49 protein-coding genes, 1 tRNA gene and 1 pseudogene are annotated in these 54,637 nt (G+C 40.3%); 22 read left to right on the top strand and 29 right to left on the bottom strand.

Annotated elements, in window-relative coordinates; all coding sequences use genetic code 11:
* Positions 1 to 142, bottom strand: a pseudogene (locus tag KO534_RS23825) (DUF3718 domain-containing protein); the annotation flags it as partial.
* A gap of 200 nt (positions 143 to 342) precedes the next feature.
* Positions 343 to 945, bottom strand: a complete 603-nt coding sequence (locus tag KO534_RS01225; RefSeq protein ID WP_215926341.1) for a pseudouridine synthase — start codon at positions 943 to 945, stop codon at positions 343 to 345.
* Between the two features lie 269 nt (positions 946 to 1,214).
* Between KO534_RS01225 and KO534_RS01220 the strand changes: the two genes are divergently transcribed.
* On the top strand, positions 1,215 to 3,443 hold the full coding sequence (locus KO534_RS01220; RefSeq protein ID WP_215926339.1) for an NADP-dependent isocitrate dehydrogenase: 2,229 nt from the start codon (positions 1,215 to 1,217) through the stop codon (positions 3,441 to 3,443).
* A 95-nt stretch (positions 3,444 to 3,538) separates the two neighbouring features.
* Here KO534_RS01220 and cspD read toward each other — a convergent pair whose 3' ends face one another.
* Positions 3,539 to 3,757 carry a cold shock domain-containing protein CspD gene (cspD, locus tag KO534_RS01215; RefSeq protein WP_007619891.1) on the bottom strand — a complete coding sequence of 73 codons (219 nt, stop codon included), beginning with the start codon at positions 3,755 to 3,757 and terminating at the stop codon, positions 3,539 to 3,541.
* A 232-nt stretch (positions 3,758 to 3,989) separates the two neighbouring features.
* Here cspD and clpS point away from each other — a divergent pair, with 232 nt between their 5' ends.
* Together clpS and clpA are read left to right on the top strand one after the other, a co-directional pair.
* A complete protein-coding gene (gene clpS, locus KO534_RS01210) occupies positions 3,990 to 4,310 on the top strand; it encodes an ATP-dependent Clp protease adapter ClpS (RefSeq protein WP_215926337.1) in 321 nt (106 codons plus the stop codon).
* Positions 4,311 to 4,367: 57 nt separating this feature from the next.
* Positions 4,368 to 6,644, top strand: coding sequence for an ATP-dependent Clp protease ATP-binding subunit ClpA (gene clpA / locus KO534_RS01205; RefSeq protein WP_215926335.1), 2,277 nt, complete (start codon positions 4,368 to 4,370; stop codon positions 6,642 to 6,644).
* A gap of 128 nt (positions 6,645 to 6,772) precedes the next feature.
* Here clpA and infA read toward each other — a convergent pair whose 3' ends face one another.
* The 4 genes from infA to trxB form a co-directional block, all read right to left on the bottom strand.
* On the bottom strand, positions 6,773 to 6,991 hold the full coding sequence (infA, locus tag KO534_RS01200) for a translation initiation factor IF-1 (RefSeq protein ID WP_007618153.1): 219 nt from the start codon (positions 6,989 to 6,991) through the stop codon (positions 6,773 to 6,775).
* An 84-nt stretch (positions 6,992 to 7,075) separates the two neighbouring features.
* Positions 7,076 to 7,774 (bottom strand): arginyltransferase, encoded by a 699-nt coding sequence (locus KO534_RS01195; protein ID WP_215926333.1) that lies wholly within the window; start codon positions 7,772 to 7,774, stop codon positions 7,076 to 7,078.
* Between the two features lie 9 nt (positions 7,775 to 7,783).
* Positions 7,784 to 8,497, bottom strand: a complete 714-nt coding sequence (gene aat / locus KO534_RS01190; RefSeq protein ID WP_215926331.1) for a leucyl/phenylalanyl-tRNA--protein transferase — start codon at positions 8,495 to 8,497, stop codon at positions 7,784 to 7,786.
* A gap of 88 nt (positions 8,498 to 8,585) precedes the next feature.
* Complete coding sequence (trxB, locus tag KO534_RS01185) at positions 8,586 to 9,539, bottom strand: thioredoxin-disulfide reductase (RefSeq protein ID WP_215926329.1); 954 nt, start codon at positions 9,537 to 9,539, stop codon at positions 8,586 to 8,588.
* A 356-nt stretch (positions 9,540 to 9,895) separates the two neighbouring features.
* On the opposite strand from trxB, the gene yfbV reads away from it, so the two are divergent.
* Positions 9,896 to 10,342: a terminus macrodomain insulation protein YfbV gene (gene yfbV, locus KO534_RS01180; RefSeq protein WP_215926327.1), complete on the top strand. Its 447-nt coding sequence runs from the start codon at positions 9,896 to 9,898 to the stop codon at positions 10,340 to 10,342.
* 221 nt (positions 10,343 to 10,563) lie between these two features.
* Here the strand turns inward: yfbV and KO534_RS01175 are convergent, their stop codons facing one another.
* Positions 10,564 to 11,049, bottom strand: a complete 486-nt coding sequence (locus KO534_RS01175) for a SprT family zinc-dependent metalloprotease (RefSeq protein WP_252731876.1) — start codon at positions 11,047 to 11,049, stop codon at positions 10,564 to 10,566.
* Positions 11,050 to 11,134: 85 nt separating this feature from the next.
* Between KO534_RS01175 and KO534_RS01170 the strand changes: the two genes are divergently transcribed.
* Entirely contained in the window at positions 11,135 to 11,626 is a 492-nt protein-coding gene (locus KO534_RS01170; RefSeq protein ID WP_215926323.1) for an acyl-CoA thioesterase, read from the top strand.
* A gap of 79 nt (positions 11,627 to 11,705) precedes the next feature.
* Here KO534_RS01170 and sppA read toward each other — a convergent pair whose 3' ends face one another.
* The gene (gene sppA, locus KO534_RS01165; RefSeq protein WP_215926321.1) at positions 11,706 to 13,565 is read right to left on the bottom strand and encodes a signal peptide peptidase SppA; all 1,860 of its coding nucleotides are present in this window, start codon (positions 13,563 to 13,565) and stop codon (positions 11,706 to 11,708) included.
* 158 nt (positions 13,566 to 13,723) lie between these two features.
* Here sppA and KO534_RS01160 point away from each other — a divergent pair, with 158 nt between their 5' ends.
* Entirely contained in the window at positions 13,724 to 15,751 is a 2,028-nt protein-coding gene (locus KO534_RS01160; protein WP_215926319.1) for an NADPH-dependent 2,4-dienoyl-CoA reductase, read from the top strand.
* A gap of 158 nt (positions 15,752 to 15,909) precedes the next feature.
* On the opposite strand, the gene KO534_RS01155 is transcribed toward KO534_RS01160, so the two are convergent.
* The 6 genes from KO534_RS01155 to KO534_RS01130 form a co-directional block, all read right to left on the bottom strand.
* A complete protein-coding gene (locus tag KO534_RS01155; protein WP_215926317.1) occupies positions 15,910 to 19,038 on the bottom strand; it encodes an efflux RND transporter permease subunit in 3,129 nt (1,042 codons plus the stop codon).
* 49 nt (positions 19,039 to 19,087) lie between these two features.
* The gene (locus KO534_RS01150; RefSeq protein WP_215926315.1) at positions 19,088 to 20,401 is read right to left on the bottom strand and encodes an efflux RND transporter periplasmic adaptor subunit; all 1,314 of its coding nucleotides are present in this window, start codon (positions 20,399 to 20,401) and stop codon (positions 19,088 to 19,090) included.
* Positions 20,394 to 21,833: an efflux transporter outer membrane subunit gene (locus KO534_RS01145; protein WP_215926313.1), complete on the bottom strand. Its 1,440-nt coding sequence runs from the start codon at positions 21,831 to 21,833 to the stop codon at positions 20,394 to 20,396. The genes KO534_RS01150 and KO534_RS01145 overlap by 8 nt, the downstream gene beginning before the upstream one ends.
* 177 nt (positions 21,834 to 22,010) lie before the next feature.
* Positions 22,011 to 22,694: a hypothetical protein gene (locus KO534_RS01140; protein ID WP_215926311.1), complete on the bottom strand. Its 684-nt coding sequence runs from the start codon at positions 22,692 to 22,694 to the stop codon at positions 22,011 to 22,013.
* A 23-nt stretch (positions 22,695 to 22,717) separates the two neighbouring features.
* The gene (locus tag KO534_RS01135) at positions 22,718 to 23,953 is read right to left on the bottom strand and encodes a M56 family metallopeptidase (protein WP_215926309.1); all 1,236 of its coding nucleotides are present in this window, start codon (positions 23,951 to 23,953) and stop codon (positions 22,718 to 22,720) included.
* Positions 23,946 to 24,338: a BlaI/MecI/CopY family transcriptional regulator gene (locus KO534_RS01130; protein ID WP_215926307.1), complete on the bottom strand. Its 393-nt coding sequence runs from the start codon at positions 24,336 to 24,338 to the stop codon at positions 23,946 to 23,948. Before KO534_RS01130 ends, KO534_RS01135 begins: the two co-directional genes overlap by 8 nt.
* 303 nt (positions 24,339 to 24,641) lie before the next feature.
* Here KO534_RS01130 and KO534_RS01125 point away from each other — a divergent pair, with 303 nt between their 5' ends.
* Positions 24,642 to 24,848: a cold-shock protein gene (locus tag KO534_RS01125; RefSeq protein ID WP_007618104.1), complete on the top strand. Its 207-nt coding sequence runs from the start codon at positions 24,642 to 24,644 to the stop codon at positions 24,846 to 24,848.
* A gap of 186 nt (positions 24,849 to 25,034) precedes the next feature.
* Here KO534_RS01125 and lpxH read toward each other — a convergent pair whose 3' ends face one another.
* Both lpxH and ppiB read right to left on the bottom strand, forming a co-directional pair.
* A complete protein-coding gene (gene lpxH / locus KO534_RS01120) occupies positions 25,035 to 25,778 on the bottom strand; it encodes a UDP-2,3-diacylglucosamine diphosphatase (RefSeq protein WP_215926305.1) in 744 nt (247 codons plus the stop codon).
* Positions 25,779 to 25,863: 85 nt separating this feature from the next.
* The gene (ppiB, locus tag KO534_RS01115) at positions 25,864 to 26,358 is read right to left on the bottom strand and encodes a peptidylprolyl isomerase B (protein WP_215926304.1); all 495 of its coding nucleotides are present in this window, start codon (positions 26,356 to 26,358) and stop codon (positions 25,864 to 25,866) included.
* Positions 26,359 to 26,519: 161 nt separating this feature from the next.
* Between ppiB and cysS the strand changes: the two genes are divergently transcribed.
* Positions 26,520 to 27,899 carry a cysteine--tRNA ligase gene (cysS, locus tag KO534_RS01110; protein WP_215926303.1) on the top strand — a complete coding sequence of 460 codons (1,380 nt, stop codon included), beginning with the start codon at positions 26,520 to 26,522 and terminating at the stop codon, positions 27,897 to 27,899.
* Positions 27,900 to 27,925: 26 nt separating this feature from the next.
* Here cysS and KO534_RS01105 read toward each other — a convergent pair whose 3' ends face one another.
* Complete coding sequence (locus tag KO534_RS01105) at positions 27,926 to 28,627, bottom strand: hypothetical protein (RefSeq protein WP_215926302.1); 702 nt, start codon at positions 28,625 to 28,627, stop codon at positions 27,926 to 27,928.
* A 193-nt stretch (positions 28,628 to 28,820) separates the two neighbouring features.
* Between KO534_RS01105 and KO534_RS01100 the strand changes: the two genes are divergently transcribed.
* Positions 28,821 to 29,279, top strand: a complete 459-nt coding sequence (locus tag KO534_RS01100) for a hypothetical protein (protein WP_215926300.1) — start codon at positions 28,821 to 28,823, stop codon at positions 29,277 to 29,279.
* Positions 29,280 to 29,368: 89 nt separating this feature from the next.
* Here the strand turns inward: KO534_RS01100 and KO534_RS01095 are convergent, their stop codons facing one another.
* The 3 genes from KO534_RS01095 to gloB form a co-directional block, all read right to left on the bottom strand.
* Entirely contained in the window at positions 29,369 to 30,394 is a 1,026-nt protein-coding gene (locus KO534_RS01095) for an ion transporter (protein WP_215926298.1), read from the bottom strand.
* A 20-nt stretch (positions 30,395 to 30,414) separates the two neighbouring features.
* Positions 30,415 to 32,085 (bottom strand): lytic transglycosylase, encoded by a 1,671-nt coding sequence (locus tag KO534_RS01090; RefSeq protein ID WP_215926296.1) that lies wholly within the window; start codon positions 32,083 to 32,085, stop codon positions 30,415 to 30,417.
* 92 nt (positions 32,086 to 32,177) lie between these two features.
* The gene (gloB, locus tag KO534_RS01085) at positions 32,178 to 32,948 is read right to left on the bottom strand and encodes a hydroxyacylglutathione hydrolase (RefSeq protein ID WP_215926361.1); all 771 of its coding nucleotides are present in this window, start codon (positions 32,946 to 32,948) and stop codon (positions 32,178 to 32,180) included.
* A 75-nt stretch (positions 32,949 to 33,023) separates the two neighbouring features.
* On the opposite strand from gloB, the gene KO534_RS01080 reads away from it, so the two are divergent.
* Positions 33,024 to 33,791, top strand: coding sequence for a class I SAM-dependent methyltransferase (locus KO534_RS01080; RefSeq protein WP_215926294.1), 768 nt, complete (start codon positions 33,024 to 33,026; stop codon positions 33,789 to 33,791).
* 112 nt (positions 33,792 to 33,903) lie between these two features.
* Entirely contained in the window at positions 33,904 to 34,053 is a 150-nt protein-coding gene (locus KO534_RS01075; protein WP_215926292.1) for a hypothetical protein, read from the top strand.
* A 168-nt stretch (positions 34,054 to 34,221) separates the two neighbouring features.
* Here KO534_RS01075 and metG read toward each other — a convergent pair whose 3' ends face one another.
* Complete coding sequence (gene metG, locus KO534_RS01070) at positions 34,222 to 36,249, bottom strand: methionine--tRNA ligase (protein WP_215926290.1); 2,028 nt, start codon at positions 36,247 to 36,249, stop codon at positions 34,222 to 34,224.
* A gap of 348 nt (positions 36,250 to 36,597) precedes the next feature.
* On the opposite strand from metG, the gene dcd reads away from it, so the two are divergent.
* The 3 genes from dcd (at position 36,598) to KO534_RS01055 (ending at position 38,033) form a co-directional block, all read left to right on the top strand.
* On the top strand, positions 36,598 to 37,188 hold the full coding sequence (gene dcd, locus KO534_RS01065) for a dCTP deaminase (RefSeq protein WP_215926288.1): 591 nt from the start codon (positions 36,598 to 36,600) through the stop codon (positions 37,186 to 37,188).
* 25 nt (positions 37,189 to 37,213) lie between these two features.
* Positions 37,214 to 37,834: a flavin reductase family protein gene (locus KO534_RS01060; protein ID WP_215926286.1), complete on the top strand. Its 621-nt coding sequence runs from the start codon at positions 37,214 to 37,216 to the stop codon at positions 37,832 to 37,834.
* Between the two features lie 122 nt (positions 37,835 to 37,956).
* Positions 37,957 to 38,033, top strand: a tRNA-Pro gene (locus KO534_RS01055).
* 501 nt (positions 38,034 to 38,534) lie between these two features.
* On the opposite strand, the gene KO534_RS01050 is transcribed toward KO534_RS01055, so the two are convergent.
* Entirely contained in the window at positions 38,535 to 40,430 is a 1,896-nt protein-coding gene (locus KO534_RS01050) for a putative bifunctional diguanylate cyclase/phosphodiesterase (protein ID WP_215926284.1), read from the bottom strand.
* Between the two features lie 252 nt (positions 40,431 to 40,682).
* Between KO534_RS01050 and KO534_RS01045 the strand changes: the two genes are divergently transcribed.
* The 5 genes from KO534_RS01045 to KO534_RS01025 all read left to right on the top strand — a co-directional run bounded on the left by KO534_RS01045 (position 40,683) and on the right by KO534_RS01025 (position 45,628).
* Entirely contained in the window at positions 40,683 to 42,074 is a 1,392-nt protein-coding gene (locus KO534_RS01045) for an MFS transporter (RefSeq protein WP_215926282.1), read from the top strand.
* A 111-nt stretch (positions 42,075 to 42,185) separates the two neighbouring features.
* Entirely contained in the window at positions 42,186 to 42,884 is a 699-nt protein-coding gene (locus KO534_RS01040) for an SOS response-associated peptidase family protein (protein WP_215926279.1), read from the top strand.
* Between the two features lie 189 nt (positions 42,885 to 43,073).
* Positions 43,074 to 43,325: a YdcH family protein gene (locus KO534_RS01035; protein WP_215926277.1), complete on the top strand. Its 252-nt coding sequence runs from the start codon at positions 43,074 to 43,076 to the stop codon at positions 43,323 to 43,325.
* Between the two features lie 247 nt (positions 43,326 to 43,572).
* Positions 43,573 to 44,601: an alpha/beta hydrolase fold domain-containing protein gene (locus KO534_RS01030; protein WP_215926275.1), complete on the top strand. Its 1,029-nt coding sequence runs from the start codon at positions 43,573 to 43,575 to the stop codon at positions 44,599 to 44,601.
* Between the two features lie 160 nt (positions 44,602 to 44,761).
* Positions 44,762 to 45,628 (top strand): hypothetical protein, encoded by an 867-nt coding sequence (locus tag KO534_RS01025; protein ID WP_215926273.1) that lies wholly within the window; start codon positions 44,762 to 44,764, stop codon positions 45,626 to 45,628.
* Between the two features lie 74 nt (positions 45,629 to 45,702).
* On the opposite strand, the gene KO534_RS01020 is transcribed toward KO534_RS01025, so the two are convergent.
* Positions 45,703 to 46,698: a bifunctional helix-turn-helix transcriptional regulator/GNAT family N-acetyltransferase gene (locus tag KO534_RS01020; protein WP_215926271.1), complete on the bottom strand. Its 996-nt coding sequence runs from the start codon at positions 46,696 to 46,698 to the stop codon at positions 45,703 to 45,705.
* Between the two features lie 237 nt (positions 46,699 to 46,935).
* Between KO534_RS01020 and KO534_RS01015 the strand changes: the two genes are divergently transcribed.
* A complete protein-coding gene (locus KO534_RS01015; RefSeq protein ID WP_215926269.1) occupies positions 46,936 to 47,802 on the top strand; it encodes an HpcH/HpaI aldolase/citrate lyase family protein in 867 nt (288 codons plus the stop codon).
* Here the strand turns inward: KO534_RS01015 and KO534_RS01010 are convergent.
* Positions 47,792 to 48,160 carry a DUF4870 domain-containing protein gene (locus tag KO534_RS01010; protein WP_215926267.1) on the bottom strand — a complete coding sequence of 123 codons (369 nt, stop codon included), beginning with the start codon at positions 48,158 to 48,160 and terminating at the stop codon, positions 47,792 to 47,794. The genes KO534_RS01015 and KO534_RS01010 overlap by 11 nt on opposite strands.
* Positions 48,161 to 48,397: 237 nt before the next feature.
* On the opposite strand from KO534_RS01010, the gene moeB reads away from it, so the two are divergent.
* Positions 48,398 to 49,150, top strand: a complete 753-nt coding sequence (gene moeB, locus KO534_RS01005) for a molybdopterin-synthase adenylyltransferase MoeB (protein WP_215926265.1) — start codon at positions 48,398 to 48,400, stop codon at positions 49,148 to 49,150.
* A gap of 114 nt (positions 49,151 to 49,264) precedes the next feature.
* On the opposite strand, the gene KO534_RS01000 is transcribed toward moeB, so the two are convergent.
* From KO534_RS01000 to KO534_RS00985, 4 genes are all read right to left on the bottom strand, one after another.
* Complete coding sequence (locus KO534_RS01000; protein ID WP_215926263.1) at positions 49,265 to 49,735, bottom strand: FKBP-type peptidyl-prolyl cis-trans isomerase; 471 nt, start codon at positions 49,733 to 49,735, stop codon at positions 49,265 to 49,267.
* Positions 49,736 to 49,936: 201 nt separating this feature from the next.
* Entirely contained in the window at positions 49,937 to 51,571 is a 1,635-nt protein-coding gene (locus KO534_RS00995; protein ID WP_215926261.1) for an ATP-binding cassette domain-containing protein, read from the bottom strand.
* A gap of 238 nt (positions 51,572 to 51,809) precedes the next feature.
* Positions 51,810 to 52,418 carry an FMN-binding negative transcriptional regulator gene (locus KO534_RS00990; protein ID WP_215926259.1) on the bottom strand — a complete coding sequence of 203 codons (609 nt, stop codon included), beginning with the start codon at positions 52,416 to 52,418 and terminating at the stop codon, positions 51,810 to 51,812.
* A 3-nt stretch (positions 52,419 to 52,421) separates the two neighbouring features.
* Positions 52,422 to 53,051, bottom strand: coding sequence for a GNAT family N-acetyltransferase (locus tag KO534_RS00985; RefSeq protein WP_215926257.1), 630 nt, complete (start codon positions 53,049 to 53,051; stop codon positions 52,422 to 52,424).
* Positions 53,052 to 53,136: 85 nt separating this feature from the next.
* Here KO534_RS00985 and KO534_RS00980 point away from each other — a divergent pair, with 85 nt between their 5' ends.
* Positions 53,137 to 54,612, top strand: coding sequence for a PLP-dependent aminotransferase family protein (locus KO534_RS00980; RefSeq protein WP_354667893.1), 1,476 nt, complete (start codon positions 53,137 to 53,139; stop codon positions 54,610 to 54,612).
* The last annotated feature ends 25 nt before the right edge of the window (positions 54,613 to 54,637 follow it).

Raw genomic sequence — 54,637 nt, 5'->3', positions numbered from 1 at the left:
TTTTACGTAGTTCACCTTTATCATCGGCTTTAACGATAGTACAGATATTTTGTAAAGCTTCGCCAACATCAGCTTGTGCGTTGCCCGCAGTGAATAAAGAGATAGTAGCGATAGCGATAGAAGTTTTAACTATTTTCAACATGGTTAAGTTCCTCGAGTTTAGTTTATTGTTATTTCGCAGATATTGCTGCGTGTCGATGGAGTCATTAAAAACCATTTGAATTGATTAAAAAATCTACGAGGTGATACTTAGGTATGTAAAGTCATAACTTTTGTGTGAATGTTACTGAATACTGTATATACGTTGAATTTGACTAAAGCCCTGATGAAATGTGAGGCTGGTTAAACCTCTGAATATTTTCCATTTTCAATTCCGTCAATCGTCCAATTTCCTATTCGATAACGAATTAACCTTAGAGTAGGAAATCCAATATGTGCTGTCATTCGTCTTACTTGACGATTTCTGCCTTCATAGATAGTAATAGCCAGCCAACTGGTAGGTTTGTTTTGGCGAAAGCGCACGGGAGGTATGCGATCCCATATTTCTGGCTCATCCATCAATTTAATTTCGGCGGGCAGGGTCATACCGTCCTTTAGCATTACTCCTTTACGTAACTTTTCCAAATTCTCTTGATGCGGAATACCTTCTACTTGCACCCAATAAGTTTTGGGTGTTTTAAACTTGGGTGAGGCAAGTTTGTTTTGTAGTTTTCCATCATTAGTGAGAATCAACAGACCTTCGCTATCTTTGTCTAAGCGACCAGCGGCGTAAACTTCTGGTATGGGAACGAAGTCTTTGAGAGTTTGTCTGCCTGCTTGATCAGTAAATTGTGTTAATACATTAAAAGGCTTATTGAACAATACAACACGTGATTTGGAAAAATGATTTTCTGAGGCCGTCTTAGTTGTGTTAGTTTTAGGTCGAGATACAGGTTTATTTCGCATACTTACACTACTGTGTAACTCCATAAATTGATGAACATAATTAGCTTTAATTGTGATTTACAGAATATAATATGCAAGCAAAACTTGAAGTTAATTAAATCGCCCATATATTATTTACTGACTGTCTTGGCGCTGTCTGTTTATAATAGGGCAAGATTAGACATTTTTTTAATTCGGTACAAAACACCAATCCATGCAGTGACTTTGCGAGTTTTTTAAACCCGTGAATGATGGATCGTCGGTGTTTTGCCATCAACATGAGGCTTATAATGACGATTTCCAAGTCAAAGATTATCTATACTAAAACGGACGAAGCGCCGGCACTTGCTACTTATTCACTGCTTCCCATCATTCGCAGCTTTACTTCAAGCGCTGGAATTGAGGTTGAATTAAGTGATATTTCACTAGCCGCACGTATCTTGTCAGTATTCAGCGATCTTCTTCCTGCTGACCAACAAGTGCCCGATGCTTTAGCTGAATTAGGTGCATTGACTCAAGAAGCTTCAACTAACATCATTAAGTTACCTAATGTAAGTGCTTCGATCCCTCAGTTAAAAGCAGCCATTAAAGAATTAAAAGGTAAAGGATTTGATTTACCTGAGTTTCCAGAAGAAGCGCAGACAGACTCGGAAAAAGATATTTTGGCTCGTTATGGCAAAGTACTAGGTAGCGCTGTAAATCCAGTATTACGCGAAGGTAACTCCGATCGCCGCGCGCCAGCTGCGGTTAAAAACTATGCTAAGCGTCATCCACATTCAATGGGAGAGTGGAGTCAAGCTTCACAAACCCATGTTGCGCATATGCGTAAAGGTGATTTTTACTCTGGCGAAAAATCTGTCACTGTAGCTAAAGCAGGTTATGTGAATATCGAATTCACCGACAAGTCTGGGAATGTCACAGTATTAAAACCAAAAATAGATTTATTAGCTGGTGAAGTCATCGATGGCATGTGCATGAGTAAAAAAGCATTGTGCGAATTTTTCGAAGAACAAATCGAAGATGCTAAAAATACTGGGGTGTTATTCTCGTTGCATGTAAAAGCGACCATGATGAAAGTGTCTCATCCTATTGTATTTGGTCATTGTGTTAAGGTTTTCTACAAAAAGCTTTTTGATAAATACCAAACTTTGTTTGATGAACTAGGCGTAAATCCTAATAACGGCTTAGGCAGTGTATACGACAAAATTGCCTCTCTTCCTCAGTCTCAAAGAGCTGAAATCGAACACGATATCAATGCTTGTTACGCTGACCGTCCTCCAATTGCTATGGTTAATTCAGATAAGGGAATTTCTAATCTTCATGTACCTAGTGATGTTATCGTTGATGCTTCTATGCCAGCAATGATCAGAAGTTCTGGTCAAATGTGGGGGCCAGATGGCAAGTTGCACGATACTAAAGCGGTTATCCCGGAAAGTACTTATGCCACTATTTATCAAGAAACTATCAATTTCTGTAAGACTCATGGAGCCTTTGACCCAACCACTATGGGGACGGTACCTAATGTAGGATTGATGGCTCAGAAAGCTGAAGAATATGGTTCTCACGATAAAACTTTTGAGATGACAGGGGACGGTAAAGTTCAGGTTGTTGATCAAGATGGTACTGTGTTAATCGAACATGCTGTCGAAGAAGGTGATATTTGGAGAATGTGCCAAGCCAAGGATGCACCTATTCGCGATTGGGTGAAGTTGGCGGTTAATAGAGCACGTCAATCAGGTATGCCAACGGTCTTTTGGTTAGATGATGAAAGAGCTCATGATGCTCAAATGATTTTGAAAGTAAATGAATACTTAAAAGAGCACGATACCGAAGGACTTGATATCTCTATAATGTCGCCGGTTCGAGCAATGCGTTACTCAATGGAAAGAGCGATTCGTGGCTTAGATACAATCTCTGTTACAGGTAATGTATTGCGAGATTACTTAACTGATTTGTTTCCAATTCTAGAGTTAGGTACGAGCGCCAAGATGTTGTCAATAGTTCCTCTTATGGCCGGTGGTGGTTTGTTCGAAACAGGGGCTGGTGGTTCTGCACCTAAGCACGTTCAGCAATTTGTTGAAGAAGGGCACTTACGCTGGGATTCACTTGGCGAATTTTTGGCCTTGGCTGTCTCTTTAGAAGACCTAGCCGAGAAGACTGATAATGCTAAAGCAAAAGTGTTAGCCGTAGCTTTAGACCAAGCGACGGAGAAACTTCTGACAGAAGGTAAATCACCTTTACGTAAAGCAGGTCAATTAGATAATAGAGGTAGTCACTTTTACTTGGCTTTGTATTGGGCAGAAGCCGTAGCTAATCAGACAAGTGATCAAGAATTGGCAACCAAATTTAAACCTTTATTCGATTCGTTATCTGCAAATGAAAGCAAAATCATGGCAGAAATAGATGCGACACAAGGTAAAGCTGTTGATATTGGCGGTTATTATTACCCAGATGACGCGTTATTAACTCAAGCAATGTGCCCAAGTGCGACATTAAATGAATTACTAGCTGCTAGCTAATTGTTGCCCCCGTTGGGGGGCAAGACTTAAGCTAAAAGTCATTAGCAACAAAAAAGCAGACTTGATGTCTGCTTTTTTATAATCCAGATAATAATTTATCTTTCAGGTTCACCTTTGAAATCAATATTCTCTGCATGCAATCCCTTTGGGCCTTGTTGCACTTCATATTTAACTTCTTGACCTGCTTTAAGAGAGCGGTAGCCCTCCATTTGTATCGTTGAATAATGTGCGAAGATGTCTTCACCACCATCATCGGGAACAATAAAGCCAAAACCTTTTGCATTATTGAACCATTTTACTTTGCCGACTGCCATACTTCTGCTTCCTTTTAATCCCTTGAACTTATACAACTTTGCCCCCACACTAATGTCTAGGGCTAGACGAGTTAACAACGCAATACAACCGTCAAATTAAAATGTAGGTTTTTTAACCTGTTTTTGTCAAGGTGAATTTGATATTTCGTTAAAATTATAAGATTGCTGTAACATAGGTAATCGTTGCATTAATTGGAATTATCTTAAAATTTTTGGGCTAAATAAGTGAATTATGAGTAAAGATAATACTATCGATATCGAGCGTCAGAAACACACTGATGCGGTAAAGAAGAAAGCTACGCCACCACCTATGTACAAAGTGTTATTGAATAATGATGATTACACACCAATGGATTTTGTAATTGATGTGCTGATGCGGTTTTTTAATTTGAATGGTGAAAAGGCGCAACAAATAATGCTTACAGTGCACTATCATGGGCGAGCGGTTTGTGGCATATATACTGCAGAGATTGCAGAAACCAAGGTAATGCAAGTTAGTCGCTATGCAAAAGAACACCAACATCCACTCATGTGTACCATGGAGCAAGCGTGATGTTTGGTTTGAGAAACGTACAATCTTCGAATAGGCTAGTAGTCAGAGGGCATTTTAATGTTAAATAAAGATCTAGAGCAGACGCTTAACGAAGCGTTTATTTTTGCCAGAGAGCATCGTCATGAATTTATGACTGTTGAGCATCTTTTACTTGCCTTACTTGATAATAATGCAGCGAAAGATGCATTAAAGGCTTGTGGAGCCAATATTGAGTTAATCAAACAAGAACTTACTGATTTTGTGAAAGACACCACTCCGCTATTGTTAGACGAACAAGGTAATGAGCGAGAAACTCAGCCAACTCTCGGTTTTCAACGTGTTTTGCAAAGAGCCGTTTTTCATGTGCAATCATCAGGTAAAGAAGAAGTCACTGGTGCCAATGTTTTAGTGGCAATTTTTAGTGAGCAAGAATCCCAAGCCGTTTACATATTGAAAAAATCTGATGTAACTCGTTTAGATGTGGTCAATTATATTTCTCACGGTGTATCTAAAATTGATGATGATTCTCCCGCTCACAGTGAAAGCGAAAGTGAAACCAGTGAGCAAGAAGAAGCCGAGTCGATGTTGGACAAGTACTCTACCAATCTTAATCAAAGTGCTAAAGAAGGCAAGATCGATCCGCTTATTGGCAGGGAAAGTGAATTAGAACGTAGTATTCAAATATTATGTCGACGCCGCAAAAATAATCCCTTATTGGTAGGGGAGGCTGGCGTAGGTAAAACTGCTATCGCCGAAGGTTTAGCGTATCGAATAGTAAATAATGAAGTCCCAGAGGTGATTGCTCAGGCTACAGTTTATTCATTAGACATGGGGGCATTGTTAGCTGGTACTAAATACCGAGGTGACTTTGAGAAACGCCTTAAAGGTATATTAAAAGAGTTAGCCGAGTGCCCGGACGCAATTTTGTTTATTGATGAAATTCATACCATTATTGGCGCGGGTGCTGCTTCAGGTGGCGTAATGGATGCGTCGAATTTGCTTAAACCTAAATTAAGCAGTGGTGAATTACGTTGCATGGGGTCAACGACCTATCAAGAATACCAAGGTATTTTTGAAAAAGACCGTGCTTTAGCGCGCCGTTTCCAAAAAGTAGATGTTATGGAGCCGACGGTAAGTGATACCACTAAAATTTTGATGGGTTTAAAATCTCGTTATGAAGACCATCACAGTGTGCGTTTTACCCATAAAGCGATTCGCGCTGCAGCTGAACTATCAGCTAAATATATTAACGAGCGCCATTTGCCCGATAAAGCGATTGATGTCATTGATGAAGCGGGAGCTAGCCAACGTTTGTTGCCTGTATCTAGGCGTAAAAAGACAATTGGCGTGAGCGACATAGAACACATTATCTCGAAGATAGCCCGCATACCTGAAAAATCGGTGTCAGCTTCTGATAAACAAGTTCTGAAACATTTAGATCGAGACTTAAAATTAGTTGTATTTGGTCAGGATGAGGCGATAGATACCTTAACGGATGCTATCCGCTTGTCTCGCTCTGGTTTGGGTAATGAAACTAAACCTATTGGTAATTTCTTATTTGCAGGCCCTACTGGTGTCGGTAAAACGGAAGTGACCGCTCAGCTTGCTAAAGTAATGGGGGTAGAGTTGTTACGTTTTGATATGTCTGAATATATGGAACGTCATGCAGTGAGTCGCTTGATAGGTGCTCCTCCTGGGTACGTAGGCTTCGATCAAGGTGGATTATTAACTGACGCTGTTATTAAAAACCCTTATTCAGTGATTTTGCTAGACGAAGTAGAAAAAGCGCATAGTGATATCTACAACATATTGTTGCAAGTTATGGATCATGGCACTTTAACCGACAATAACGGCCGTAAAGTAGACTTTAGAAACGTTGTGTTAGTGATGACAACCAATGCAGGTGTGCAAGAAACAATTCGCACCTCGATAGGATTTAAGCAGCAAGATCACAGTCATGATGCCATGACAGAAATCAAGAAAATATTCACACCTGAATTTAGAAATAGATTGGATGCCATTGTATGGTTTAACCACCTTGATAGAGACGTTATCTTGCAAGTAGTGGATAAATTTATAGTGGAATTACAAGTACAGCTTGATAACAAGGGGGTGTCACTAGAAGTCACTAATCAAGCTCGTGATTGGTTAGGCGCTAAAGGTTACGATAAAAACATGGGAGCACGTCCTATGGCTCGGGTTATTCAACAGCATATTAAAAAGGAATTAGCCCACGAACTGCTGTTTGGAAAGTTGAGCCAAGGTGGCAGTGTGAAAATTGGACTCAAAAATGACCAGTTAACTTTCAAGTTTTTCACCGACAGCAAGGAAAAACCAGAGGCGCTCAACACCTAAATTAATACCTGTGTACTAGCCGCAAATAAAAAAACCGATATTGAAAATATCGGTTTTTTTGTATCTTTAAAATTTTAACTTGAGCTTGTAGAACTAGCTCATTAGCTCAAAAGTAAAATTATGGTCTATTATCTTGCGCGGTAAATGATACGACCCTTAGATAGGTCATAGGGCGTAAGTTCTACAGTTACTTTGTCACCAGTTAAAATACGAATATAGTTTTTACGCATCTTTCCTGAAATATGGGCAGTAACAACATGTCCATTTTCCAATTCAACACGAAACATAGTATTTGGAAGGGTATCCAACACAGTGCCTTCCATTTCAATACAATCTTCTTTCGCCATCTAACTCTGTTACCTCTAATCAATAAAATAAGTGTCTAAAAATGCCGCGCAGATTTTGCCCAATAAGGGGCCGAGTGTAAAGCTTTACCCTGATTTTTTTGTAATTAGTTGCCATTTATTGTCAAAAAACCGCTCATGAGGCAAAAAATTCTGTTTATAGCTCATTTTTTGACAGGTATCGATTTGATAACCTAAATATAAGAAGGGTTTATTGAGTGACCTAGCAAGTTCAATTTGTTGCAATATAGCAAAGCTTCCTAATGAACGATGTTGCTCTTCTGGCTTAAAAAAGGTGTATAACGCAGACAGTGATGTGGCAAGGTTATCGGTAACAGCTACACCAATAAGTTGGTCTTTTTCATGTATCTCAACAAACAACGCATTGCTCCAAGGACTGAGAATAAACCCTTGGTATTGTTCAATCGTTGCTGGGTACATACTGCCATCATCATGACGTTGGTTTATATATGATTCATACAGTGGATAGTACTCTGGCTTGTCGCTATTGCTAATACATATCGTCAGGTCTTGATTACGCTTTATGATGCGCTTTTGACTCTTAGACGGTGAAAAGATATTAACTGGCAGTCGAATAGACTCACAAGCGTTACACGAGCCGCAGTGGGGACGGTACACTTGTGTGCCACTGCGCCTAAACCCGGCAGCAATTAAAAAGTCGTATTCAGACATTGTGGGTTGCGTGTCACTCATGAATACCAAGAGCTGTTCATCTTGTTCAGGTAAATAGCTGCATTTAAATGCTGGAGTAATACCAAATTTCATGCCCATTGTTTATAACAACTTCTTGAGATCAATAGCGCGAGGTTGCCAAATATCTTCATCAAATAATTGTTTACTTTGAGCGGCTAACATCGATAAAAATTTGGTTCTGGGTACTTCAACACAGCCTAAGCTAGCTAGATGAGGATTTTGCATTTGGCAATCAATAAATTCTGCGTCCTGAGATTTAAGTAGCTTAACTAAACATAGCATGGCTAATTTAGAGGCATTGGTAGCTTTATGAAACATAGACTCTCCGCAAAAAACTTTGCCGACTATTATACCGTATAAACCACCGACCAAGATATTCTCGTTCCATACTTCAACAGAGTGAGCATAACCAAGTTGGTGCAGGTGTTTGTATGCGTTGAGCATGTCTTGCGTTATCCAAGTACCAGAATCGTTTCTGGGGATGTTTGCGCAATCATCAATGACTTGGTCAAATGCCTTATTGATAGTGATGGTGTAGTGACATTTTCGGGCAAATTTTTTAAGGCTTTTACTACAATTGAAATTATCTAAAGGCAATATGCCGCGCGGATTTGGCGACCACCACATAATAGGTTCATTTTCGCTAAACCATGGAAATATCCCAGAAGAATAAGCTAGGAGTAGACGCTTAGCTGTCAAATCCCCACCAAATGCCAATAGCCCGTTAGGATCGGTAAGGGCCATATCGGTGGGAGGAAAAAAAAGTTGTTGGTCAAGCTTGGTTAAGGTCAGCATCAAAATATCGTTGTTGTCTGTTATCTTATGAGTGAATAAAAAAAGGCCTCATGTCGAGGCCCTATAATTAAACTCTCTAATTGACTTATTACTCTTGTGCGTCTAAGAATTTTTCGGCATCCAACGCTGCCATACACCCAGTACCCGCAGAGGTAATTGCTTGGCGATAGATATGATCACTCACATCACCAGCGGCGAATACCCCTTCTACACTGGTTTGCGTAGCATTACCTTCAGTGCCACTTTGAACTTTGATATAACCATCCTTCATCTCTAATTCACCGTCAAATATACCTGTGTTAGGTTGGTGACCAATTGCAATGAAGAGTCCCATTAAATCTAATTCTTCAGTGGCATTGGACTTGGTGTCTTTGATTCGAATTCCTGTTACACCCATATCATCTCCCAAAACCTCATCTAATTGGCGATCTAGATGCAAAGTAACATTGCCATTCTTCGCCTTTTCCAACAAACGGTCGGCTAGAATTTTTTCGCTACGAAAAGAATCACGTCTATGAATAACGTGAACTTCAGATGCAATATTCGACAAATATAGCGCTTCTTCTACGGCGGTATTACCACCACCTACTACTGCGACTTTTTGATTGCGATAGAAGAATCCGTCACACGTAGCACATGCCGATACTCCTTTACCCATAAAGGCCGTTTCAGACTCCATACCTAAATATTTTGCAGAGGCACCAGTACAAATAATTAGTGCATCACAGGTATAGGTGCCTTGATCACCAACTAAGGTAAACGGTCGCTTAGATAAATCGGTTTTATTTATGTGATCAAAGATAATTTCAGTATCGAATTTTTCCGCATGTTTTTGCATGCGAACCATTAAATCGGGGCCTGTTAATCCTTCTGGATCTCCGGGCCAGTTTTCGACTTCAGTAGTTGTGGTTAATTGTCCACCTTGCTGAATACCAGTTAATAACACTGGGTTTAAGTTAGCTCGCGCAGCGTAGACTGCTGCAGCGTATCCAGCAGGGCCAGAACCCAAAATTAGTAGCTTAACGTGTCTTGTTTCAGACATTTAACTCTCCAAATATTTTCTTTAAATGACATCACAGATGATGCCTATTTCATTTATCTCATTGTCGCTAGACATGTGGGCATGTCTAGTAGTTTCAATATCTAATATGGAACTTAATTGTGGAGCGCTGTTTTTGTATCGCAAATATAGCGCAACGTTGTACGCTAAGCACTTACAATGGCACTGTTCACAATATTATATGTCGATGAAGTGGGTAATTAAATATATCAGCTTAGACTTTTATTATTGCTAGCAAATTACACTAGTGAAGTGAACAATTGTTAGTACGATTTGGTATTAGCTTAAATTCACTTAAGCCGTTACAATAAATTGGAGTGTTTTTTGGAGTAATTAAATTGCCGCAAACCTTTACATCAATGGTCAAAGAAGGTCAGCAATATATGCAAACTTGGCCTATGCAACATCAATTGTATGGTGTATTCCCTGAATGTCGTGTTATTGCCGCTACAAAATTTTCAATAAAAGTTATGCCGGCTCTGGCTGTCTTGACGGTAACCGCACTGATTAATTTACAAGGTATTGACAGATTGCCGCAAGCTTTAGCAATCGGAGTATTCTTTTTGTCTTTGCCTCTTCAAGGTATTTTGTGGTTAGGGCATCGTTCACAGCAGTTGTTGCCTCCCTCCTTAAAAAGTTGGTATTTAACTATTCATCATAAAATGCAGATGCAAGGTTGTGCATTGCAATCTCCTAAAGCTAAACCCGAATATAAAGAGCTTGCAAGGTTATTGAAAACTGCCTTTGACGAGTTAGACAAAGCATTTACTAAACGCTGGTTTTAATTAACAAGAACCACATTGATTGCCCTATAAGAGCGGTTTATCTAGATAGGGTAATATTCAAAAGCGCAGTGATAGGCAACTCGAACCACCATCCAATTTTTGAAATTCGGACATGGCAACTTCCCTAGTTTTATAGCCCAAAAGCTGGATAGTATTGAGTGATAACAAGCTAACGTAACTAAAGTGACTCACATATTTGCTAAAACTTTCATCTAAAATATTTAGTTATCTAAAGTTAACTCAGTCGCGCATTTACGGCAAATGTACTGTTGCTGACCTCTGATAACTTTATTGTGTCTGCGAATACTTAGTTTCACTTTGCCACATTGACAATGGTAGTTAAAATGTCGTCCCGTAACACTAGAGACATCCATTCGGTGGTAGGTTTGTCCCCTTAAATCAAACAGTTTCAACATCAAGTTTTGCCACTCCCTTCCATGGGGGCGCACTTTTCCAAATAGTTGATAGGCCAACAAATGGCAGACTTCATGAGGCACTACTTCATTTAAAAAGGCATCAAAATTTTCTGAAAGCAGTATCGGATTGAAACGTAATTCATTTAATTGCAGCCGAGCACTACCTGCTATTTTTCCTCTCTGATTGAAGTTTATTTGGGGTAATGGAAAGTTTTTTCCAAAGTATGAAGAAGCGTGATCAATACAATGTTCAACTTTATTAATTATCAATTGTTGGGTGTGGGATGACAAAAATATTCTACAAATAACAAGAGTTACTGACAATGCAGCCATTTTAACCAATAATCAGCTAAAGCCAATCCTTTTGAGTATCGCAATGCAAGATCAGCAACTACGTCGTTCTTTAGATTTTCGATTTTTAGCCGAGCCTACTGATGTTAATTTTGGAGGCAAAGTACATGGAGGTGTTGTCATGAAATGGATGGATCAAGCGGGGTATGCATGCGCAGCTCAATGGAGTGCACATTATTGTGTGACTGTCTCTATTGGTGGTATCCGGTTTATTCGACCCATTCTAGTCGGGCAGATGGTGACCCTTACTGCAAAAATAGTACACACAGGTAAAACAAGCATGCATGTACAGATTACAATTATTGCAGGTGATCCTAAACAAAATAAAATGGTCGAAACCGGTCATTGTATTATGGTGTTTGTAGCCAGTGATGAAGCAGGCTATCCGATCGAAGTTCCAACGTGGGAACCTAAATCAGCAGAGGATTTTGCTTTGGAAAAATACGCTATTCAAGCAAAAGAGTCGGCACAAAGTTTAGATAAACAATTGTTAGAAGCGTTGAAAAAAGACAAGTAAAAGGTCTATTGAAGACTAGTATATAAACTGCCCCAATCAATTTGGTAATGATTGGGGCATGACTATTGAGTTTGGTCGCTTACATCTCACATGCTAGGCAATAAGCGTAAACACCTTTAGGATCATTTAATTTTGAAACGGCCTCTATGTCAGCCGTTATTTCTTTGACAAGCCCCATAATCGTGCCAGATTTTTCAATTTCAAAAGCTCCTTTAAATGAAACAGAAGCACTTTGGAATAGTTCTTTCCAGAATAATTCGTTTTTGGTTAAGGTTCTTTGGATGTATTGAGTATCGTAAGTCTCTAGATTTGCTAACTCAGCAGCAGCTTTAACGCCATCCTCTAGATACCCTAATTCATCCACTAAACCTAATTCCAGCGCAGTATCGCCAATCCATACACGTCCTTGGGCAATTTCATCGACTTGCTCTTTGCTCATCTCGCGTTTATCTGCAACCAATGAAATAAATTGGTCATAACCATGCTCTATGCCTCGTTGCATAATGGCGGCAACTTTGGGATCAAGAGATTTAGTAATGCCCATACCTGCAAATTCAGTCGTACCTACGCCGTCGGTATGCACTCCCAAATAATCTAAAGTATTTTCAAATGTCAAAAACATACCGAATATACCAATTGAACCTGTGATAGTACTTGGCGCTGCAAGTATTTTATCTGCACCAGCAGAAATCCAGTAGCCTCCTGATGCGGCATAAGTGCTCATTACTGCCACCACCGGTTTTCCTATTGCTTGCAGGTTTTCCACTTCCTGACGAATGATTTCAGAAGCAAACGCACTGCCACCGGGAGAATCAACATATAAAACTACCGATTTTACACTTTTGTCATAACGCGCTTTACGCAACAACTCTGCAGTACTGTCACCACCAATTTGGCCTGGTTTTTTGGTGCCGTTTAATATAGTACCTTTAGCAACTACAATCGCCACTTTGTCCAAGTTGTTAGTCAAATTAGGTAACACCGGCTTGATGATATTCAGGTAACTTTTATAACTAATCGCATTAAATCCTTTACCACTCTCATCTTTACCTACCACTGCAACCACTTCTTGCAGCGCTTGTTCGCGAGTTTTAAGAGCATCAACCCACCCAAAATCTAAAGCGTACTGGGCAAAGTCTCCTCCTGATTGTTCAAATTTTTCTAAGAACACATCGAGTTCTTCGTCAAAATGGTTTACATCTAAACCACGGGCGGCAGCCACACTTGTTTTGTATTGTGTCCACATCGCCGTTAGCCAAGCTTTGTTGGCTTCTTTTGCTGCGTCTGACATATCATCACGAATGTAGGGTTCTACAGCCGATTTGTAGGTCCCGACTTTGAAAACGTGTGTTTCGGCTTTCAATTTTTCAATTGCTGATTTGAAATACATCCCAAACCGACCATAACCCTCAAACATCATGAAACCCATAGGGTTGAGGTACAGGTGATCTGCCCGACTTGCAAGGTAATATTGGTTTTGGCTAAAGTAATCACCGATCGCATAAATAGGCTTTTCACTAGCCTTAAAATCTTCTAATGCAACAGCAATTTGTTCTAGTTTATCTAAACCAGCACTGCCTAGTCCGTGCAAGTCTAATACTAGCGCTTTAATGCGACGATCTTGTTTAGCATTTTCGATGGTAAGCAACACATCTTGAAGCAATACTTCTGGATTATCATCCTCTTGCTCAAATGCTTCTTGCATAAACTCAGTGAAAGGATCGACCCCTTCTTTCTCTATCACCAAGTTACCCACTAACTTAAGCACTAAGGCTGAATTGCTTGGTACTGTTATTTTATTGTTGTCCTTAAAAAATATTGAAATAAAGGCAATAAAAATAACAATGAAAATGATGTTGAAGAATAGTTTTCGGCTAAAATTGAGGGCGTTCCATAAACCAATAAACAGCGACTTCGTCCAACTTGTTCGTGAAGACATAATAGGTATACACACTAGTTACAAAATAAAACAGCATCCTATCTAAAAAAGGTCGTGCTGAACATTTTCAAATGTAATTCTTTGTAACTTTTTCATCTAAAGGTAAAAATTTTGAGATAGACTGGACACAGTATTCAAAATCAAGAAGCTATCTCAATATGACTACAAACTCTTATTATCCCAATTTATTTGAGCCCTTAGATCTAGGTTTTTGTAAGTTACCTAACCGTGTCTTAATGGGGTCTATGCACATTGGTTTAGAAGAAGAAAAGCATGGACTAGAGAAATTAGCAGCGTTTTATGCAGCCCGAGCGGCGGGTGGGGTAGGACTGATAGTTACAGGTGGTGTAAGTCCCAATCGACAAGGATGGCTATTGCCTTTTGCGGCTCGCATGAGCAATAAAAAACACGCCAAAGAACATCAAGTGATTACTCAAGCGGTACATCAGCATCAAAGTAAAATTTGTCTTCAAATACTTCATTCAGGTCGCTACGGCTACCATCCATTTATAGTTGCTCCATCTGCTATTAAATCACCTATTACCCCATTTAAACCCAAAGCACTTTCGAAAAGAGGTATCACCAACACTATCAATGACTACGCAAATTGTGCATATATGGCGAAACAAGCGGGATATGACGGTGTAGAAATTATGGGTTCAGAGGGCTATTTCATAAATCAATTTTTATGTTCACGCACTAATCATCGAGACGACGAGTGGGGCGGTAGTTTTGAAAATCGCTCGCGAATTGCAGTTGAAATAGTCAATGCCGTTAGGCAAAAAGTAGGTGCTGATTTTATCATTATTTTCCGGTTATCTATGCTGGATTTGGTCGAGGGAGGCAGTAATTGGGATGAGGTCGTTGCTCTTGCCAAATTGATTGAGAGCTGTGGTGCAACATTAATCAATACCGGTATAGGTTGGCATGAGGCGAGGGTACCCACTATTGGTACTATGGTGCCTAGAGGGGCATTTAGTTGGGTAACTGAACGCCTTAAAAGTGAAGTCAGTGTACCTCTAATTGCAACTAATAGAATTAACACTCCCGATATTGCTGAAAAAATACTCGCCACTGGGCAAGCAGATATGGTCTCGATGGCGAGACCATTTTTGGCTGACGAAAACTTTGTACAAAAAGCGCAGCAAGGGCGGGGAGAAGAAATCAATACGTGTATTGCATGTAACCAAGCTTGTTTAGATCATACCTTTGCTCGCAAACGAGCCAGTTGTTTGGTTAATCCTCGAGCAGGCTACGAAACAGAGCTAAATTTTCCACTAACAACCCATAAGAAAAAACTAGCAATAGTTGGTGCAGGTCCAGCGGGATTAGCGTTTAGTTGTTATGCCGCTGAACGTGGTCATGAAGTACATTTATTCGAGCAAAGCTCAGAAATTGGCGGGCAGTTTAACTACGCAAAACGTATCCCTGGTAAAGAAGAGTTTTATGAGACTATACGTTACTTTAAAAAGAGGATAGAAGTAACGGGAGTGCATCTTCATTTAGATAACCAACAAAACGTAGAGACATTGTCTGATGCTAATTTTGACCATGTGGTACTAGCAACTGGTATCAAACCAAGAGTAGTCAATATTGAAGGCATAGAACATCCTAAGGTCATGACCTATCTGGATGTACTTAGAGACAATAAAGCAGTAGGCAAAAAGGTTGCAATAATTGGTGCGGGTGGGATTGGTTTTGATGTGGCTGAATTTTTAATAGAAGAGCATTCGTTAACAACGCAACCCGAGCAATGGTTAAAAAATTGGGGTATTGATAAAGCTTACAAAGACTCTGGCGCATTAACTGAGGCTGAGGTTGAGGCGCCTGCTAGAGAGGTCTTTTTACTTCAACGCAAAACCACTAAGGTTGGCAAAGGCTTAGGTAAAACAACGGGTTGGATCCACAGGTCAAGTTTACAAAGAAAACATGTAAAAATGATTGCAGGAGTTGACTATGTAAAAATTGACGCTGACGGACTACATATTAATGTGAATGACAAACCGCAAATATTAGCAGTCGATAATATTATTTTGTGCGCAGGCCAAGAGCCGCTGCGAGAATTGCAAGCGGGGTTAGAGAGCAGAGGTATCAAAACCCATTTAATTGGGGGCGCTGATGTGGCGTCAGAACTTGATGCTAAAAGAGCGATTCGCCAGGGGGCAGAATTGGCTGCAACCATTTGATCATTGAGTTTTAACTGCGTCTTATTATAGGGAGGCTAATTACAGTTTATTTGAATATACACAGCTTCCAACTGAGTAGCTCCCCGCAAGATACAAGGAGCATAGTTATATTTAAAAGCTAAGACAGGTTATGTCTTAGCTTTTTTTATTGTCGTTACTTAACTTATTTGAACCGCAGTAGGGCTGGAAATCAGGGTGCTATCCTTGGTATTTCCCTTAAGTCGCTCTACTAACATATAGTTAATAGGGACTAAAATTAGGGTGATAAAAGTCGCAAATAAGATCCCAAAGCCTAGAGATACCGCCATAGGTATTAAGAATTGTGCTTGAGTTGATTTTTCGAATAGCAATGGCATTAAGCCGATAAACGTAGTTAAACTCGTGAGCATAATAGGCCTAAATCTTGATGCTCCGGCTGTTAATACCGCATCCATTAGTGTGCCACCTTCCAGACGTTTCTTGTTGATGAAATCCACTAATACTAATGAGTCGTTCACCACCACGCCAACTAACGCTAACATGCCGAGCACACTCATGATTGTCAGTTCCATCCCCATCAACCAATGTCCCATAACCGCACCTATCATGCTAAATGGGATAACACTCATGACAATAATGGGCTGAATGTACGACTTAAATGGAATGGCTAGCAGTAGATAGATAGCAAAGAAAACCATTAACAAGCCGACTCCTAATGAAGAAAAAGACTCTCGTTGTTCACGGGCTTCACCTTCCATTTTCCATGTTACCCCTGGATATTGATTAACCAGTTGTTGAACGTATTCTGCTAACTCTGCCTGTAACACAGTCATATTAGTATTAGTCTTTTCAACATCAGCGGTTACGCTCACGGTTCTAAAACGATCTATACGTCGAATTTGTGAAGGACTTTTACCTGGAATTAGGGTTGCCACATGAGATAAGGGCACCGAACCACCAGAAGGCGTTTGTACTAGAATGTTTTGTAAATCAGATAACGAACGTCGTTCTTCGATGGGTAACCTAACCATAACACGCACATCGTCACGGCCACGTTGAATTCGCTGCACTTGGCTGCCAAAAAACGCGTTGCGAACTTGATTAGATACATTCACTCGGGTCAAACCTAGTGCTTTACCTTGTTGAGTTAACTCAATTTGTAATTCTTCTTTACCGTCAGAGAGACTGTCTGCAATCTCAAATACTGTGGGGTAGGTGGCAAGTCTAACCTTTATTTGATCGGCAATTTCTTGCAGCGTTTTTTGTGAATTACCACTTAATTGCACATCAATTGGGTCTGATGAGCGCCCCAACTCTGCACGATAGGTAATGCTTTCCGCTCCCGGGATCGGGCCTATGAGATCACGCCATTCACGCACTAATTCGGCAGAGGTGATTGAGGATTCTCTTTGTTCAGGAGGAATGATTTCAAATCGAACAGAACCTACATTAGACGCACCTCCTCGGCCACCGGTAGACGCGAGTACGTTAAGGATCACACTTTGCCCTGTATCTGGGTCAACGTACTTATCTCGAAGTTCTTCGGCTTTTTCAGACATCTTAACTATGAACTGATTAGTGACTTCGAATGTAGTGCCAGTAGTCATGGTTAAACTGGCCCTGACTGTTTCACTTGGAACGCGAGGAAAAAACACAAACTTCGTCCAGCCGCTCATCAGTAGCGCCATAATGATTGAAAATGTGCCAATAAAAACGGCCAGTGTCGCCAGCTTATGACGTAAGCTGAAGCCTAAAAGAGGTTGGTAATACCGTAAGATGGCACGTTCAAATCCATCGGCAAAACGTTGTTGCCACTGTTCTAAGCGGTTACCTTTTGAGGATTTTTGGTTACGCAATTTGATATTCTTGAGATGCGAAGGTAAAACAAATTTTGATTCGATTAATGAAAATAACAATACTGGGATCACGATCACAGGGATTTGCGCAAATAAGGCTCCACGATTTCCTTCGATAAAGGCAAATGGTAGGAAGGCAGCGATTGTAGTTAAAATACCGAAGGTAACAGGGGTGGCGACTTCTAAGGTACCTTTGATCGCGGCTTCTTCACCAGACTCTGATGTTCGTAGGTGGGTATAGATGTTTTCCCCGGTAACAATGGCATCGTCCACCACTATACCCAGTACTAAAATAAACCCAAATAAACTCATGACGTTTAATGTCACCCCAAAAAAGGGCATAGCTAAGAAGGCTCCCATAAAAGACACAGGTATCCCGATAAAGACCCAAAATGCAATGGCAGGACGCAAAAACAACGTCAGTAAAAGTAATACCAATATGCCACCTTGCAGTGCGCTGCCGCTTAGGGTAGCGATACGATTTTTTACGATTTGTGAATCGTCGTCCCAATAACTTAACTCGTAACCTTCAGGCAACAAAGGCTGCTTGTCTTCAATATATTGTTTAACTTTATCTGCTACTTCTACGGCACTTTGTTGGCCAATTCGATACACATCTATAAAGGCTGCTTGTTTACCATTAAAACGTGTACGTACAGGGGTCTCTTCAAAACCATCTTGAATGTCGGCAATATCTTTTAAACGCAGAATCGAACCGTCACTATTGGTTTTTATAGGAATGTCAGCAAACTCATCTTTGCGGTACGCTTGGCCTTTGGAACGAATTAATACATCACCACCGTCGGTCTTTATATTGCCAGCGGAAATATCGCTACTTGAATTGGCTACCGCAGTTGAAACTTCGGCTAGAGTTAGACCATATTGACGCAACCGATCTTGAGGAATTTCTAAGGCTATTTCGTAGTCACGTACTCCTGATAAATCTAATTGAGTAATTCCTGGAATACGTAATAAATCATCGCGTACATGTTCGGCAAATTCGTTGATTTCTTTTTCGCCGTATATTCCTGAGATAGTCACCGCTATCACTTCGCGTGTACGTTGCGCTAAGGATACTACTGGATTTTCAGCATCCGCAGGAAAGTTATTAATAGCGTCGACTCTGGACTTAATATCCGCTAGTAATTCTCTTGCGTCATAATCAGAGTCTATCTCTATGCTAATTCTAGCTGAGCCTTCAGAGGAGACACTGATAATCTGTTCAATACCTTCTAAATCTTGTACTGCTTCTTCCACCAAAATAGCCACACCCAATTCGGTATCTTCAGGAGTCGCACCTCGCAGGGTTACTGAGACACTAATAGTGTCAGTTTCGAATGACGGAAACACTTCGAGAGGGATTCTACTAGTAAGGCTATAAATACCAGCAAATAAAATAGTGATCATTAGCAAGTTAGCGGCCACATGGTTTCGGGCAAACCAAGCAATCATGTTCGTTCTCCAATCTTAGGAAATAAGGAAGCAATAAAATAAATAGTCATTAGAGACTGCTTTGAGACGATGTTGCTTCAGGGCCGGTACCAGCGCGTTTATTTGCACGTTTCGCCCGAAGTTCTTCTACTGTGAGCCCCATCTTTTTAGCCATCTGTTGCAGTTTAGCTTCTCTATCTGGTGAAGGTTTAGCTTGTCGCTGTTGTTCACCGGCTATACTGACGCGTGTTCCAGAACTGACTTGCCCTAAAGGGGTAGTCACTAAATATTCGCCTGCATTTAATCCATTTTCAATAATCGTTCTTTGACTGTTTTGCCAACGTATACTGATATCCCGTCTTCTCAATAAACCCTCTTCAACTATGTAAACATAACTGCCTTGGTAAATAGCACTGTTGCTTATAACTATGGCGTCATCAAGAGTTTTTCCTTGTACTTCAGCATTCACATACTGTCCTATCTTAATAGAAGGACCTGGGTGCAATTGCGGATTATATGGGTCTTCAATTTGAGCCACGATATAAAGTTGCTGGGCGTTACTGTCAATTGCACCTTCGGTGCGAATTACTTTACCTAGCCAAGATTGGTTTTTACTTAAACTAGAGGTAAAACGGGCTTCTATAATCGACTGTAAATTATTACTGGAACGGTATTCTTCTGGAAAATTAACTAAATCAATATCACTGTTGTTTATAGGTAAACGAATTTCAACTGAGTCTGTAGAGTAAATTTCCGCCACCTGTGTATTTGCCGACACTACTTGACCAAAATCCACTAGTTGCTCAAGTATTCTACCGTCATACGGGGCGGTAACCTGTGTTCTTTCTAACGCTAATTTGGCGATAGTTAAAGTGGCTTCTGCAGATAACAAGCTAGCTTGAGCAGCTGCCAATTGTGGCTTTCGCAAGACTAAATCACTTGGTTCTGCTCTGTTACCTAATCGTTCCCAATCAATTTTGGCTTGTTTGGCATTGGCCTGTTCTTCTAACAATGTTTGTTTGGCTGACAGTAGGCCCGCTTCGGCTATTTTTACATCAGCTAGGTAGTCCCGTTGATCTAGAGTTAGTAGCACATCTCCTTTGGAAAAGAAGCCACCATTTTTAAATTGAGGACTCACATGGTTAATTTGACCTGACACTTGAGCGACCAAAGCATTTTGGGTTCTAGGTTGTACTGTGCCAAAAGTATCCACTACAACAGTATATTGCTCAGGTTTAAGTTGTGTCACTTCGACAGTTAGTTGTGACGCGCCAGATGGACCCCCTCTCTTACTTTGTGGAGGATTATCAAAGATTATTTTCGCGATAACCAAGGTGATCACTAATATAGCTAGCGGTATTAACCACTTTTTTACCTTACTCATTGATTAACACATCCTCTTGTTTATTATCTTGTAAATTATTGGTATCAGTAAAATCACCGCCTAGAGCAACATGCAATACAATGCGATTGGCGAGTAATTGATTTTTAATTTGTATTAAAGCACTTTGAGCGGTAAAGGAACGGCTTTGTGCTTCCAATACAGTTGTATAAGTCACCAAACCTCTTTGATATTGCTCAAAAGCCAATGTTTCAGCCGCATCAGCGTTTTGTTGTGCGGCTAATGTGCTTTGATAGCGAAGTTTTAAACTATTTTCTGTGGTGATGGCATTTTCTACTGAAGAGAATGCGTTGTACAAAGTATCCAGATAAATCTGTTCTTGTTGCTTAAGTCGCAACCGAGCTATCTCTTCTATGGCCTTGAGGTCTCCAGCTTTAAAAAGGGGGGCCGTTAAGCCTCCTAATAACGACCATGCTAGCGACGAACCTGATAATAAATCACTTAATTCATCAGCACTATCAGATATAGAAGCTCTCAGCGAGATACTTGGAAAGCGTTGTTTATGGGCAAATGCCAAGCCAGCATCTTGCGCCAATACTTGGTACCAACTACTCAATAGCTCAGGTTTTCTACTAATTATGTCTGAGGGCATGCCTATTGGAATATCATTGGTTAATAATGGTAATGATAATTGTTCATTAGTTAAGCTGGCGTCGGGATATCGACCTAATAATCGTTCTAGACTTCTCGTAGCTTGTATTTGTGTTACCTGTTGTTCAGCCAAATTAGACAACTCAGTATTCAATTCATTTCTTGACAAATAAACGTCTAGCGCTGCATTAATGCCTTGTTGGTAGCCAGATTCTATAATGTCTAAATTTTGCTGGGCGTTTTTAACTCTTTGTTCATACAGAGCTAATAGCTGTTTTGCGGCAATCCAATCAAACCAAGAAGTCACTACGTTTGCGACTAATGTTTGCCTATTTTGTTCATAATTGGCTTTAGCGGCTAAGTAGTTCAAATTAGCCTGTTTTTGCGCTGCAGATAACTTGCCCCAAATGTCTAGTTCATAACTGCTTTCAAGTTCTACTGAGCTGTTATTGCTAATAACCCCATTTATTGATTTGGAGCGACCTGTATTGAGGGTCAAATCAAGATCTGGCCAAAAGTCAGCGTCTGCTTGAAGCAACTGTTGTTCTAAAATTTGCACGTCATAAGCGTTTTGGCGAAGAGTTTGGTTGTTAAGTAAGGCTTCATCAACCATTAAATTCAACTTAGGTTGCTTAAATTGACCTAACCAATTACCTGCAACGGGTATTGTTTTCTCACTGAATTGCCAATTTTGTGGCACGTTGGCACTTCTAAGTTGTTTGTCTACTTGGCTGGAACTGGCACAACCATAAAGCAAAACCGCTATTAATAATGAGGGAGTTAACTTCACAGAATATTTATACCTATAGAAAAATCGAAGCATAGTCTAAGTGATTGTGGATCACGTGAAGCCGACTTTACACAACTTTTACACTCATTTTCATTTAACTTAATTTATCGATGTTTCATCGCAAAATTTTGATTCTTTAAGCTGAGAATTTACCAATTATTGTTCGTATGAGGACAATGGTCTAACTTGGTTGATTTTTACAGTGTGAAGCTATTTACGAATACCAAAGACAAATGTACAGCCAGCAAACCAGGCGTAATTATCCATTGGGGTTAATTGTGAAATATTCACTTCGCCAAGTAAGTCGGTGTGTACATAGTTCGATAACGAAAACAAAACACTCCATTTCGAATCCGGAGAGCGAAGTTCTAAATATGGGAAAACATCGATATTCCACATTCCAGTTGCGTAGCTTTGGTTGAAGGCAGTATCGGTGCTGGATTCAATTTTATAGTCACCGTTTTTATTAAGATTAATGCTAAGGTCAAATTCACAATTTTGACTGTGGTACTTGTTAGCCCAGACACCTTGACTGTTCTGTTTCTGAGGATCTACTCCCAAAGGCACGAGTAATAGGGCAATTGAATTTTGTCGATACCAATGTTTGTCGATGAATAACATACTGCTGTAATGTATGTCCCATCCTATATCACCTAGTTTATTAACGACCTTGTTAACAGCGTTTTGGTCATTAAGAACGGGTGAATAAATTATCGATGATTGAGTCACAGACTCAGGAAATGCCAAGTTGTTAACTTTTACTTCAAAATTGGCGTCTTTCAGTTCTTTATTAATTGTTACTATTTGTGCTTTTGATAAATAGCGGGAGTAGAGATGGACAGTAGTGTGACTACAACCACAAATCAGTAAGGCTACCAATATTAAATACTTCAAACTATTAGCGGCCTTTATATGACTTACTGAAGGACTTTAATTTTTTCAACACTAGAAGTTTTAGGTGATAGGTCGTCTTTAACAATATCCATCCTGTAATCTAATTGCACAGTTAAACCTGTTTGTCTTTGAGCCTGTCCACCTTGAATTCTGGGTTTGTAAATCCATTGTTTTAAGGCAGCAACCGATACCTTATCAAACACTTGTTGTGGGAATGACTCGAGCACCTTTACGTTCTCGGTTGAGCCATCTTTGGCAATATCAAACTGTAATATTACAGAACCTTCTTGGTTATTTTGAGCGGCTTTAACGGGGTATTTGGGCTCGATTCTGGTGACAGGATGCGCCGTTTCAGGATTATCTATTTTATGTGTCATTTCAGCCAAATTCGCTAATGCGACTCCAGCAAGAAAAGTGCTGCTTAATGCGATTGACAAACCAACTAATGCCGGTTTAATTTTTGCTGGGTTTTTGATGCTGGCGATACGTTTAAACATGGTGTTTTTTTCTCCATAGGGTGAATAAATAGCAAAACTGTGAAGTGAACGCTCAGCGCAGTGCAATAATGCTTTGCTGTAGCTTATTTTGTCTTGAGTCGTTGCTTGTTTTAAAACCACGGCGTCGCAGGCTATTTCTTGACTACGTCTAAATGCTCGGTAGGCTAACCATGTAAGGGGGTTGAACCAAAATATCGCCACAAACACTAAGGCAATCAAGTTGTATAAGTTGTCACCTCTATGGAAATGTACTAATTCATGGCTAATCATTAGGTGTTGTTGTCGTTTAGTGAATTGGCTATGGAAGCCTCTGGGAAGGACTAGAGTCGGGGAGATTATGCCACTCAAAATTGGCCCCGTTAATTGAGAATTGCTCACTACAGTCAAGGAGTTGGGAAGCGTTATATCCAGTTCAACTTTGTGGGAATTATAGCGAGTTAAACAGGTTATTTTCCATTGTGAAAAGGCTGCAAAAGTTAGAATGCTAAGGCTACCCAATCCCCATATCAACCCCCAGCTAAAGCTAAGGTTCTGTGGCGTAGTATTTGCGCCAATTGACACTATGTGCCGGTAAATAGACTGGTCGTCCATCAAAATAACATCTTGTGGGAGATTATTTACAATCAGTAGTAACGGCACTAATAACCAAAGGGCGTAGATAACGTTTGCTCCTAAACTCTTGATTGCTTTTCTTTCTAATGTAATCAGAATTAGCAGCAATAAACTAATTGCCATTTGTTGCTCAAGCAGCCAGTTAGTCATTTTTTTTCTCCCATTGTTTTATTAGTGACTTGAGTTCGTCGACGTCTTCTTTGGATAAAGCGTCTGAATGAGCAAAGCCTGCAACTAAAGGCGCTACTTTTCCGCCAAATAATCGACTTACTAAACTTTTACTTTCTTTTTGGTTGTAGGTACTACGCTCAACCAAGGGGAAATACAAATAGCTACGTTGCTGTTTGTTGAAATCGATAACCTGTTTTTTCACTAACCTACTAAGCAAGGTTTTAACGGTTTTTTCATGCCATGTTTTGTTTTGGTTTAAACGTTGAATTATTTCACTGGCAGTCGCTGGAAATTTCTTCCATAGGGCGTCGAGTACTTCAAATTCGGTTTTACTAATATCTGATTTTTCTGTGTCGGTAGTCATAAGCATTTCTTTTAATAGATAATAGGTTTTTGTGATTACAATTGTAATCAGTGATTTAAGATTACATGTGTAATCAAAGATTGCAAGGGTTTAAATTGAATTATTTGGATTTTTGGGCTTTGCTAAGTATTGCGGGGGAGAGGGGCCTTTAGGTGCGAATCAAATATTTAAGCCAGAAAGTTCAAATTATTCCGACATTTTGTAACTAAGCTGTTAAACTAACTCCGTAATTCAATATCCACTCGCGTGATGGTGATAGCGCTAGGGGAATTAAACTATTTCACTACAAGAAGAGAGTTCAAAATGAGTAAAGGTACAGTAAAGTGGTTCAATGCAGATAAAGGTTTCGGTTTTATCGCTCCAGAAGACGGTAGCAAAGATTTGTTTGTTCACCATTCAGAAATTCAAGCTGGCGGCGGTTACGCAACTTTAACTGACGGCCAAGCTGTTGAGTTTGAAGTAGGTGAAGGTCAAAAAGGTCCTTGTGCCAATAAAGTAGTTCCTTTATAAGAACCGCTTATAAATTAGCGATTTAGGCTCGATGTTTGAGCTGGATCTTAACAACGATTCGTTAAGGTCCTCGCTATTTGATTTTCAATATGTCATGTTTAACCATCGCGTTTCAAGAATTTCCCCAGCGTTTTATTCTAGCAATATCCCTGTAATACCCATACTTTAGTTACCGTAGAAAAAAGCTTAAAACTGTATTGACGTCAGTTCGATATTCCCTGCGGATACCTTTAATACACTGCCTTGTTCGTACCAGTCGCCAAGTACAATACGTTGAGCTGATTGCTCATTTATTACGAGATCGTGGATAGCAGGTCTATGTGTATGACCGTGGATAAGTCGTCTTACCGCATACTTTTCCATGTAGTTTACGACTTCTTCAGGCGTGACATCCATAATTTCAGCGCTGAGTTTTGATTGTTTTAGTTGGCTAGTTGCTCTTCCTTTTTTCGCAAGCTTTCGCCGTAACGCTAGTGGTAGGCTCAACATGATCCTTGTCCACCACCAACTGCGAGCTTTTTTGCGAAACGCTTGGTAGTCAATATCTTTAGTGCAAAGTTCGTCACCGTGCATTATCAGCGTTGCCTCACCGTACAAATCTACTACTTGTTGTTCTGGTAAAACTATCAATCCAGCTTGTTTTGCAAAACGTTCACGAATTAAAAAGTCGCGATTGCCATGAATAAAATACACTGGCACCCCAGACTGATTTAGAGCACTAAATGCGTTTGCAATACGTAAAGTAAAATCGTTTTGGTCGTCATCACCAATCCAGACTTCAAATAAATCTCCTAACACATACAAAGCCTCTGCTTTGGGAGCTTGCTCCCGCAAAAATTCAAACAAACACTGGTTGATATCATCTCTGTTTGCTGATAAATGCAGGTCAGAGATAAAATATGTAAAAGGCTTATTTTCTGGAAACGTCATTTGATAGTCAGAGATAAAATAAAACTAAGGGAGAAGTGGGGTTAAAATCACTGATTTTAACCCCACAGAAACTAGCGCTGGGTTTTTATTCGACTATTTCAGCCTTTTGAATAACCACGTCTTCTTTAGGAACGTCCTGGTGATATCCAGAGTTGCCAGTAGCGACAGCTTTAATCTTGTTAACTACGTCCATTCCTTCAGATACTTCAGCAAAAACGCAGTATCCCCAACCATCGCCACTTTCGCTGCGGAAGTTTAAAAAACTATTATCGCCAACATTGATAAAAAATTGTGCAGTTGCAGAATGAGGTTCGTTGGTACGGGCCATAGCGACAGTGCCAAGGTTATTTTCTAAACCGTTATTTGCTTCGTTTTGAATAGTGTCTTTACACTCTTTTTGATCCATACCTGGCTCAAATCCTCCGCCTTGGATCATAAAGCCGTCAATCACTCGGTGAAAAATAGTGTTGTCATAAAAACCTTCCTTCACGTAGTCCAAAAAGTTGGCAACGGTTATTGGTGCTTTGTCGGCAAACAAAGTCAGGGTGATAACGCCATAATTAGTATGGATTTTAACCATGAAATAGATCCTTAAATTAGCAAGATAAAAATAATCACCGCATTCTAGCCTAAAACTCATGAATTTTTAAGGCTTTAAGGGTGATTGGCAGATGCAGCACTGGTTTCTGGGTGATAGAATCCCTCTTTTTAGACTGTTACTCTCCAGAGGATTTTAATTCAATGTTACATATATACAACACATTAACCCGTCAGAAAGAGCAATTTAAACCATTGCATGCAGGTAAAGTGGGGTTATATGTATGCGGCATTACTGTTTACGATGTTTGTCACGTGGGTCATGCTCGTACTTATTTGAGTTTCGACTTAATGGTACGTTATATGCGATCCCGCGGACTTGACGTGAATTATGTTCGTAATATCACAGATGTTGACGATAAAATTATCTCAAGAGCAAATGAGCAAGGATTAACAGCCGAGCAATTTACTGAAAAAACCATCGCCCGTATGCATCAAGATTTTGCTGCAATCGGTTTGCTTGAGCCTGATGTTGAACCTCGGGTTACCACTCACATTCCAGAAATAATTGATATTATTCAGCGTCTTGTTGATAAAGGTTATGCTTATCAAGCGTCAAGCGGAGATGTGTTATTCGAGGTGAATACTTTTCCCGAGTACGGAAAGTTAGGACGGCAAGACTTAGATCAACTGAAGTCTGGCGCGCGAGTTGAAGTCGTAGATGAAAAGCGTGACCCATTAGACTTTGTACTTTGGAAATCAGTCAAGCCTGGTGAACCTTTTTGGGCGTCGCCTTGGGGCAATGGTCGTCCCGGTTGGCATATTGAATGTTCGGCGATGAATCATAAACATTTAGGTAAACATTTCGATATTCATGGGGGAGGTTCTGACCTGATTTTTCCACATCACGAAAATGAAGTGGCCCAATCTTGCTGTGCATTTGACACACCTTACGTCAATTACTGGATGCATACAGGTATGGTTCAAGTCAACCAAGAAAAGATGTCCAAATCCCTAGGCAACTTTTTTACTTTACGTGATGTATTGGATATCTATGATGCTGAAACCGTGCGTTATTTTTTAATGTCAGCCCAATACCGTAGCCAATTAAGTTACTCAGATAGTTTTATTCAGCAAGCCCGGGCTTCGTTAGAGCGTTTATATACAGCATTGCGAGATGTGACACCTAATATGAATGTAGATGTCGCTATGGGGGACTATCAATCTCGTTTTAATCAGGCGATGGATGATGATTTTAATACCCCCGAAGCCTTTGCTGTGTTATTTGATTTAGCGAAAGAAATTAATAAGTCTACGGGGCAACAAGCAGCCGATTTGGCCGGTATAATGATAAAATTGGCTGATATACTTGGTATTTTGCAACAATCTCCAAACGATTATTTGCAAGGTGCAGCAGGTGGCGAACAAGATGATGTCGCACAAATTGAATCGTTGATTAAAGCGCGTAACGATGCTCGCGCCAGTAAAGATTGGGCGGCGGCCGATGCAGCTCGAGATGCGCTAAACGCCTTAAAGGTGGTATTGGAAGACGGAGAAAATGGCACAACATGGAGGCGCGGTTAAAAAACACGAGCTGTCTAGAGGTTGAATCAACAATAAAAATCGTATGAGTGCTGATTGCGTAAGTTAATTCCATTGAATTGTGCAGTCAGCACTTTTAGAGTGAGCACACTCTGTAATAAAGCGATTAGACAGATAGTGACCACTGCCAGATTTAGGTTCACCCCTAATTGTGTCATTGCTAAGAGTGGTTCAGCATGATGACTTCCCCACCATATCCAATGTCGTAATCCAAAAAATGTTGGCAATAAAGCATAAAAAACTAAATCGTAGTACAGCAGCGCAAAAGGCGTACAGCTAATTAGAATAGTCTTATTGTTCTTGAATAACACTAAAACGCACAATGCAGAAATTGATAATATCCAATTGAGACCACTGCCCATCAATGATACCCAAGCACTCTCTGTTTCGCTCACAGAAACAGAAGTAACGATGCCTGCTGGTTGAAACTGAATGTTTTGAGCTTGATAAGCTGGGCTGTTTTCAATCCTTAACTGTGTGCTATGAAAACTAAATGTTGTTTGAGCTATTGCGTTGCTCGGCCAATTTGCTTGGCTTGAACTGTTAAATTCGGGATAAACCTGCCAACCCGGCCAAACGGAAATAGTGGGGCGATCCCATCCTAATGCGTCACCGGTTAGAGCGTGCCCTAATTCATGAGTAATAACTGACAGCGGTAAGACTGTACATATCGGCACAATAATGAATATTAATTTAAGGTTAAGTTTCAAATTGTCACCAATTCATTTTAAGGTAAACGTTTGGACTAACCCCATGAATAATGGTTCATTTGCACATTGTTTGCACATTTCAATGTCTGACTATTTGTTAACCTACCTTAGCTTAAATGATTATTCGAGGTTAACGGGGTGGGGTGATCATGTTTGAGTGTTTATTCATAATTCAAATTAAAAGGAAAAACGTATGGTTGATTCAATAGGTAGTACAAACTTCCGCCCGCCACCACCACCTCCTGGCGCGGGTGGTCAGTCTAGTCTTAGTGACGATGAAACATCGCTAATCGAAGAAACTCTATCGGGTTATGATGCTGATAACCTTACGGAAAGCGATGCTGCCAGCATAGTTGAAGCATTTTCCGAAGCAGGTATTGCTCCAAACTCGGCCTTTGCAGACAAACTTTCTGAAATAGGCTTCGACGCTAGAGAAATTGGTGATTTAGCTGGTGCCAAACCGTCCGAATCTGGACAGCCACCACCACCTAGTGGTTCAAGTAATTTAGACTTGACTGATGCGGTGGATTATCTTGAAACTTTGTTCGAAGAAAAAGACCAATCTGCCACGGATAACTCCAGTATCACTGCGCAACTTGCAGAAAAATTTGGATTATCGGAAGGCGAATCTTTGATTAACATAACGGTTTAATTGTGTTTGGTTTTATAAAGCAATGAGTGTCATTCGCTCGTTGCTTTTTAGCATATTGACTCTTTGGGATTAAACCTACGGTATCCTTTTTAACTAACTGACGTGTCTTGCGAGTTATTTTGACTGGAAAACGAATCCTTCCAACGCTGTTGTGACACATGTTGTTTAACTAACTCCAAACACTCATTAACGATAATTAACACTTCTTGGTCGAGCATATGGTCTTCGTTGGAAAAACGACCTAATCCATGCTCCACAAAATCATCAATTTTATCTGGGGTAATGTCTTTCAATAAATTAATAATTGATTGTGTCACTATATCAGTGACAGACTGTTCAAGGGTTTTTTCTATTGTTGTTCCAAGCACAGGTAATATTTTCAGAGTCGATACTTGTGCGTTACCACGCACGGCTTTCCCAACACTTTTTTGAACATGATTACGAACTGATTCACCATGGTTGTTGTGCTCAATGGACTCGCCTATATGTACCATGATTGACGACAACCATTGGGTCAAAATTGGCAAACGAGTAGCCAAGACTTGTTTGCTAATATCATCAATTAATGGGGAGCCTGCGGCGATGTCTTTTTGTGCATCAGTCAACACTTTAACCACAATTCGATCACTGAGCTCCTCAACCAATACATCGTAATAAAATAGAGTGAAGCGATAGATTGCGCTGTTGCGTAAATCGATGATTTGGTATTTTTGAAGTCGATAAAATATTGAAAAAATTCGTAAGAATCGAAATATTCTGGCACCGCCTAATGGTATGCAACCTATTAAATCGTACCAATGAATAAAGGGGAAAAAATACCAACGAACATAAGTTTTGCGAACAACAGCTGCCACCCAACGAACACAAAACTCGGTCAAAAATATGATCACGAAAGCTAAATCGTAGAGAACAAAGTTGTTGTGCACAGGAGTATAGGCTGAGATAAGAGCCGGTGATATGGAGTCTAATATTGACTTGAACGCTTGAGTGCCAAACAAGCCGTCAAATAGCAGCCAAATTAGATTGATGATCAGCAAAGTGAGCATCAATAAATCGAGCATTATCCACGGTCCTTCGTGGCTAGATTTAAGTTTAGAATAACTAAAGTTAAGCACTATTTTTCAACCGCGTTTTATTAGGTACGAGTTACATCGACAAACACTTTTAATTTCTGTCCTGGTTGTAGATACTTTTTCAGTTTACTTTGATTCCATTTTCGTAAATCGCTGACCTTAACGTTAAACTTTCCAGCAATGCGTGCCAGTGAATCTCCACTGCGAACAGTGTAGGTAAGTGTGCGCATGACGGCGTCATCGCGTTGCCCTTTAGTTACATCATTAACCCATATCACTAGTTCTTTACCTGGGCGTAATGTGTCGGTAGGTGCCATCCCATTCCACTTAGCAAGTTGTCTTAAGTTGACCTTATATTCACGGCTTAGATCCCAAAAGGTATCGCCGCTTTTAACCTTATGAGTCAGTTTATAGCTGCCACCTTTTTTTGATTGAGTTGTCACTAAACGTTGTTCTTGGGACAAAGAGTAAGAATCTAAGGACTTTAGTGCCACTGGAATGATCAGATGTTCACCGGCAATAATTACGTTACTTTTTAGCTCATTGACTTGGCCAATGATCTCGGTGGTCGTGTGGTATTGTTTGGCGAGTTTTAACAAACTATCGCCACCTTTTACTTTGTGTCTTACCCAATTTAAGCGCTCAGATTTATCAGTTTTGGCTAATTCATCAAGAAAGTTAGCAACCTTGTCTACCGGTAACAATAAATGATGCGGTCCATGGGGATCCGTAGCCCAGCGATTATATCCAGGGTTGAGTGCGTGTAATTCTTTAACTGTTAGTCCGGCCATGTCAGCGGCTAGGGCTAAGTCTATCTGAGTGCCTACCAAAACTTCTTCAGTTAATGGAATGTTTTCAATGACTGGCCAATCAAAGCTGTATTTTTCACTATTTGCCAAAATGTCGGCTAATGCGAGTAGCTTGGGGACATAGGCGCGGGTTTCTTTGGGCAAGTCTAAATTCCAAAAATCACTAGGTTTTCCCGCTTTTTTGTTCTTCCTAATGGCTCGTTGTACGCGGCCCTCGCCACTATTGTATGCCGCCAATGCGTGTAACCAATTGCCATCAAACATCTCAACTAAATAGTTTAAATAATCAATTGCGCCTTGGGTAGAAGCTAAAACGTCACGACGCCCGTCGTACCACCAGGTTTGTTTCATTCCAAAACGTTTACCTGTGGAAGGGATAAATTGCCACATTCCCGCTGCGCGCCCATGAGAGTAGGCGAAAGGATCAAATGCACTTTCTACTATAGGTAATAGTGCTAACTCCATAGGCACATTTTGTTGTTCAATTTTTTCGATTATCAAATGTAAAAAAGGTTTGGCTCTTAGAGCCACACGTTTCATATAACTAGGGTGTTGAAGATACCAATTACGCTGAGCGGCAATACGTTTGTTATCTTCAAATGAAAACCTAAGTTGACTGCGTACCCGATGCCATAAATCTTTAATTTCAATTTCAGCGGCAGCTTCGACTATTTCTTCGGGTACCTCAACCGCTACTTCTACCGGTTCAACAGGATGGGTGATAGGTATGGTGCCAGACTGAGCCGACTCACAATCAAAATGATCTTCAGCTTGTTCTTTAGATTGCTCGCAGGAGACTAAAATTTGCTCAGCTATTTGATGTTCTTGCTCAAGCTGACTTGCCTGATTTTCATTTGGTGATGTTGCAGTACATGCAGACAAAGAACCAACTAGGGCTAAAGATAGGAGTGTATGTGAACGCAAAGTGTTTCCTTTAATTATTAATTTTTTTCATTTGTTATTATCTTTTTAGTCGATGCCGCAAATGAGGCTGCCATCGTGGTTTAGTTTACTGATTAAAAGTTATCTTTCCAGCTTCTTAACGAAGCAAAAACGTCTTGCTCTGATGTTACCTCGACTCCCATATTCTGGCTAACATTGCTGATAAGTTCTTGGCTATAACAACGTAAAAACGGATTTATCGCTAATTCCTTGTGAATACTCGTTGGTAGAGTGGCATTGTTATTTTTTCTTTGTTGTTTAACCCATTGCTTATATTCAAGTAAAGCTTGATTGTTTGGCTCTGCAGCCTCTGCAAATGCTATGTTTGCCAAAGTATATTCGTGAGTGCAATAGACAGCAGTATTGGCTGGAAGTGCAGTTAATTTGGCTAAAGAAGTAAACATCTGTTGTGGTGAGCCTTCAAACAAACGCCCACAACCAGCTGAAAATAACGTGTCGCCGCAGAATAATCCGCTATCACCATAATATGCGATGTGATCTAAGGTATGCCCTGGCACCTCGATAATCGAAAACTCTATATCGAGTTTGGGCAGTACTATCCGATCACCTTGTGATAAGTGATGGGTAATTTGTTTAATTGTTTTGTTGTGTGGTCCGTACACTGGAATGCCAGGAAAACGCGAAACTAGGGCGTCTATACCGCCGGTATGATCCCAGTGATGATGAGTAATGAGAATTGCGCAAAGGGTTAGTTGGTTTTTTTTGCAAAATTCTAGAACCGGCGCTGAATCACCAGGATCCACAACAATACAGTGAGTTTGGTTATCGAGGGCCCAAATGTAATTATCATTAAATGCCTTAATAGGAAAAATGTTCACGGTCATGTTTACAGACATAGTGCGCCTTCATTCAAAATATTAGGTTTAACAGTTTATGGCTTTTAGAGTACCATAAATTATATGAGACCAGCGTTAATCAATAAACATCCTATTCAACCAGAGTTATGGCGAGATTTACCTTTAGGTGAAGATCTTAAATTTTTGATTGAAACTCAAATTAGCGAAGTAAGCCGGAAGTTTTTTGGTTATCACTTGGTTCGTTTAGGCAATTTAAGTAGTCAGGTTGAGCTGCCTTCTTGCCCTATAAAACATCAAATCAATATCACTTCAAAAATGCATTCTTATAGCAACATAGTGGCATCATCAGCCGATTTACCAATAAGCGAAAACTCTGTTGATGCATTTTTATTGGCTCACGAGTTGGATTTTGCCAATGATCCCCATCAAATTCTTCGTGAAGTAGATAGAACCATTATGCCTAACGGTTATTTGATCATAACGGGGTTCAATCCTTTAAGTTTATGTGGACTTTTTAAATATCTACCCTTCAATAAAGGCAGTGTATTACACGACGCTCGATTTTTTAGTTGCGCCAGGGTGAAGGATTGGTTGCAGTTGTTAGGTTTCGAAGTAGTCGACGTAAAGCGCCTGTTGTTTAATGAGTTATTTTTACATCGAAAATTTAACGCACCTTCCAAATGGAACCTGTGGTGCCATCAAAACTTGTCAGTGTTCACATCTATGTATGTGATCGTGGCCCGAAAACGAGAAATTCCATTATCGTTAATTAAACCAAACTGGAAGGCTAAGACTAAATTTTCACCTGTAGGTGCAAGTGTCAGAAGCGGTGCTATGCAAGTAGAAACGACTCTAAAAAACGAAAAGTAAGCGCCTTTACCTTTTTATAATCGCAAATTACTCCGCCTTGATAGACTTTCTAACCTCGGCCCTTGAGGCCATAAAAATGTGGTGGCAATTTTTTAAGGGGATTTAATTATTAATGGCGGCATTGAATAAAACTATTACCTATCAACATTTAGCCTTAGTGATTGGTTATTTAATTATCTTAAAACCTACTTCTATTGTGATCACTAAGGTGTTGACGCCATTAACTAAGGAGCTTAATGAAGAGGCTTCTAAAACTGGTTAATCAGACTCTAGCAATAAAAGCTCATTAGAATCAGCCGGTCTGGCGACTACTGCCATTGTGAGTCATTTACCTATTGGAAAGTGAGTGGGAAGGAACTTGAACGAAATAAATCCAATCACTACATAGTGCTGAACAGCAAAGCAGTGATTGGATTGTTCATTTATAGATTTATTTAACTTTCATACCAGGTTGAGCGCCTTCTTCAGGATTCAAGATCCATAAGTCTTCACCACCAGGCCCTGCAGCTAACACCATACCTTCAGACATGCCAAAGCGCATTTTACGAGGGGCTAAGTTAGCTACCATTACCGTTAACTTACCTTCTAAGTCTTCGGGTTGATACGCTGATTTAATGCCTGCAAAGACTTGCCGAGTTTCACCACCTAAGTCTAATTCTAAGCGTAACAACTTATCGGCTTTTTCAACGTGTTCTGCTTTGGCGATACGGGCAATCCGCAAATCAATTTTAGCGAAATCTTCAAAACTGATGGTTTCACCAATAGGATCTTTCGCCAGTGGACTGTTTGGATCAAGTGTGACCGTTGGCTCTAAATTTTCTTTCGAGTCTTCAACCATAGCGTTGACTTTGTCCATATCTACCCGTTGCATCAAGGCTTTAAATTTATTGATGCTGTGATCTGTTAGTACATGTTGTGAACTTTCCCAGCTAAGGGTGTCATTCAAAAATGCTTCAGATTGAGCTGCCAGGGTAGGGACAACTGGCTTCAAGTACACCACTAAAATACGGAACAAATTAATGCCTAATGAACATACATCATGGGTGAACTGCTGTTTGCTCTCATCTTTGATGGTCACCCAAGGGGCATTGGCGTCGATAAATTGGTTAGCTTTATCAGCTAAAGCCATAATTTCGCGGATTGCTTTGTGGTATTGACGCTTTTCAAATGCAGTAGCAATGCTTGCTTCTGCCAGATGAAATTCAGCTACTAGTTCTGGCTCAAGCACATTAGTGGACAACTTGCCGTCAAAACGTTTAGTGATAAAGCTAGCACAACGACTGGCGATATTGACCACCTTACCTACTAAGTCAGAATTGACCTTTTGAGCAAAATCTTCAAAATTTAAGTCAATGTCGGTAACTGCATCACTTAATTTAGAGGCAAAGTAATAACGTAAGTACTCTGGGTTTAAATGGTCCAAATAGGTACGGCCTTTGATAAAGGTACCTTTTGATTTAGACATCTTGGCGCCGTTAACGGTTACAAAACCATGTACGTTAACCCCTGTTGGCTTTCTAAACCCTGCGCCTTCAAGCATGGCAGGCCAGAACAAACAGTGAAAGTAGGTAATGTCTTTGCCAATAAAGTGATATAGCTCAGCGTCTGAATCTTTACCCCAGTATTCATCAAAGTTAAGGCCATTTTTATCACACAGGTTTTTGAAGCTGGCCATATAACCCACTGGCGCATCTACCCATACATAAAAGAACTTACCAGGTGCATTAGGAATTTCAAAACCAAAGTAGGGGGCATCACGGCTGATATCCCACTGCTGCATACCTTCTTCAAACCATTCTTTTAGTTTGTTGGCAATCTCAGGTTGAATGGCATCGCTTTGCAGCCAGCCTTGCAACATACCTTCAAACTGAGGTAAGTCGAAAAAGTAATGTTCAGAATCTCGCAAAACAGGTTCGGCGCCTGATACCACAGAACGTGGATTGATAAGTTCTGTTGGATCGTAAGTGGCACTACATACGTCACAACTGTCACCATTTTGATCTTCAGCACCACATTTAGGGCAAGTACCTTGCACAAAACGGTCTGGTAAAAACATTTCTTTTTCAGGATCGAACAACTGGCTGATAGTACGTTTACTAATAAAACCTGCATCATTTAAGCGGTCATATACTAACTCACATAATTCTTTGTTTTCGTCAGAGTGGGTGACATGATAATTATCATACTCAACACCAAAATCGACTAAATCTGCATGATGCTCATCACGAGTTTGTGTCACCATTTGTTCTGGCGAAATACCTAACTGCTGGGCTTTAAGCATGACAGGTGTACCATGGGCGTCATCTGCACATACGCTGTAACAACTGTGCCCACGCATGCGTTGAAATCTAGTCCAGATATCGGTTTGAATATGCTCTAAAAGGTGGCCTAAATGAATAGAACCATTAGCATAGGGAAGGGCGCTGGTTACTAGAATTTTGCGAGTTTGTTCAGCCATAGTCACTTATGTTTATTGAGTTTTAAAAAAAGGTCGCAAATAGTAGCGAAAATACGCCTCCATTGCATTACGAAATTCGACTTCAATCACACAAATTTTGTGGTCGGGCTTGTTCGACTTTAATCCACCGTTGAATATGTTAATCACCTAGTATAACTAAATACTGACGTGTATGACTGATACGCTTTTAACAAAGCGTAATTCAATAAGTGCTACCTATCGACAATTAAACATACAAACGGCAAAATAATGTTACTTATACAAGGTGCAAATAGCGTAAGCTTTCGGCACATAATATATTTGGTTTAACTGCCAGCATTATAATCAATCATCAACGAGCTAATTTCTATGCGATTGTGCGACAAAGATATCTATCAATATCTACAAGATGGAAAAATAAAAATATCACCGCAACCTAGTTACCAACAAATAAGTGGCGTGACAGTGGATATTCGCCTTGGCAATAAATTCAGGGTATTTGAAGATCATCAGGCTCCTTACATTGATTTAAGCGGTTCAAAAGAATCGATGCAAGCGGCTTTAGATACCGTCATGAGTGATGAAATTGTGCTTGAAGATGACAAGGCTTTTTTCTTGCATCCGGGTGAATTAGCACTAGCTGTCACCCATGAGTCCATCACTTTGCCAGCTAATGTAGTGGGGTGGTTAGATGGGCGGTCTTCATTGGCGCGTTTGGGCTTAATGGTACATGTGACTGCTCATAGAATCGATCCAGGTTGGGAAGGTAATATAGTCTTAGAGTTTTTTAATGGCGGAAAATTACCACTTGCCTTGAAACCAATGATGAAAATTGGCGCAGTCAGTTTTGAAGTGATGTCGGGGCACGCTGAAAAACCTTACAATGCCCGAGCTGACGCTAAATATAAAGGTCAAGATGGTGCTGACGCCAGTCGAATAAGTGCTGACGACAAATCTTAGTTGAATATGAATAGTAGGAGAGTCTGTGCCTAATAACGCGCATTTTTACCAACCTAAGGATGGTCATCAATTACCTCATGATCCATTCAACGCAATTATTGCTCCCCGTCCAATAGGATGGATATCAAGTCAAAACGCTAAGGGGCAAGTTAATTTGGCTCCTTATAGTTTTTTTAATGCCTTTAATTACCATCCCCCCATTATTGGTTTTTCGAGTATTGGATATAAAGATAGCGTCAAAAACGCGGCTGAAACCGGACAATTCTGTTGGAATCTTGTGACTCGTTCACTGGCTGAATCAATGAACAAAACCAGTGCAATGGTAGACTCTGAAGTCGACGAGTTTGAATTAGCGAACCTCGCCAAGGGCCAATCTAAAATAATTGACGTGCCATTTGTGGCGCTAAGCCCAGTTGTGATGGAATGTAAAACCTCTCAAGTGATCCAATTGCAAAATGCCAAGGGTGAGCAGTGTCAAACCTGGATGGTTTTTGGGGAAGTGGTAGGGGTACATATTGCTCAATCAGCCATTAAAACAGGCATCTACGATACTGCCGCTATGGAGCCTATTATGCGTGGCGGCGGAGCGGCTGATTATTTCAGTGTTAGCGAAAACAACAAGTTTGAGCTGTCTAGGCCTAAGTAAGGTTGGGGTGCTATATTTCACCTAAAACAGCCAAACTTGGCTAAGGAATGCGCAACCAATACAATTTTGCTCGATTTAGCGTTGCAAACAAAAAATATTTCCGTAAACTGCGCAGCTTCGGTCGGTGTGTAGCGCAGCTTGGTAGCGCACTTCGCTGGGGGTGAAGGGGTCGTAGGTTCGAATCCTATCACACCGACCAATTAACCGCTCTCCCTTGCTTTATCTATTCTCTCGTTCGTGAATTACCCTTCTGTTTTATTTTCGTCGCATTGTTAGCTTTTCATTTGGTAGCGGCCATTTTAGCTGGGGGTGAAGGGATCGTAGGTTCGAATCCTATCACACCGACCAATTAATCGCTCTCCCTTGCTTTATCTATTCTCTCGTTCTTGAATTACCCTTCTGTTTTATTTTCGTCGCATTGTTAGCTTTTCATTTGGTAGCGGTCATTTTGGCTGGGGGGGAAGGGGTCGTAGGTTCGAATCCTATCACACCGACCAATTAACCGCTCTCCCTTGCTTTATCTATTCTCTCGTTCTTGAATTATCCTTCTGTTTTATCTACACCACGTTTTCACTTATTTGCCGTAGTGATCGCTTTTAGAAAAGCGTCAATTGGTAGCGGTCATTTTGGTTGGGGGTGAAGGGGTCGTAGGTTCGAATCCTATCACATCGACCATTTAGTTTATTTCCCCCATGTTTAACTATTGTCTTTGGTTCGCCAACAGTGCAGTTAACCGATCCTCTGGAATGGGTTTTGACCAATAATAACCTTGACCATTGTTGCAACCTAAGGCAATGAGCTTGTTTAGGGTGGCTTTATCTTCGATGCCCTCGGCCACAGTTTTTAGTCCCAAGCTAGCGGCCATACTAATAATTGCCTTAACTAGTGATTCATCATGTTCCGCTGTACATAGGGAAGTAATGAAAGAGCGGTCTATTTTCAGTGTCGTAGCGTTAAAATTACGTAAATACCCCAAGTTTGAATAACCGGTGCCGAAATCGTCAATGGCGATCGTAATGCCAATAGCACTTAAAGCTTGCAGTTGTATTTGGATTTGATCGCCGTCGTCAATTAATAAGGATTCGGTTAACTCTAATTCGAGAGCATTTGGCGGTAAATCGGCGTGTTGTAATGCGCTTTCAATTACATCCTGTAGATGCCCGTCTTTGAATTGTATTGCGGAGAGATTAACTGCGACCCGCAGATTTGGAAACCCCAATTCGCGCTGCTTTGCACAGTTAATACAAGCCTGTTGAATTACCCAACGGCCTAGTTCGTTTATTAAGCCACTACTTTCTGCCAGGGGAATAAATTGGTCGGGTGCTATCATGCTGCCGTCGGGTTGTGGCCAACGCAATAGTGCCTCAACCATAGAAATTTCACCGCTTTGTAAATTCACCATAGGTTGATAATAGAGTTGAAATTGTTGCTCAATTAGAGCTGGTCGCAATAATTGCAGTAATTTGAATTTATCGTCGCTAATTTTATCCAAACTTTGATCGTAATAGTGGTAGGTATTGCGACCATCCTTTTTGGCCTGATACATGGCGACGTCGGCTTGACGGCATAGTTGCTTAAAGTCAGACCCTTCTTTTGGCGCACAGGTTATGCCAATTGAGGCAGAAATAACCACCTGAGTTTGTAATATCTTAAACTTAGATGCACATTTTTGTATTACAGTTTCAGCTATTGCTTCTAACTCTTGGTGATAATCTGTGAACGGGGCCAATAGTAAAAATTCATCTCCTCCAAACCGAATTAGGTGTTGGTCGGGTTTTAAATCTTTGCTTAGTTTTAGTGTTAGCTGTTCGAGTAATATGTCTCCTGCTGCATGGCCTAAGGCATCGTTTACTGGTTTGAAGTTATCTAAGTCAATGAATAATAGGGCAAGGTTTTGTTTTTTTTGTTCGCAGGCAATTAAGGATTGGGTAAAAAGTGCTTCACCATAAAGTCTATTAGGTAAATTTGTCAGAGGATCGTGATGGGCTAAATGTTGGATTTCTGCCTTATTGCGCTGTACTTTGGCGTTTTCGCGCTGCAATGACCGCATTAGACGCCTAATGTCATGGACTAAAATATACACACTAAATCCGGTGACAACAAAAATAACAATTATGAATATTAGATGGGGCCAGCTTAACGTCGGAATATTAGGTATTACAAAGTCACCTAGTGTTAGCCATGCAATTCCAAAGCACAGGATGACCACAAACAATAAAACAGATACAAATAAACCTACGCCACCCAATAGTGCTGCGAAAATAAGTAATCCAGGATAGCCAAGCACGGCTAAATCAAACAATCCGGCCCCAGTAAGTGCTAATGCGAATAGCATGGTCGCCATCGAGCCAATTAATGTATAAGCTGAGGCAAGTATTTTATGTCTATAGGCGAAAGCTAACGCTAACATTAAAAAACCTATACCTATGGCAAAAATGGTAAAGGTAATATTTCTTGCCACTAGGAGTGCGACTGCCAACCCTATTGCAGTTACTGCGCTTATTTGCATTAATCTATGACGGCGGATCTGGCTGTAAATATCTTTTTCAGCTAGTTCTTGTAGCGAGTTAGCTAAGGGATCTGCGGGTGGGGCCATAGTATGTCCAACAAAAATAATTGTGTTTACTTTACCGTCTATAGCTTAAAATTCCAAACATGGATCACCCAAATTCACAATTAAATTAGAGTTGTAAATAGTATGTAATTGATGGCGTTTTTGGGAGTCATTGCAGGTTGAAATTCTAACGAGATTGATCCTTGTCAATATGTTGGATTTCGGTTCGTATCTACCCCATTACACTAGTATCATCATTTGTGTTTCACTTGTTTTTACGGAGCATCTTGCGGTTTGCCACACACTTCCACTGAAAAGTTAGCTATAGCTAAAGTCGCTTTAATCGTAGTATGTCTAGGTTCCATAGTGGGTCCATTGGGAATGGCTTCTGTTAATATCGCAATTCCCGATTTAGCGGCAGATTTGCAAGCCAACGCTAAGATGGTCTCGTGGCTACCAACATTATTTATCTTGAGCAGCGTGATATTTATGTTGCCAGCTGGAAAATTAGCCGACAATTATGGAAGAAAACGAATCTATGCTTATGGTCTAGCGCTAAATGCATTTTCGTCTTTAATGTGCGGCGTCAGTAATAGTATTGAGTGGGTATTGTTTTGGCGTTTCGTACAAGGAGGAGCCTCAGCGATGATTTTTGGTACAGGGGTGGCTATCATTACCTCTGTTACCCCTTCTCATAAAAGGGGCGCTGCGCTGGGTATCGCTGCGGCATGTATATACGTTGGCTTAACGATCGCTCCGGCGGTAGGTGGTTGGCTCACCGAACTTTGGGGTTGGCGTTCGGTATTTCTATTTCAGGTTCCCATCGTTATTGCATTGTTAATCTTAATAAAACTGCGCCTTTCAGGTGAATGGAAAAACGATAACAAAACCAGATTCGATTGGTGGGGAACGGCAATTTTTGCGGTATTTTCACTGTCTTTGGTCTACGGGTTAAGCATATTACCGAGTATTTGGGGCTTTGTTTTACTTGTTTTGTCTGCGCTGAGTTTGATGTTTTTTGTGTTGCACCAAAGTCGCAGTCGCCGACCGTTAATTCGCGTACAAATGTTTCGCGAAAGTCGCGTGTTTTCAATGTCTCTCTCGACATCTCTGCTGATGTACGCCAGCAATGTTCCGTTGATTTTTCTGTTGAGCCTTTATCTGCAATACGTAAAAGATCTCACTCCACTACATGCGGGACAAATTATCCTTGTTCAGGCGTTATCTATGGCAGTAATAGCTCCGATGTCGGGTAAATTGGCTGATAAGTTCCAATCGCGGCTAGTGGCAACCGTCGGTTGTGTGATTGTTGCTTGTGGTATGTTGATTTTGAGTTTGATGAATACTGATACCAGCATAACGTTTATTGTCGGTTCGTTGTTATTGATTGGAGTCGGGTTTGGGTTGTTCTCTACACCTAATAATAATGCCATTATGGGTTCGGTTCAGCTTCATGAAGTTGGAGTGGCCTCAGCAACCATGAATTTAGCGCGTACCATAGGTAATTTGTTTGGTATGAGTATGGTAAACCTAATGGTGCATTATTATATTGGTGAGGCTCAATTTACTCAGGAGCAAAACCCAGCGTTAATTCAAACCGTTGAAATGGCGCTGAGTATGTCTCTTGCATTTGTCGTCATTGCTTGTGTGATATCTGGGTTTCGTGGTAAGTCAGCTTCTACCTGAATATTTCTATAGTGATTTTCTACCCTAGGAATTTAGTTTAAATAAATAACCTTTAAATGTTTGATTGCTTAAAGTTACTGCAAACCATTACCTTAAACTGCGGGGATAACTATGTGTGGATATGTAGAAGTTGACGGAGAACGACCGGCGCCGGTAATGCAACACCCTGAGCGAGAGATAGCCAATCAATTCTTAACAAAGGGTTTCAAACGTTATTATCCTGCATTTGGACAAGATGCCAATAAAACCATAGATATTGTTATCGAAGAAAACGGCCAACTGAAACAAGTTTCTGCAACTTGGTGGTTTGATTGTTCGGATTCTTTTAACGGATTACAAGTAGGTACACGCACAACATTTAATGCCCGAAATCTAGATAGCCCTTATTGGCAAGGAGCACTGAGAAATAACCGGGCCATAGTTTTCGCTACAGGCATTGGGGAGTCTAAAATTGTAGGAAAAACCAAACACCAATATTATATGCAAAGTGATGAAGTTTTTGTGCTGGGTGCTTTGTACCGTAAGTATAGTGAGGGTCGATATAGTTGTGCGATTATTACCCGAGAAGCTCATCCAAAAATGGAACCTTATCACGACAAAGCCTTTCCAGGTTTTTTACCCAATAATGATGAATTTTTAAAACTGTGGTTAAGTCAGTCAGTACAACAACACCCTGCAATAGACAATGCGCTCGGCCATGCAATCCTGTATCCGACTCTTCAAGTACAAAGGGTTAAAACCTACAAAGACAAAGTGCCTTATAAATCCTTTGAACCAGTTGAATTACTCTCTGATCTTATTAAAAACTAAGGGTTTTTAAGGATACAAGGTAACAATAATATTTTCTCTTATTGAGACTTGCCTTGACCTGTCGGTTTATTCAAAAACACATCAATATGTGAGCTAAGTTTTGTTAGAAAGTGATGTAGATCAATATCAACAAAATCATTCATAATACAATGGTTTTTCCAGTAGAATTCACGCTTAAGGTCCGCGCCAATGAATATAGACAAACATACTTTATTGAACGATTTTCCAGATCATCACCATACTATTCGTCACCTCAAAATGAACGACAATCACTTTGCAAAATTATTTGACGAGTATCATGAAATAGCAAGTGAAGTTCATTCCATCGAAGAGAACAATCAACCAGTAGCAGATGAATATCTAGAAACGCTAAAGCTGCGACGGCTCCACTTGAAAGATCTGTTGTTTGATTTAGTCGTTCAAAAAGAACAAAACATCTAGGCTTTAGATAATGTGAGGATGTGAGTACTACGCATTGCAATAATGTCAGAGGTCGATGCAATTCTGCGGCCTCTATTTAATATGACTTCTATCACTGATGTTTAACCGGTTGAATTCAGATTCTAAATTGGATCTCTGGATACCGAACACGCTATTTTATTACTCGTAAATAAACGCTATTACAAAACATAAACTAGTCATAATTTCCTGTAATCTTAGGAAGCAATAATGCTATTAAGGGTAATAAATGAGTTTAATTAGTGAAGATCCAAGAATCGATCCACGTATTAAGGCCGTTTTTGGCTCAGTCTCTATGTCTGGTGGGAAAAATGTGGCTAGTCGAGAAGCCGCATTGGAGTCCGCGAATTCGCCCAATGCAATAGCAGTTAGACAGATGATTTCTGGTTTTGTGTCGCAGTGTGATAACGAAATCATCGCACCGTCAGATGGACTTCTTATTCGCGATGAAACCTTCACCTCTGAGCCCGATGGTAACACCATAAAAATCCAATACATTCGACCTGATAATACTGAATTATTACCTTGCGTTTATTATATTCACGGTGGTGGGATGGCAACGATGTCTTGTTACGACGGCAATTACAAAGCGTGGGGTAGGATATTGGCGGCGCAAGGCGTCGCTGTGGCAATGGTGGATTTCCGAAATGCCTTAGTCCCTTCTTCAGCCCCTGAGATTGCTCCGTATCCCGCCGGACTAAATGATTGTATTTCTGGCTTGAAATGGCTTAGTGCTAACAGTGAATTACTCTCGATTGATCCGTCACAGATTGTTGTCTCCGGGGAAAGTGGTGGCGCTAATTTGGCCATCGCATCTGCTCTACGTTTAAAAAACGAGGGGAGCATGGGACTTATCAAAGGGATCTATGCCCTTTGCCCCTATATTGCCGGAAAATGGCCATCAGAAGAGACCCCATCTTCAACAGAAAACAACGGGATTTTATTAGATTTACACAATAACCAAGGGGCTATGATTTATGGAATCGAAGAATTCCGTAAAGGTAATCCGCTAGCTTGGCCAAGCTTTGCTTCTGAAGCAGATGTGCGCGGTTTAGTGCCCACAGTTATTAGTGTTAACGAGTGTGATCCGCTTAGAGACGAAGGCATTAACTTTTATAGATTGTTAATGAGGGCAGGGGTCAGCGCTCAATGTCGACAAATCATGGGAACCATCCATGCTATCGAGGTTTTCCCGATGGCTTGCCCAGATATTAGCGCCGAAACTGCAGCAAGTATCGCTCGTTTTTGTTTTCGCTAGTTAAAATCATTACGGCACTTTTTAGTTTAAGACTACTAGTTATCTTGGTCTGACGAGCGGATAACTTAGGCCAAAATAACGAGTATGGTAAAAAAACTTAACTAAATATTGGTTCAGCTGCTATGTTGGATAGTGATTTTCATGGAAAGGAGAAGTACTGGTGGCAGCAACACAATCTAAAACTATTGATATGAGTCGTTTTTGGATAACCATGTTTTTGGGTGTATTGCTGCTATCCAATAGCCAATCGGCGAGTTCTAATACACTCAATAATTCAAACGCTTTGACTTCGCAAACGTGGAAAGGTGAATCAGCGGGATTTGTAAATCAAGGTGATCCAACTAAAGACGACGTCGCTTTCCTAGTTGTTTTAGGGCACGTACAGGCTGCAATTCGAAGGGCCAACCACCGCGATAAAGAAAACTCCATGAAAAACCCTTTTACGCCGCAGTTAATGAAAGAGTATGCAATCATCGACCCTTTTGTGACTGGAAAATCGAACACTAACTTGTCGTTGCAGCCTTTGTTGTCAGAAGTTGCGGCGCCAGATTCATTTTTGATTATCACAGATACAACCCCTTCAACACGTAAACAGCGTAATGCCATTCATACTCAGCTTAAAAATCTAATCTTACGTGTTGATGCAATAGTAATTGAACGCTTTCCTTCGACGCATTCTTCTGCGTTAGCAATGTCTGCATTACTGCGTGAAGCGGCAGAATTGTTACGGCAAGGATTGTCAATGGAAGGTCAAATTTTGAATGTTTCTAGATACCGAGATGCTTTGCAATTGGTAGAAGCTTCGTTAAGTTTGAACGTAAACAAAGCCATTTTATGCGACCGTAGCCGAGAGGCAGTGAAGCAATTAAAGAGTCGTGGCCCACTCGGAGATTTATTGGATCGGTTGATTATTATTTCTAAATCAGGTGCTGTTAATGCGAATGCAGGCGATGTATTTGATGCGGCAGAGAAATTGCGACAACTTGGCGCCAGTTTGCCAAATAATGATTCAGAAATATGCAAATGAAGCTTCAGATTAGTGTCGTTAAAACTCAGATCCACACAAGTTAGGCTTTTTTAAACTGACTGCCTTGTGAAAGGCTAGACAGTTTTATCTAGCCCAACAAAACGCATTGCGACATTACAGCGAGCGTAGTTTTTTCCATATTGCTGCATGATGGTTTTGTCATGTACAAATCCATTTTTTTCGTAAAGATGGATTGCTGCTTCACATTTAGCGTTAGTTAATAAAAATAGTGTTTTGATCTTTAGCCGCTGTACTTCAGTGAGCACATGTTGAAGTAATATTTCTCCGACTTTGAGTCCTCTTGCTGATTTTAATACACCCATTTTAGTTAGTTCAAAACATTGATTACCTTTGTTCCAAAATGCGCAAGTGCCTACAATCCCTAAGGATGGGTGTTCGGCAAACCAAATCTTACCGCCGTTGTTGATAATATGGCTTTGTGGATCTTCGAGTACTTGTTGGTCAATTGTTTCTAACACAAACATATCGTCAATCCATTCTTTATTAATGGTTTCAAAATGATGAGCGAGCGCAGGGTCAAATGCTCTAATCTTAATATCAGTCTGCATGGCGTTCTGTTTGACATATTGCCTAGTGCGACTGAGCAACGATTGTTTCGAAAAGGACTTTTCGAGTAACAGTAGTGAGCGATAAAAGTCATTTTTATGTTCGGTACATAAATCTACGGCGGCTCGTTGTACTGCTTCCCAAATGGGTTTCATTTCACTTACTCTGTTGCGGCCCTTTGTAGTTAACTTCAGAATACGTCGACGTGAATCAGATTGATCTTTTACTATTTTTATCAGTTCTTCATTCTGCAATTCTTTACAAAACTGGCTTAAGGCCGGTTGCGATAGACCCAGTAAGCTCGACGCTTCAACTATGCTTAATATTTGTTTGTCACGGTCTTTCGAATCTAGTAGTGCCATTAACGTAAACCATTTAGGGTTAATGTTCATGTCAAACTCTTGATATATTTCAGCCGCGCTGGATAACATACGTTCACTCATGCGCTTTAGGCGACTTCCAAGTGCCAATTCTGCTAGTTCGTTTAAGAAATCTTGTTGCATTATTTTAGCCTCGATAATTACATATCTAAGTATATAAGTGCTTATGTTAATTGTAAATGTAATCCACATAATTTAACTCAGTTCCACAATGAATCTTAAAACAAGAGTGATAGGTCTTGGGGTAACCTCAAAAGGTGCGCCAATAATAGGTGAGAACTTGTTGTGTCGTTGATTTATTTACACTGGTATATTAGAAAGCAATAATTGTGTTAATACCTACTACAGAGATACAAAACATTGGACCTGCTCCCAAATTGGCGCTCTTTATTATTTCTACCAACCCACAACCACAAATTTGTACACAAAGCCCATACAAGAGGTGCTGACGCCTATGTTTTGGATCTTGAGGACAGTGTTCCAAGTACTCTGAAGGATGATGCTAGAAAAAATATCAAGTCCGCGGCGTTAACTGTGTCCCAAGGTGGCGCTGAGGTATTGGTGAGAATTAACTCGCCGCTTCGCTTGGCTGTTCGTGACTTAGAATTTGCAGTTTGTGATTCCGTTAAAGCCATTGTTTTACCCAAAATTACTAATGGTACTCAGGTAAAACTGTTGGCGGATGTCATTGAGGAGCTTGAAGTTGAGCACAATAGACAAGGTGAGCGAACGGGTATCATAGTTCAGATAGAAGATGTCGATGCGTTGCCTAATTTAGACGAAATCGCTACTGCATCTTCTAGGTTGTGGGGGATGACGATTGGCTCAGAAGATTTCGCTACATCTGCCGGTATGGAGCCTATACCTGAAGCATTACTGATGCCTAACCAACTGGTCTTAATGGCGTGTCGTAGAGCGAATATTATGCCTTTAGGTTTTCCTGCATCTATCGCCGACTATAGTGATTTAAGAAGCTTTCGGGCGACTATTAACTTAGCTAAAAAACTCGGCTTTGTAGGGGCGTTTTGTATACATCCTAGCCAAGTTGAAGTGTTAAATACAGAGTTTGTCCCTTCAGAAAAAGAGCTCCGTTTTGCTAAAGAATTACTAGAAAAATTTGATCTTTATACGCAACAAAATAAAGCGGTTTTTGAGTTTAAAGGGAAAATGATTGACGCTCCGGTGGTTGCCAGAGCGAGGCATTTATTGCAGAGAATTACACCTTAAAGAATTTAATACTAAAAGGATAAACCCACAATTCTCCATCATTGGCTTTGACCGCTGCAATAATGGCAAATATTAGATTCAAAATAACTAAAATGAAAAAGCCTAACATTCCTATGATGACAATCCACAACACTACGCAAACAACTGAATAAATGAATAGACTAATCATCCAATTTAAAGTGACTTTTCCGTGTTTGTCTATTTCTTCATTTTTGTCCTTATTCGTTGCCCACATTACGATAGGTAATATGAAACCTAATCCAGGCATGATGATACTGGCCAACTGGCTCAGATGCAGCAACATACAATAGGTATTTAACGGCATTCCCCAATATTTATCTTCTGATTGTTCGGTCATCCAATACTCCTTAGTTGTAAATCTAGGCTAGCTAACTTTGACTCACTCTTAGTTAACTTTAAAGGTAATTATTGAAATTTTTAGTTCAAAGCCATTTTGTGATTTTGTTGTCGTTGTAACACTGAATGGTGTCTTTGGCAGATCCTTGTATATAAAAGGTTCTGAATTTGAGGATTGCGAGGGGGACTCTGTAGTGGTACAACCCTAATAAGTTAACCAATAATTTAAAATAAACACGTGCCAAAAAAGTTTCTAACAACTAAACAAGCGATGCGATACAACCGTCAAATAGTGTTACCTAAGTTTGATCTAGACAATCAAGAAAAGCTCCTCAACGCCAAAGTGGTGGTGGTTGGTGTAGGAGGGTTAGGCTGCGCTGCTGCACAGTATTTAGTGGCATCAGGGATAGGTGAAATAACATTAATCGACAATGACACTGTGGATGAAACCAATTTGCAACGTCAAGTGTTACACGGTGAATCTGATATCGGTACCAATAAGTGTGTGTCTGCTAAGGCATCTCTTGAACAACTTAATAGTGAAACCCAAATACATATCATACAAAACCGTCTTGGAGTTGATGACTACTTAGCACTAATTGAATCAATTGATATAGTGGTGGATTGTACAGATAACTTAGAAACGAGAAATACCCTTAATAAGGTGAGTTATCAATTGGGTAAATCTTTGGTTTCCGGAGCGGCTATTCGAATGGAAGGCCAACTGATGAGCATTGTGCCTGCACAAAACTCCGCTTGTTATGCCTGCCTGAGTACTCAATTTGGGGAGCAAAATTTAAGTTGCACAGAGTCAGGGATAATGTCGCCTGTAGTAGGAATTGTTGGCACAATGCAAGCATTGGAAGTAATTAAGTTGTTATGTAATTATGGCCAGCCTAATGTGAATAAATTAATGATGTTTGATGCCATGACGGCTACTTGGCAGACGTTTAAAGTGCCTAAAAAGAATAATTGTGCGGTATGCGCCTAACATTTATTTTTATGGGATATATGTTGCTTAGTTTTTGTAGTCGCACCTAAAGTCGTCGGGAGAGTCCCCTCAACAGTGTAAAGGGGACTTTCACGAAAAATGCAGCAACAGTGATTAGTGTATTTCTAGCAGCTCTACTTCAAAAATAAGCAAAGATCCTGCTGTAATTTTCCCCGTTGAGCGGTTGCCATAGGCTAAATCAGAAGGAATGAAAAACTTAAATTTATCTCCTACTACCATTAGTTGAAGCCCTTCTGTCCAGCCTTTTATGACTTGATTCAAAGGGAAACTAATAGGTTCGCCGCGGTCAACCGAACTATCAAATACCGAACCATCCAATAACAAACCATGGTAATGTACTTTTACTGTTGAGGTGGCCGTTGGATGGCTATCACCTTGGCCTTTTTGTAAAATTTGATATTGCAAACCGGAAGCCGTTTCTATTATTTCTTGATTGGTTTTGTTACTTTTTAAAAACTCTTCACCAATCGCAATATTTTCAAGGGCTTGTTTTTTATTCATTGAGTTTTTAGCGAAGTAAAACACTACCAGTGCGATGACCACGGCTATCACAATATATTTCATCAATTTTCCTAAGGTTTCTTAAATTCAATCGTGGATTCTAACACCTAATTTTTATAACACTATTTTTTACATTACGAGTGTTAACAATAAAATCCTGATTCCCCCGGTATTGACAGAAGGTTCAGCTACTGAATCTGCCAAGGAACAAAACGAGTGGCGTGAACCTAGTGAAATTATAATGGGGCGGCTTTATTTACGTAATTATGACATTGAATAACTATCGGTAATTCCACATCTATCGACAAACTCTTGATCATGGCTCACTAAGATAAAGCTGCCAGTAAAGCGAAGTAGGGCATCTGCCAAAATGTCTTTACTATTGATGTCCAAGTGATTGTCTGGCTCATCTAGCAGCAACAAGCTGTTTTGTTGCAAACTGACAATAAGCATTGCCAATCGCATTTTTTCACCGCCACTAAGGTGTGCTGCTTTTTGAAACACTTTACCCTGCTTGAATCCATTACTAGCCAGCAAAGTGCGCATATCTGACAAACTCTGTTGTGGACAAAAGTGAGTTAGGTTATCTAATAGTGTCTTTTGACCTTGTATTAATGAGTTATGTTGATCTAGTAAACATATGTTTGAATTCAAAATAACTGAGTCATTTATGTTTAAATTAAGCAGCTCGGGTTTAGTTTCGCGTTTAATTTCGTTTTCTTTCAGAGACCGCTTTGCCAATGATAGAGAATTGAGTAAGTGTAAAAAAGTCGACTTTCCCGAACCATTTGCGCCACTCAAATGCCATTTTTGGTTGGGTTTGACTTCTAGGGATAGGCTGGAAGCTACATGAGGCAAAACCAGATCTTTAACATAAAGATGTCGCTTTAGTTTATGCTGACTGCTGCCAAACCCAAATTTTATTGGTTGATTAGTTCTTTCGGTTTGTGACCCTTGAATTAGTTGTTGAATGTTGGCAAGTTTATTGTGATGTTGCGCCATTTGGGTACTCAGTGATGCTTCGGCTTTGTTTTGTTTTGCACCCACTAAAATTCTAGGCATTCCTCCTTTATTCGCTTTTTTAGCGCCGTTGCTGGCGCGTTTTTGCGCTTTTTCTGTATCTCGTTGCGCACAATGCTCGGCCTTTTTTTGTTGGGTTTGTAAATGTTTGAGTTTCTTGTCTCGCGCTTGTTGCAGTTGCAAACTTTGCCGTGCGAATTTGTCGTAATTTGATTCAACTAGTTCGATTCCAGTTCTGGTTAGTTTTGCAATATGCCCACATAGGTTTAGCAATAATCGATCATGGCTAATAATTAGACACTTTCCGTCAAAAGAAACCAGTTGTTCCGCTAACCATTGTTTGCTGTGTATATCTAAATGATTGCTAGGCTCATCAAGTATTAGAATACTATCTGATTGCGCGGCCTTTTCTAGAAGGTTGGTAAGGGTTACTTTGTTCAATTCCCCGCCACTCAAATCACACAGCTTGGAATTTGCAGTAATATTTTTTGATATCTGTGACAATTTTAAATTAAATCTCTGAGCAAATTGCCAGTCCTCATTGATCGTTTGGAAGTCTTGTATTGCAATACTTCCGTTTTGAATATTCTGCAGGGCTTTAAGTTTGGACGTTGCACCAAAATATTCAGTAATGGTTTCTTCGCGAGTAAACGCAAGGTGAGAATTTTGCGGTTGAAACAAAAGTGTTCCTTGTAAATCGACTTTCCCGGTCGTTGCCTCAACCTTGCCTCGTATAATGTCCCCGAGTAAGGATTTTCCTACACCATTATTCCCGACCAGGCCAGTGAGTCCTTCAGGTAAAATAAAGTTGATATTACTAAATTGTGTGTCGCCATTGCTGTGTTGCAATGAAATATTATTGATTGCTAAATGTGCCAAAATAAACGTCTCCTGGTAAATCAGGGCGTTATTTCAAAACGGCGGCAAGTTGAAAGCTCAACAGACTTTGCGACAAATACCAACAGATGGAACCAATAACCCTGATAATTCAAATTAAGAAATGAATTGATGTCAGACGTTATTTGTTCATTGGCTTAATGCCTCTAAATTAGGAAAGAGACAGTATTTTATAATATCTACAGTCAGTTTGTAAATGCCGCCATTGTTACTTTATCTGTCACGATTGACGGGCTTGCATGTATTTGGCCAAAGCTAGATCTTCAAACTGACTAGACGCACTAAGTCCGTTAATGATATTGACTTGTTCTGCTTCGCTCTTGTTTTGCCCTAACTTCAATTTTCCTTCAATACTGGTTAGTTCGATTTTAAAACCGACTATAGCGGCCAATAGTTTGTGTTTGATTTGGTCAGTGACAATATGTTTTTCGATTAACAGTTTCGGTTCGTATTTTGCTGTTAATTGATCTACTGCGTCTAGCGTTTCTTGGCTATTAAGTAGGGTAACACGACCGTATGCGTGCACCGCAGTATAATTCCATGTGGGAACCGCGGGTCTCTTTATATACCAAGATGGAGAAATATATCCATGGGGTCCAGTGAATATCACCAAAACTGTGTCATTTTCTAAGTTTTTCCAGTGGGGATTGGCTCTGGCACAATGTGCATACAAGCTACCTTGTTCGCCTTCATTTACATCTAATATAAAGGGTAGGTGGGTGGCCGATAGGTGACCATTTGAAGATACCATGACCCCAAAACCATAGTCGTCAATAAACTTTTGCTTATTAGTTAAGCTTTTCATTTTAAATACATTGGGAATAAACAAATCTTATGACTCCCGAGGCTTCGTTAGTGTTGGTTGCGTGAGTTTACTCAGTAAATTTTTCTTAGTTAGCGGCCATTCCGATTTAATAATGCTGTAAAAAGCGCTGCTGCGCACACTGCCATCCTGCTGAATTCGGCAATCTCGTTGTATGCCTTCAAAAGTGGCGCCTATACCTGAAATAGCATTTCTAGAACCTTGATTTTTCTCGTGGGTTTGTAGTGCTACTCTGTTTAGATTTAGGGTTTCAAAAGCATGGGTCAATAAAAGTAGTTTACAGCGACGATTAACATGGGATTTTTGTGCACTGGGTGTCAGGAAGGTAAAACCGATTTCAATGGCTTTATGTTCCAAAAAGATATTGAGATAGCTAGTCGAGCCAACAATTTTATTTTGGATTTTGTCCACAATAACAAAAGGTTGTTGTGTGTTTAGCTTGGCATTGTCTAAACAAGTGTTTACCCATTGCTGGGTGGCTTCTGGTGTTATGCAATATTTTGCAGTGGTCCACTTCCAAATGCTTGGATGTTTCCCCGCATTATACAAAGCCTCAATATGACTAGTTTGCATCGGCTTAAGCGCCACAAATTGGTCTTCTAAAGTTATCGTTCCTAAAGTCGTAGATTCTAATGCCATTGTTACCTCCTCGTTTTGACAATAGCTATTATTGCGATATTTTGGTCTAATTTAATCAACCAGTATGGAGTTTATAAGTAGACCAGTGAAAATATTTACATTGCCCAAGATAGACAGTTCCCAGGCTAAATATTTACAGCTCGCGGAAACAATTAGAGCCGCAATTAAACAAGGGCAGTTGAAAGCGGGTGACCCCTTGCCGTCTGTGACATCTCTTAGCCAAGATTTGCGGCTAAACAGGCATACGATAATGAAATCATTCGCTGAACTAGTGGCTGAAGGATGGGTAGAATCAATTCAAAGAGTTGGCTATAAAGTAGTGGCAAACTTACCGATTGAGAATAGCAGGCGACCAGTTGTACGTAACCAAACTGACAGCCCAACACCTATTGGATACCGGTTAGTACGCGCAGGTATGCCTCTGCCAACTTACCCAGCCAACAACTTTGAATACAATTTTTCAGGTGGACAAGCGGATGTCTCGTTATTCCCATTTGATGAATTTAAGAAGTGCATGTCCGAGTTTTTAAGTAGGCCCAAGATCGCCCAATTAAGTTATGGTGAAAGTGCAGGAACGCCGGAGTTATTGGAGCAAGTGGAAATTTATTTGCGTAAATCTAGGGCGATAACAAACCGAGAAATAGTGATTACCAATGGCTCTCAAGAAGCATTGTTTATTGTGGCACAGTTGTTACTCAAATCAGGAGATAAAGTCGCTGTTGATGCATTAGGTTATCCTCCAGCTATGTCGGCATTTAGAAGCGCAGGTGCTGAGCTCGTTGCAGTTAATCAAGACGCTCATGGAATGTGCCCGGTGGATTTAGAAAGCCAGATATCAAAAGGCGACGTGCGCTTGATCTACCTGACACCGTTGCACCAATATCCCACTACAATTACTCTAACGGTAAGTCGCAGAATGGCCATCTATCAACTTGCTGCACAGCACCAGATTCCCATAGTTGAAGACGATTATGACCATGAATTCCATTATCGATGTCAGCCCCTTGCTCCAATGGCAACTCAAGATCCAAAACAATTAGTGATATACATTTCCACCTTTTCAAAGATTATGTTTCCTGGTGCCAGAATTGGCATTATGGCGGTTACCAAAGAATTGGCGAAAGCCATTACAGAGTATCGCTTGTTGATTTGTCATAAAAGCAATGTGTTAATGCAATCTGCATTAGCTAAGTGGATGGAAAACGGTGGCTTTGAACGGCATTTGCGAAGAACAACTCGTCTGAACCTGCAACGAAGAGATCATGCCATTGCTGTATTGAAAAATTACCCTTGTTTTGAATTTGTCATTCCTGATGGTGGAATGGCACTTTGGGTACGATTAACTAATAACCCGAATCCCTCGAGTCGCGTTAGCAGTGCAGAGCAGTTAGCGAAAAAATGTCAGCTGGTCGGTGTATATGTTCAACATGAAAGGCAATTTCAATTACATACACAATTCAACGGAGATAACTTTATTCGCTTAGGATTTGCAGGGATGAGTGAGAAAAAGTTTGCCGCAGGTATTAAGTTACTAGTCGAATGTTTACAATCAAGTCACTAGTTTTACTGGCAACATCACACAATCC

Origin of the sequence: Paraglaciecola arctica, from assembly GCF_018861065.1 — a bacterium.
GTDB classification, from domain to species: domain Bacteria; phylum Pseudomonadota; class Gammaproteobacteria; order Enterobacterales; family Alteromonadaceae; genus Paraglaciecola; species Paraglaciecola arctica_B.
Note: the sequence above shows the minus strand (reverse complement) of the source record. Positions and strands in the feature narration are given on the sequence as shown.

Coding starts and splice junctions, on each gene's coding strand:
- KO534_RS01225 (WP_215926341.1), bottom strand. CDS start 945: ATGCGAAATAAACCTGTATCTCGACCTAAAACTAACACAACTAAGACG.
- KO534_RS01220 (WP_215926339.1), top strand. CDS start 1,215: ATGACGATTTCCAAGTCAAAGATTATCTATACTAAAACGGACGAAGCG.
- cspD (WP_007619891.1), bottom strand. CDS start 3,757: ATGGCAGTCGGCAAAGTAAAATGGTTCAATAATGCAAAAGGTTTTGGC.
- clpS (WP_215926337.1), top strand. CDS start 3,990: ATGAGTAAAGATAATACTATCGATATCGAGCGTCAGAAACACACTGAT.
- clpA (WP_215926335.1), top strand. CDS start 4,368: ATGTTAAATAAAGATCTAGAGCAGACGCTTAACGAAGCGTTTATTTTT.
- infA (WP_007618153.1), bottom strand. CDS start 6,991: ATGGCGAAAGAAGATTGTATTGAAATGGAAGGCACTGTGTTGGATACC.
- KO534_RS01195 (WP_215926333.1), bottom strand. CDS start 7,774: ATGAAATTTGGTATTACTCCAGCATTTAAATGCAGCTATTTACCTGAA.
- aat (WP_215926331.1), bottom strand. CDS start 8,497: ATGCTGACCTTAACCAAGCTTGACCAACAACTTTTTTTTCCTCCCACC.
- trxB (WP_215926329.1), bottom strand. CDS start 9,539: ATGTCTGAAACAAGACACGTTAAGCTACTAATTTTGGGTTCTGGCCCT.
- KO534_RS01170 (WP_215926323.1), top strand. CDS start 11,135: ATGCAAGATCAGCAACTACGTCGTTCTTTAGATTTTCGATTTTTAGCC.
- sppA (WP_215926321.1), bottom strand. CDS start 13,565: ATGTCTTCACGAACAAGTTGGACGAAGTCGCTGTTTATTGGTTTATGG.
- KO534_RS01160 (WP_215926319.1), top strand. CDS start 13,724: ATGACTACAAACTCTTATTATCCCAATTTATTTGAGCCCTTAGATCTA.
- KO534_RS01155 (WP_215926317.1), bottom strand. CDS start 19,038: ATGATTGCTTGGTTTGCCCGAAACCATGTGGCCGCTAACTTGCTAATG.
- KO534_RS01150 (WP_215926315.1), bottom strand. CDS start 20,401: ATGAGTAAGGTAAAAAAGTGGTTAATACCGCTAGCTATATTAGTGATC.
- KO534_RS01145 (WP_215926313.1), bottom strand. CDS start 21,833: ATGCTTCGATTTTTCTATAGGTATAAATATTCTGTGAAGTTAACTCCC.
- KO534_RS01135 (WP_215926309.1), bottom strand. CDS start 23,953: ATGACTAACTGGCTGCTTGAGCAACAAATGGCAATTAGTTTATTGCTG.
- KO534_RS01130 (WP_215926307.1), bottom strand. CDS start 24,338: ATGACTACCGACACAGAAAAATCAGATATTAGTAAAACCGAATTTGAA.
- KO534_RS01125 (WP_007618104.1), top strand. CDS start 24,642: ATGAGTAAAGGTACAGTAAAGTGGTTCAATGCAGATAAAGGTTTCGGT.
- lpxH (WP_215926305.1), bottom strand. CDS start 25,778: ATGACGTTTCCAGAAAATAAGCCTTTTACATATTTTATCTCTGACCTG.
- ppiB (WP_215926304.1), bottom strand. CDS start 26,358: ATGGTTAAAATCCATACTAATTATGGCGTTATCACCCTGACTTTGTTT.
- cysS (WP_215926303.1), top strand. CDS start 26,520: ATGTTACATATATACAACACATTAACCCGTCAGAAAGAGCAATTTAAA.
- KO534_RS01100 (WP_215926300.1), top strand. CDS start 28,821: ATGGTTGATTCAATAGGTAGTACAAACTTCCGCCCGCCACCACCACCT.
- gloB (WP_215926361.1), bottom strand. CDS start 32,948: ATGACCGTGAACATTTTTCCTATTAAGGCATTTAATGATAATTACATT.
- KO534_RS01080 (WP_215926294.1), top strand. CDS start 33,024: ATGAGACCAGCGTTAATCAATAAACATCCTATTCAACCAGAGTTATGG.
- KO534_RS01075 (WP_215926292.1), top strand. CDS start 33,904: ATGGCGGCATTGAATAAAACTATTACCTATCAACATTTAGCCTTAGTG.
- metG (WP_215926290.1), bottom strand. CDS start 36,249: ATGGCTGAACAAACTCGCAAAATTCTAGTAACCAGCGCCCTTCCCTAT.
- dcd (WP_215926288.1), top strand. CDS start 36,598: ATGCGATTGTGCGACAAAGATATCTATCAATATCTACAAGATGGAAAA.
- KO534_RS01050 (WP_215926284.1), bottom strand. CDS start 40,430: ATGGCCCCACCCGCAGATCCCTTAGCTAACTCGCTACAAGAACTAGCT.
- KO534_RS01040 (WP_215926279.1), top strand. CDS start 42,186: ATGTGTGGATATGTAGAAGTTGACGGAGAACGACCGGCGCCGGTAATG.
- KO534_RS01035 (WP_215926277.1), top strand. CDS start 43,074: ATGAATATAGACAAACATACTTTATTGAACGATTTTCCAGATCATCAC.
- KO534_RS01030 (WP_215926275.1), top strand. CDS start 43,573: ATGAGTTTAATTAGTGAAGATCCAAGAATCGATCCACGTATTAAGGCC.
- KO534_RS01020 (WP_215926271.1), bottom strand. CDS start 46,698: ATGCAACAAGATTTCTTAAACGAACTAGCAGAATTGGCACTTGGAAGT.
- KO534_RS01010 (WP_215926267.1), bottom strand. CDS start 48,160: ATGACCGAACAATCAGAAGATAAATATTGGGGAATGCCGTTAAATACC.
- KO534_RS01000 (WP_215926263.1), bottom strand. CDS start 49,735: ATGAAATATATTGTGATAGCCGTGGTCATCGCACTGGTAGTGTTTTAC.
- KO534_RS00985 (WP_215926257.1), bottom strand. CDS start 53,051: ATGGCATTAGAATCTACGACTTTAGGAACGATAACTTTAGAAGACCAA.